Origin of the sequence: Nocardia sp. NPDC049220, from assembly GCF_040647855.1 — a bacterium.
GTDB lineage: Bacteria > Actinomycetota > Actinomycetes > Mycobacteriales > Mycobacteriaceae > Nocardia.
The window spans coordinates 56,661-101,531 of the sequence record NZ_JBEZDA010000018.1 but is presented as its reverse complement, the minus strand read 5'-3'; the positions used below and the strand labels follow the sequence as shown (position 1 = coordinate 101,531).

48 protein-coding genes (1 of these 48 cut by a window edge) are annotated in these 44,871 nt (G+C 67.2%); 30 read left to right on the top strand and 18 right to left on the bottom strand.

Annotation, left to right across the window (positions count from 1 at the left end; genetic code table 11):
• The first annotated feature begins 193 nt into the window (after positions 1–193).
• The 3 genes from AB0C34_RS27305 (at position 194) to AB0C34_RS27295 (ending at position 2,017) form a co-directional block, all read left to right on the top strand.
• Positions 194–922, top strand: coding sequence for a rhomboid-like protein (locus tag AB0C34_RS27305; protein ID WP_357078825.1), 729 nt, complete (start codon positions 194–196; stop codon positions 920–922).
• Between the two features lie 37 nt (positions 923–959).
• Positions 960–1,649: an endonuclease NucS gene (gene nucS / locus AB0C34_RS27300; RefSeq protein ID WP_357078821.1), complete on the top strand. Its 690-nt coding sequence runs from the start codon at positions 960–962 to the stop codon at positions 1,647–1,649.
• A gap of 62 nt (positions 1,650–1,711) precedes the next feature.
• On the top strand, positions 1,712–2,017 hold the full coding sequence (locus tag AB0C34_RS27295) for an ATP/GTP-binding protein (protein WP_357078818.1): 306 nt from the start codon (positions 1,712–1,714) through the stop codon (positions 2,015–2,017).
• A gap of 128 nt (positions 2,018–2,145) precedes the next feature.
• Here the strand turns inward: AB0C34_RS27295 and AB0C34_RS27290 are convergent, their stop codons facing one another.
• Together AB0C34_RS27290 and mce are read right to left on the bottom strand one after the other, a co-directional pair.
• On the bottom strand, positions 2,146–3,147 hold the full coding sequence (locus AB0C34_RS27290) for a hypothetical protein (protein ID WP_357078815.1): 1,002 nt from the start codon (positions 3,145–3,147) through the stop codon (positions 2,146–2,148).
• A gap of 86 nt (positions 3,148–3,233) precedes the next feature.
• A complete protein-coding gene (gene mce, locus AB0C34_RS27285) occupies positions 3,234–3,695 on the bottom strand; it encodes a methylmalonyl-CoA epimerase (protein ID WP_357078849.1) in 462 nt (153 codons plus the stop codon).
• Between the two features lie 185 nt (positions 3,696–3,880).
• On the opposite strand from mce, the gene AB0C34_RS27280 reads away from it, so the two are divergent.
• From AB0C34_RS27280 to AB0C34_RS27270, 3 genes are all read left to right on the top strand, one after another.
• The gene (locus AB0C34_RS27280; RefSeq protein WP_357078812.1) at positions 3,881–5,059 is read left to right on the top strand and encodes an acetyl-CoA C-acetyltransferase; all 1,179 of its coding nucleotides are present in this window, start codon (positions 3,881–3,883) and stop codon (positions 5,057–5,059) included.
• Positions 5,060–5,407: 348 nt separating this feature from the next.
• Positions 5,408–5,785 carry a DUF3817 domain-containing protein gene (locus AB0C34_RS27275; protein WP_357078846.1) on the top strand — a complete coding sequence of 126 codons (378 nt, stop codon included), beginning with the start codon at positions 5,408–5,410 and terminating at the stop codon, positions 5,783–5,785.
• Between the two features lie 61 nt (positions 5,786–5,846).
• Positions 5,847–6,692 carry a tetratricopeptide repeat protein gene (locus tag AB0C34_RS27270; protein ID WP_357078843.1) on the top strand — a complete coding sequence of 282 codons (846 nt, stop codon included), beginning with the start codon at positions 5,847–5,849 and terminating at the stop codon, positions 6,690–6,692.
• 25 nt (positions 6,693–6,717) lie between these two features.
• Here the strand turns inward: AB0C34_RS27270 and glgB are convergent, their stop codons facing one another.
• From glgB to AB0C34_RS27255, 3 genes are all read right to left on the bottom strand, one after another.
• Positions 6,718–8,916, bottom strand: coding sequence for a 1,4-alpha-glucan branching protein GlgB (glgB, locus tag AB0C34_RS27265; RefSeq protein ID WP_357078809.1), 2,199 nt, complete (start codon positions 8,914–8,916; stop codon positions 6,718–6,720).
• On the bottom strand, positions 8,913–10,916 hold the full coding sequence (locus AB0C34_RS27260) for an alpha-1,4-glucan--maltose-1-phosphate maltosyltransferase (protein ID WP_357078806.1): 2,004 nt from the start codon (positions 10,914–10,916) through the stop codon (positions 8,913–8,915). Before AB0C34_RS27260 ends, glgB begins: the two co-directional genes overlap by 4 nt.
• 184 nt (positions 10,917–11,100) lie before the next feature.
• The gene (locus AB0C34_RS27255) at positions 11,101–11,742 is read right to left on the bottom strand and encodes a LysE family translocator (RefSeq protein WP_357078803.1); all 642 of its coding nucleotides are present in this window, start codon (positions 11,740–11,742) and stop codon (positions 11,101–11,103) included.
• A gap of 149 nt (positions 11,743–11,891) precedes the next feature.
• Between AB0C34_RS27255 and glgP the strand changes: the two genes are divergently transcribed.
• The 3 genes from glgP (at position 11,892) to AB0C34_RS27240 (ending at position 16,666) form a co-directional block, all read left to right on the top strand.
• Positions 11,892–14,465: an alpha-glucan family phosphorylase gene (gene glgP, locus AB0C34_RS27250; RefSeq protein ID WP_357078800.1), complete on the top strand. Its 2,574-nt coding sequence runs from the start codon at positions 11,892–11,894 to the stop codon at positions 14,463–14,465.
• A gap of 153 nt (positions 14,466–14,618) precedes the next feature.
• Complete coding sequence (locus tag AB0C34_RS27245; RefSeq protein WP_357078797.1) at positions 14,619–15,980, top strand: NCS2 family permease; 1,362 nt, start codon at positions 14,619–14,621, stop codon at positions 15,978–15,980.
• Between the two features lie 149 nt (positions 15,981–16,129).
• Entirely contained in the window at positions 16,130–16,666 is a 537-nt protein-coding gene (locus AB0C34_RS27240) for a DoxX family protein (protein WP_357078794.1), read from the top strand.
• A gap of 460 nt (positions 16,667–17,126) precedes the next feature.
• Here the strand turns inward: AB0C34_RS27240 and AB0C34_RS27235 are convergent, their stop codons facing one another.
• From AB0C34_RS27235 to AB0C34_RS27220, 4 genes are all read right to left on the bottom strand, one after another.
• On the bottom strand, positions 17,127–17,579 hold the full coding sequence (locus AB0C34_RS27235; RefSeq protein WP_357078791.1) for a VOC family protein: 453 nt from the start codon (positions 17,577–17,579) through the stop codon (positions 17,127–17,129).
• A gap of 126 nt (positions 17,580–17,705) precedes the next feature.
• Complete coding sequence (locus tag AB0C34_RS27230) at positions 17,706–19,751, bottom strand: ATP-dependent DNA helicase (protein WP_357078788.1); 2,046 nt, start codon at positions 19,749–19,751, stop codon at positions 17,706–17,708.
• Between the two features lie 58 nt (positions 19,752–19,809).
• Positions 19,810–20,376 carry an isochorismatase family protein gene (locus AB0C34_RS27225; protein WP_357078785.1) on the bottom strand — a complete coding sequence of 189 codons (567 nt, stop codon included), beginning with the start codon at positions 20,374–20,376 and terminating at the stop codon, positions 19,810–19,812.
• Between the two features lie 146 nt (positions 20,377–20,522).
• The gene (locus AB0C34_RS27220; RefSeq protein WP_357078782.1) at positions 20,523–21,833 is read right to left on the bottom strand and encodes a nicotinate phosphoribosyltransferase; all 1,311 of its coding nucleotides are present in this window, start codon (positions 21,831–21,833) and stop codon (positions 20,523–20,525) included.
• 122 nt (positions 21,834–21,955) lie between these two features.
• On the opposite strand from AB0C34_RS27220, the gene clpS reads away from it, so the two are divergent.
• The 10 genes from clpS to rdgB all read left to right on the top strand — a co-directional run bounded on the left by clpS (position 21,956) and on the right by rdgB (position 29,059).
• On the top strand, positions 21,956–22,306 hold the full coding sequence (gene clpS, locus AB0C34_RS27215; protein WP_357078780.1) for an ATP-dependent Clp protease adapter ClpS: 351 nt from the start codon (positions 21,956–21,958) through the stop codon (positions 22,304–22,306).
• Between the two features lie 22 nt (positions 22,307–22,328).
• A complete protein-coding gene (locus tag AB0C34_RS27210) occupies positions 22,329–22,898 on the top strand; it encodes a DUF2017 domain-containing protein (RefSeq protein ID WP_357078840.1) in 570 nt (189 codons plus the stop codon).
• A gap of 55 nt (positions 22,899–22,953) precedes the next feature.
• Positions 22,954–24,015 (top strand): P1 family peptidase, encoded by a 1,062-nt coding sequence (locus AB0C34_RS27205; RefSeq protein ID WP_357078777.1) that lies wholly within the window; start codon positions 22,954–22,956, stop codon positions 24,013–24,015.
• Between the two features lie 148 nt (positions 24,016–24,163).
• On the top strand, positions 24,164–24,601 hold the full coding sequence (locus AB0C34_RS27200; protein ID WP_357078775.1) for a M67 family metallopeptidase: 438 nt from the start codon (positions 24,164–24,166) through the stop codon (positions 24,599–24,601).
• Between the two features lie 14 nt (positions 24,602–24,615).
• On the top strand, positions 24,616–24,888 hold the full coding sequence (locus AB0C34_RS27195) for a MoaD/ThiS family protein (RefSeq protein ID WP_357078772.1): 273 nt from the start codon (positions 24,616–24,618) through the stop codon (positions 24,886–24,888).
• Between the two features lie 8 nt (positions 24,889–24,896).
• Positions 24,897–25,859: a cysteine synthase gene (locus tag AB0C34_RS27190; protein ID WP_357078769.1), complete on the top strand. Its 963-nt coding sequence runs from the start codon at positions 24,897–24,899 to the stop codon at positions 25,857–25,859.
• Positions 25,860–25,977: 118 nt separating this feature from the next.
• Positions 25,978–26,577: a rhomboid family intramembrane serine protease gene (locus AB0C34_RS27185; protein ID WP_357078837.1), complete on the top strand. Its 600-nt coding sequence runs from the start codon at positions 25,978–25,980 to the stop codon at positions 26,575–26,577.
• Positions 26,578–26,646: 69 nt separating this feature from the next.
• Positions 26,647–27,411, top strand: coding sequence for a cyclic nucleotide-degrading phosphodiesterase (locus tag AB0C34_RS27180; protein WP_357078766.1), 765 nt, complete (start codon positions 26,647–26,649; stop codon positions 27,409–27,411).
• A gap of 269 nt (positions 27,412–27,680) precedes the next feature.
• Entirely contained in the window at positions 27,681–28,451 is a 771-nt protein-coding gene (gene rph / locus AB0C34_RS27175; protein ID WP_357078763.1) for a ribonuclease PH, read from the top strand.
• Positions 28,451–29,059: an RdgB/HAM1 family non-canonical purine NTP pyrophosphatase gene (rdgB, locus tag AB0C34_RS27170; protein WP_357078761.1), complete on the top strand. Its 609-nt coding sequence runs from the start codon at positions 28,451–28,453 to the stop codon at positions 29,057–29,059. The genes rph and rdgB overlap by 1 nt, the downstream gene beginning before the upstream one ends.
• Positions 29,060–29,070: 11 nt before the next feature.
• Here rdgB and AB0C34_RS27165 read toward each other — a convergent pair whose 3' ends face one another.
• From AB0C34_RS27165 to AB0C34_RS27155, 3 genes are all read right to left on the bottom strand, one after another.
• Positions 29,071–29,370 carry a DUF3817 domain-containing protein gene (locus AB0C34_RS27165; RefSeq protein WP_357078835.1) on the bottom strand — a complete coding sequence of 100 codons (300 nt, stop codon included), beginning with the start codon at positions 29,368–29,370 and terminating at the stop codon, positions 29,071–29,073.
• 74 nt (positions 29,371–29,444) lie between these two features.
• Complete coding sequence (locus AB0C34_RS27160) at positions 29,445–29,909, bottom strand: transcriptional regulator (protein ID WP_357078758.1); 465 nt, start codon at positions 29,907–29,909, stop codon at positions 29,445–29,447.
• Positions 29,910–30,192: 283 nt separating this feature from the next.
• Positions 30,193–31,068 carry an oxidoreductase gene (locus AB0C34_RS27155; protein ID WP_357078755.1) on the bottom strand — a complete coding sequence of 292 codons (876 nt, stop codon included), beginning with the start codon at positions 31,066–31,068 and terminating at the stop codon, positions 30,193–30,195.
• Positions 31,069–31,147: 79 nt separating this feature from the next.
• On the opposite strand from AB0C34_RS27155, the gene AB0C34_RS27150 reads away from it, so the two are divergent.
• The 3 genes from AB0C34_RS27150 (at position 31,148) to AB0C34_RS27140 (ending at position 33,469) form a co-directional block, all read left to right on the top strand.
• Entirely contained in the window at positions 31,148–31,345 is a 198-nt protein-coding gene (locus tag AB0C34_RS27150) for a hypothetical protein (protein WP_357078752.1), read from the top strand.
• Positions 31,346–31,433: 88 nt separating this feature from the next.
• Positions 31,434–32,081: a PadR family transcriptional regulator gene (locus AB0C34_RS27145; protein ID WP_357078749.1), complete on the top strand. Its 648-nt coding sequence runs from the start codon at positions 31,434–31,436 to the stop codon at positions 32,079–32,081.
• A 185-nt stretch (positions 32,082–32,266) separates the two neighbouring features.
• The gene (locus tag AB0C34_RS27140) at positions 32,267–33,469 is read left to right on the top strand and encodes an FAD-dependent monooxygenase (RefSeq protein ID WP_357078746.1); all 1,203 of its coding nucleotides are present in this window, start codon (positions 32,267–32,269) and stop codon (positions 33,467–33,469) included.
• Between the two features lie 111 nt (positions 33,470–33,580).
• Here the strand turns inward: AB0C34_RS27140 and AB0C34_RS27135 are convergent, their stop codons facing one another.
• Complete coding sequence (locus tag AB0C34_RS27135) at positions 33,581–34,000, bottom strand: helix-turn-helix transcriptional regulator (protein WP_357078831.1); 420 nt, start codon at positions 33,998–34,000, stop codon at positions 33,581–33,583.
• A gap of 390 nt (positions 34,001–34,390) precedes the next feature.
• Between AB0C34_RS27135 and AB0C34_RS27130 the strand changes: the two genes are divergently transcribed.
• Positions 34,391–34,681, top strand: a complete 291-nt coding sequence (locus tag AB0C34_RS27130; protein WP_357078743.1) for a zinc-binding dehydrogenase — start codon at positions 34,391–34,393, stop codon at positions 34,679–34,681.
• A gap of 66 nt (positions 34,682–34,747) precedes the next feature.
• Here AB0C34_RS27130 and AB0C34_RS27125 read toward each other — a convergent pair whose 3' ends face one another.
• Positions 34,748–35,464, bottom strand: a complete 717-nt coding sequence (locus tag AB0C34_RS27125; RefSeq protein WP_357078741.1) for an HNH endonuclease family protein — start codon at positions 35,462–35,464, stop codon at positions 34,748–34,750.
• Positions 35,465–35,917: 453 nt separating this feature from the next.
• Here AB0C34_RS27125 and AB0C34_RS27120 point away from each other — a divergent pair, with 453 nt between their 5' ends.
• Positions 35,918–36,793: a haloalkane dehalogenase gene (locus AB0C34_RS27120; RefSeq protein ID WP_357078738.1), complete on the top strand. Its 876-nt coding sequence runs from the start codon at positions 35,918–35,920 to the stop codon at positions 36,791–36,793.
• A gap of 51 nt (positions 36,794–36,844) precedes the next feature.
• A complete protein-coding gene (locus AB0C34_RS27115) occupies positions 36,845–37,699 on the top strand; it encodes an RNA polymerase sigma factor (protein ID WP_357078735.1) in 855 nt (284 codons plus the stop codon).
• 10 nt (positions 37,700–37,709) lie between these two features.
• Here AB0C34_RS27115 and AB0C34_RS27110 read toward each other — a convergent pair whose 3' ends face one another.
• Positions 37,710–38,843 carry a TDT family transporter gene (locus AB0C34_RS27110; protein WP_357078732.1) on the bottom strand — a complete coding sequence of 378 codons (1,134 nt, stop codon included), beginning with the start codon at positions 38,841–38,843 and terminating at the stop codon, positions 37,710–37,712.
• 70 nt (positions 38,844–38,913) lie between these two features.
• On the opposite strand from AB0C34_RS27110, the gene AB0C34_RS27105 reads away from it, so the two are divergent.
• Complete coding sequence (locus tag AB0C34_RS27105) at positions 38,914–39,822, top strand: LysR family transcriptional regulator (RefSeq protein WP_357078729.1); 909 nt, start codon at positions 38,914–38,916, stop codon at positions 39,820–39,822.
• 303 nt (positions 39,823–40,125) lie between these two features.
• Here AB0C34_RS27105 and AB0C34_RS27100 read toward each other — a convergent pair whose 3' ends face one another.
• Positions 40,126–40,785, bottom strand: coding sequence for a PhoU domain-containing protein (locus AB0C34_RS27100; RefSeq protein ID WP_357078726.1), 660 nt, complete (start codon positions 40,783–40,785; stop codon positions 40,126–40,128).
• A 289-nt stretch (positions 40,786–41,074) separates the two neighbouring features.
• Here AB0C34_RS27100 and AB0C34_RS27095 point away from each other — a divergent pair, with 289 nt between their 5' ends.
• The 3 genes from AB0C34_RS27095 to AB0C34_RS27085 all read left to right on the top strand — a co-directional run bounded on the left by AB0C34_RS27095 (position 41,075) and on the right by AB0C34_RS27085 (position 43,321).
• On the top strand, positions 41,075–41,470 hold the full coding sequence (locus AB0C34_RS27095; protein WP_357078723.1) for a nitroreductase/quinone reductase family protein: 396 nt from the start codon (positions 41,075–41,077) through the stop codon (positions 41,468–41,470).
• Positions 41,471–41,541: 71 nt separating this feature from the next.
• The gene (locus AB0C34_RS27090; RefSeq protein ID WP_357078720.1) at positions 41,542–42,636 is read left to right on the top strand and encodes an ionic transporter y4hA; all 1,095 of its coding nucleotides are present in this window, start codon (positions 41,542–41,544) and stop codon (positions 42,634–42,636) included.
• A gap of 193 nt (positions 42,637–42,829) precedes the next feature.
• On the top strand, positions 42,830–43,321 hold the full coding sequence (locus AB0C34_RS27085; RefSeq protein ID WP_357078717.1) for a hypothetical protein: 492 nt from the start codon (positions 42,830–42,832) through the stop codon (positions 43,319–43,321).
• A gap of 58 nt (positions 43,322–43,379) precedes the next feature.
• Here the strand turns inward: AB0C34_RS27085 and AB0C34_RS27080 are convergent, their stop codons facing one another.
• Complete coding sequence (locus AB0C34_RS27080) at positions 43,380–43,760, bottom strand: DUF5313 family protein (protein WP_357078714.1); 381 nt, start codon at positions 43,758–43,760, stop codon at positions 43,380–43,382.
• Positions 43,757–44,257, bottom strand: a complete 501-nt coding sequence (locus AB0C34_RS27075) for a MarR family transcriptional regulator (RefSeq protein ID WP_357078712.1) — start codon at positions 44,255–44,257, stop codon at positions 43,757–43,759. The genes AB0C34_RS27080 and AB0C34_RS27075 overlap by 4 nt, the downstream gene beginning before the upstream one ends.
• Before the next feature lie 120 nt (positions 44,258–44,377).
• Here AB0C34_RS27075 and AB0C34_RS27070 point away from each other — a divergent pair, with 120 nt between their 5' ends.
• On the top strand, positions 44,378–44,871 hold the beginning of the coding sequence (locus AB0C34_RS27070; RefSeq protein WP_357078709.1) for a DUF418 domain-containing protein. It continues 523 nt past the right edge of the window; only the first 494 of its 1,017 coding nucleotides appear in the window; the start codon lies at positions 44,378–44,380; the stop codon falls past the right edge of the window.

Genomic DNA, 44,871 nt, shown 5'->3' with positions numbered 1-44,871 from the left:
TGTGGGAGAGTAGGACACCGCCGGAACATCCTTCACCGAAGGCCCTCGACACAGTCGAGGGCCTTCGGCATTTCCCCCACACGACAACAGATCACGACAAGCTCACCGGGAAGTGGCAGAGTACGTAGAGCGCGGGCATCGACAATGGAGGACGGCGGCAGATTTCCGTCGACGCGCGACAACGGAGGTACGAATGGTTGTCTCGGCGACGCAGGCTGACCGGATGCCGAGCGATCTCAATGCCTCGACGCGGTCGAGGTGGTGGCAGCGCTTGCCCGCCACGGTCGGATACTTGGCCGGCCTGGTCATTGTCTCAGCGGTCTTCTCGGTGCTGAGTGACTCCGCTCAGACCAAGATGGTTCGCAACGCCAGCACCAACCTGCACAACCTGCTGAACGGCCGGGTCGGGACGCTGCTGTCCAGTGCGTTCGTGATCGGAGATGTCACTGCGGCATCGGTCATCATTCCTCTGCTCGCCTGTCTGCTCGCGCTTGCCGAACTGCGCTTCGGCGCCCTGCGTTTGGTGCGCGTCTTCCTTGCTGGCCACATCGGGGCCACGCTGCTAGTCGCGGCGGGCTTATGGGTGGCGGTGGAAGCCGGGTGGGTGCCCGCGAGTATCGGTTCGGTCGAAGATGTCGGCGTCAGCTACGGGGCGATGGCACTGGTCGGTGCATTGGTCGCGGCTGTGCCGCGCCGGTGGCGCATCCTCTGGGTGACTGTGTGGTTCATCGTCGCCGCGGAGGGGGTGATGATCGGTCAGACCTTCACCCACGTCGGTCATCTGGTGGCGTTCACCATCGGGTCGGCCGTCGGATTCGTCATGATTCGCCGGGTGTCGACCGCGGTGCGCCGGCTCACCCGGGTCGAATCCGCATTGTTTGTGGTAAGCGCGGTCCTCGCGGCCATCCTGCTCATGGGCTGACGACAATCGCGGTCGGGCGCTCGCCTACAGTGCTTGGGTGCGCCTAGTGATTGCTCGCTGTCAGGTCGACTACGTAGGGCGACTCACCGCCCATCTTCCGATGGCCCGTCGGTTGTTGCTGATGAAAGCGGACGGCTCGGTTCTCGTTCACTCCGACGGTGGCTCGTACAAGCCGTTGAACTGGATGAGCCCCCCGTGCCGACTCGAGGAGCGCAATGGTGACGCGCAGCTACCGGACGGAGCGAAGGCGCTGTGGGTCGTCACCAACAAGGCGGGGGAAGAACTCCGTATCACCGTCGAAGATATCGAGCATGACTCTTCGCACGAACTGGGGATCGACCCCGGCCTGGTGAAAGACGGGGTGGAGGCTCATCTTCAAGAACTTCTCGCCGAGCACGTGCAGACTCTCGGGCCAGGCTATACCTTGATTCGGCGCGAGTATATGACGGCGATCGGCCCGGTGGACCTGCTGTGCCGGGACGCGCAGGGCGGTACGGTCGCGGTGGAAATCAAGCGCCGTGGCGAGATCGACGGCGTCGAACAACTCACCCGCTACCTGGAACTGCTCAACCGAGACCCGCTGTTGACTCCCGTCGCAGGGGTGTTCGCCGCCCAGCAGATCAAACCGCAAGCGCGCACTCTCGCCGAGGATCGTGGCATCCGTTGCCTCACACTCGATTACGACGCTCTGCGTGGCACGGAGAGCAACGAATTCCGCCTCTTCTGAACTGTTTCCCCTGACAGCTCGCGGGGTGTGGACCGTTGGCGGCGGCGTAATAGGCTTGTCGCATGCCTCGTCGGAAGCCGCGTTCGGTTCGCCCCGCCGATCGGTCGCGGCTGAGCGGCGCACCGATCGGGGACCTCTTCGGGCAGACCGAGCCGGGCCCGGGCGGCGAGACGTACGTGGTCCGTGCCATCCCCGGCGCCCGCGCGATCAAGATGTATCGGTGCCCCGGCTGCGATCACGAGATCGCGCCCGGGGTCGCGCACATCGTCGCCTGGCCTACCGACGGTGGGGAGGATGACCGCAGGCATTGGCATCGTGGCTGCTGGAACGGTCGCCAGACGCGCAGAATCGTCCGGCGCTGGTCCTGACCCGGTCGCTGATCATCGTTTCGGTCGTACGGGTCGGGCCGGTCCGGGAAATTAGGAAGGCCGCCCCGGCTGGGGCGGCCTTCGGTGAATTCGGTACAGATACTGCCTAATCGCCGGGTGGCGAGATGTCAGTTGCTGATGTCGGCGTTCTCGCGCTCTTCCGCGTCGAACTCGTCTTCCTCGGTACTGACCTCGGGGATCGCCTTCTGACGCGAGCCGGTGACCGACTTGGTGCCGCCACCGATCGACTTGCGCTGATCCGGAACGCCGTCCAGCAGTTCGCTTTCTCGGTTGACCGCGGCGAGCATCGCGGGCACCGAGTCGAGCTGACCGCGGATACCCAGCAGTTGGGCCAGCACGCGACCGCGCAGCACGCGCATCTCCTCGGCCAGTTCTTTCGCGTGCGCGATCTTGCGCTCAGAGGTCTGCGTCGCAGAGGTGATGAGGCGGTTGGCCTCGTCGGTCGCGTCCTTGATCCGCTGTGCGGCCTCGGCGCGGCTGGTGGCCTCCAGCTCTTCCATGGCACGGGTGAGCTTGGTGCGGCGCTCGGCCATGGTGGCTTCGAAGTCCTGCTGGGTGGCCTTGCGCTTGGCGTCGGCTTCCTTGCCGATGCGGTCGGCCTCGGCCTGGGCGGCCTCGATGATCTTGGCGGACTCGGTGCGTGCGTTCGCGAGGGTCTGCTCGAATTCGATTTCGAGCGCTTCGCGCTTCTCCTTGGTCTCCGCCAGCAGCGACTCGTACTTGCCACGCATCTCGGTGGCCTGCTGCTCGGCGATCGACACCATCTCCGCTGCCTCGGCCTGCGCCAGGGCACGTACTTCGGACGCCTCGTCGGAGGCGAGCCGCAGCATGCGAGAAATACGGTCGGACATGCCTTCCGCGGTGGTCGGCGGCACCGAGAGTCGGTCGACCTCCTTGCGGAGCTCGTCGATCTCGTCCCGCGCGTCTTCCAGCTGGCTTGCGAGGTTACGTGCTTGTGCCGCAGCGGCATCGCGGTCGGTGGCGGTGACTCTCAATTCCGCGTCGAAGCGGTCGAAGTAGTTACGCACCTCGTCTTGCGCATAACCCTTGCGCACAACGGTGAAGGGCAGTGCAACGAAGCGATTGCGATCGGACTCGGGTGACGACATGGCACACAAACTACAGCCTTAGTCCACCCGATGGTGACTCGACTGCGAATGTCATTCCAACGAGTTTTCCCGACTTGATCCTGATACTAGTGCGTAACATGCGCGTTCGGTTCGACCAACTCGATCAGCACACCACCAGCATCCTTCGGGTGGATAAAATTGATGCGGGAATCGGCTGTTCCGCGCCGTGGAGCCTCATACAGCAAACGCAACCCCTTGGCGCGCAGGTAGGCGGAGACTGCGTCGATGTCGGTCACGCGGTAGGCCAGTTGTTGTAGTCCCGGGCCACTACGGTCGATGAACTTCGCGATGGTGGATTCCGCGTCGAGCGGAGCCAGCAACTGGATGGCGGTGGCTCGGTCCGGCGCTCCGGGCAGCGAAAGCATCGCCTCATGGATCCCTTGGGCCTCGTTGATCTCGCGATGCGTTTCGATCATGCCCAGGTGTTCGGCGTACCAGGCCGCCGCGATATCCAGATCGGGCACCGCGATGCCGACGTGGTCGACCGCGGTCACGTAGTCCGCGGGGATGAAAGAAGACTGGTCCATACCGTTGCTCACACCTCGAACGTAGCGCCACCTGGCCGGAGTTGCTCGAACGTAGCGCCACCTGGCCGGAGTTGTAGGGGCTGTACCCGCTACCGTTGAGTACATCCACCTGTCGCAGTTCGCGTGCCAAGGCTGTGCAGGCTGTGCAGGTGTCGCAGGTCCGATCTATGAATGCGAGGCTCGTCGTGACCACTTCCGTGATCGTCTCCGGTGCACGTACCCCGGTTGGTCGGCTGCTCGGGGGCCTCAAGGACTTCAGCGGATCCGCTCTGGGCGGCTTGGCCATCAAGGCGGCGCTGGACAAGGGCGGCGTCGCAGCCGAGCAGGTCGACTACGTGATCATGGGACAGGTACTGACCGCGGGCGCGGGGCAGATTCCGGCCCGTCAGGCGGCCGCGGCCGCGGGCATCCCGATGGATGTTCCCGCGCTGACCGTCAACAAGGTGTGCCTATCGGGCATCAACGCGATCGCGCTCGCCGACCAGTTGATCCGGGCCGGCGAGTACGAGATCGTCGTCGCCGGTGGCCAGGAGTCGATGAGCCGGGCGCCGCATCTGCTCGACAAGAGCAGAGAGGGCTTCAAGTACGGCGATGTGACGCTGCGCGACCACATGGCCTACGACGGTCTGCACGACATCTTCACCGACCAGCCGATGGGTGCGCTCACCGAGCAGCGCAACGGGGCCGACCGAATCAGCAGGGAAGACCAGGATGCGTTCGCGGCGGCCTCGCACCAGCGTGCGGCGGCGGCGTGGAAGAACGGTCTCTTCGACGACGAGGTCGTCCCGGTCGCGGTGCCGCAGCGCAAGGGTGATCCGGTACTGGTGACCACCGACGAGGGCATTCGCGCCGACACCACTCCCGAGTCGCTGGCCAAGTTGCGCCCCGCGTTCCGCGCGGACGGCACGATCACCGCGGGCACCGCCTCGCAGATCTCCGACGGCGCCGCCGCTGTCGTGGTGATGAGTAAGGCGAAGGCCGAATCGCTCGGCCTGAGTTGGATCGCCGAGATCGGCGCCGCGGGCGTAGTTGCCGGCCCGGATTCGACGTTGCAGGATCAGCCTGCCAATGCGATCGCCAAAGCCTGCGCGCGCGAGGGTATCGCGCCCGCCGACCTGGATCTGGTGGAGATCAACGAGGCGTTCGCGGCGGTCGGTGTCGCCTCCACTCGCAAGCTGGGAATCGACCCGGCGAAGGTGAATGTCAACGGGGGCGCCATCGCCATCGGCCACCCGCTGGGTATGTCCGGTGCGCGCATCCTGCTGCACCTGGTTCTTGAACTGAAGCGGCGCGGCGGCGGCGTCGGCGCGGCCGCGCTGTGCGGTGGCGGTGGTCAGGGTGACGCGCTGATCGTCCGCGTCTGACCGCGGACAGCTGGTCTGCGTCTCGGTCGTCTGGTCGATCTCGGCGAGTTCCTCGACTGCCCCACCGGGCACCCCCGTGCCGGCCTGCTGAACCACAAACACCCAGTTCCTGCGCACCGACGCAATCACATCGGCCCCACACCCGTTTCCGAGCGTAGCGAGACCGAACATTGTCCGTTCGCGGGCCGGCTCGCGTCCGAGCGGCCGACGCGTCCGCAGCGAAGTCGCCAGCGTCGGTCGCCCGGACGCGAGCCACACGGGGGGCCGCGAACACGCCGCGGCGCAGCCGCGGCCAAACAACACAGCCAAACAACACCGACTACGACAGTGCGTAGTGCATCCGGCACAATGGTGCGCATGGGCAATGTCTTCGACCTCAGCACGGTCGCCAAGCGGTTCCGTTTCATCGCCGTGCTCGAGGCGATCTCCTGGGGCTTCCTGATCATCGGCATGGTATTCAAGCGGCTCCCCGAGCCGGTGCTGTGGCCGGTGAAGGTGTTCGGCATGACGCACGGGATCATTTTCGTGCTGTTCGTGATCGCCGCGATCGTCGCGGCACGCGAACTGGGCTGGAGCGCCAAGACCACCGTTCTCGCGCTGTTGTCCAGCATTCCGCCGTTCTTCACGGTGCTCTTCGAGGTCTGGGCGGTACGCGCCGGCCAGTTGGGCGAACTGAGTGACGCCACGCCCGTCGACTCCGGAGCACCCGCGTCTGTCACGTCGTGACAAACTGGAAGCTGTGACTCGACCAGCCGCACGCCGTCCTTCGCCCGCTGCCGCCGCCGCTATGTCCGGCGCGGTGGATCTGTCCAGCCTGAAGCAGCCCGCCGGGGGCGCGGGCGGCGCGGCGGCCGGCGATTACGCGGTGAACGAGGTCGATTTCGAGACGAAGGTGCTGCGCCGCTCCACGCAGGTTCCGGTCGTCGTCGTGCTGTACTCGCAGCGCAGCCCGGGCAGCATCGAGCTGGTCCGGACGCTGGAACGTCTGGTCGCCGCCGATGGTGGCGCCTGGGAGTTGGCGACCGTCGAGGCCGAGGCCAATATGCGGATCGCGCAGGCGCTACGGGTACAGGGCATCCCCACGGTGATCGCGATCGCCGGCGGCCAGCCGCTGGCCGACTTCGAAGGCGCTCAACCGGAGCCGCAGGTGCGGCAGTGGCTGAAGGCCGTTGTGGACGCGGTCGCGGGCAAGCTCGAGAGCGGCGCGGAGCCGCAGGCCGCCGAGGACCCGCGCTTCACGGCCGCCGAGGAAGCGCTGGAACAGGGCGATTTCGCGGGCGCCGAGGCGGCGTACGAAGCCATTCTCGCTGCCGAGCCGACGAACGAAGAAGCCAAGGCCGCGCTGCGTCAGCTCCGGTTCCTGGCTCGCGCGCAGCAGATCCCGGACTCCGCTATCGCCATCGCGGAGGCCGACTCGACGAACGTCGACGCCGCGCTCGACGCCGCCGACCTCGAACTGTTCGGGCAGCAGCCCGAAGCGGCGTTCGATCGGCTGATCGGTGTGATCAAGCGCACCGCGGGCGACGAACGCGCCAAGGCGCGCACTCGGCTGGTCGAGCTGTTCGAGCTGTTCGATCAGGCCGAACCATTCGTCGTCGCCGCGCGCCGCAAGCTGGCCGCCGCACTGTACTGAGTCCGGCGCTGATCGGCGCGGTGTCCTACTGCGCCGGCACGCGCTCGTCGGGGATCGCGGTCCGCTCGGGTGCGGCGGGGCGCAGCCAGACCGCGCTGTTCGGGGCGAGCGTCACCGTGGCCGACGCCGGACGATCGTGCCACGAGTCGTCGGTGGCCACGACCGCACCCAGGTTGCCGAGACCCGATCCGCCGTAAGGGACCGCGTCGGTGTTGAGGATCTCGATCCAGCGGCCCGGTTGCGGAAGGCCGACCCGGTAGGCCCCGTGCATCACGCCGGAGAAGTTGTAGACGCACGCGATCACAGAACCGTCCGAGCCGTAGCGCAGGAACGCCAGGACGTCGTTCGCGCGATCATCCGCCTCGATCCAGGCGTAACCGCCCGGTGTGGTGTCCTGGCTCCACAGCGCCGGAGAGGCGCGGTAGACCGCGTTGAGATCGGTCACCAGTGCCGCAATGCCTTGGTGCAGGGGGTTGTCCAGTTCGTGCCAGTCCAACCCTCGATCGTGTGACCATTCGCGAAACTGGCCGAAGTCCTGGCCCATGAACAGCAGCTGTTTGCCGGGATGGGCCCACATGTAGGCCAGCAACGCCCGTACCCCACCGGCCTTGGCGAAATCGTCCCCGGGCATCCTGGTCCACAGCGTGCCTTTGCCGTGCACGACCTCGTCGTGGCTGATCGGGAGCATGTAGTTCTCGCTCCAGGCGTATACCAGCGAGAAGGTGATCTCGTTGTGATGCCAACTGCGGTGAATCGGGTCGCGGCCGAGGAACCCGAGGGTGTCGTGCATCCAGCCCATATTCCACTTCATGGTGAAGCCGAGCCCGCCGACGTCGGTGCCGCGCGTGACCCCGGGCCAGGTGGTGGACTCCTCGGCGATGGTTACCACGCCGGGGTGGTGGCGGTACAGGGTGTCGTTGAGGTCCTGCAGGAAGTCGACTGCCTCGAGGTTCTCGCGGCCGCCCTGCGCGTTGGGTTCCCAGTCGCCCTCGCCGCGCGAGTAATCCAGGTAGAGCATGGAGGCGACCGCGTCGACCCGCAGGCCGTCGATATGGAACTGCTCGATCCAGTAGCGCGCATTGGCGACGAGGAAGTTGCGCACTTCGGGTCTGCCGTAGTCGAAAACGTAAGTGCCCCAGTCCAATTGCTCGCCGCGACGTGGGTCGGCGTGCTCGTAGAGCGGGGTGCCGTCGAAGCGAGCCAGCGCCCATTCGTCCCGCGGGAAGTGCGCCGGAACCCAGTCCAACAGCACGCTGACGCCCGCCGCATGCATGCGATCGACGAAGGCGCGGAAGTCGTCCGGGGAGCCGAACCGTGCCGTCGGCGCGTAGTACGACGTGACCTGGTAGCCCCAGGAACCGCCGAACGGATGCTCGGCGATGGGGAGGAGTTCGATGTGGGTAAAACCGGCGGCCCGCACGTATTCGGCCAGTTGGTCGGCCATTTCGCGGTAGCAGAGGCCCGGTCGCCAGGAGCCGAGATGTACCTCGTAGACACTCATCGGCGCGCGGGTCGGATCGGTGGCCGCGCGACGGTCGAGCCAGGCGCGGTCGTGCCAGACGTAATGGCTCTCGCTGACCACCGACGCCGTCGCCGGGGGCAGTTCGGTCGCGAAGGCGAGCGGGTCGGCATGATCGACGGTGCGCCCGTCGGCACCGTGCACGCGATACTTGTATTTCGCGCCGGGGCCGACGCCGGGGACGAATACTTCCCAGATACCGGATGATCCGAGTACGCGCATCGGCGCGGTGTTGCCGCTCCACCCGTCGAAATCGCCGATCACGGTGACGCCACGCGCATTCGGCGCCCATACCGCGAACGACGTACCCTCGACCTCGCCATCGAGCGTGGTGTAGCGGCGTGGGTGCGCGCCGAGTACCTCCCACAGTCGTTCGTGGCGGCCCTCGCCGAGGAGATGCAGGTCGAGTTCACCTACGGTGGGTAGGAAACGGTATCCGTCCGCGCCGAGTACGGTTTGGCCGCCCGGATAGGTGGTGACGATGCGGTAATCCATCAGATCCGGGTATGGCACCACAGCTGCGAACACGCCGTGCCCCACCGAGCTCAACGGATGGTCGATCCCGCCGATACGCGCGGCCACCGCTTCGGCGTGCGGGCGCAGTACCCGGACGGCGGTGCCGTCGTGATGCGGGTGTGCGCCGAGTACGGTGTGCGGGTCGGTATGGGCGCCCGCGGCCAGCAGCAGCAGATCGCGCCGCTTCATCGCAGCGTCCTGCGAAAGGCCAGTTCGGTGCGGGCCTGCTGCGAAACCGGGGGCAAGGTGAGAATGTGCGCGACCGCGTGGGCGGGATCGAGCCGCACGTAATTCGTCTGGGCCCAATGATATTCCTCGCCGCTGACCTCGTCGTATACCACCGGATGGTCATGCCATTCGCGACCGATGGCAGGCAGGTCGAGCGAGAGCATGCCCCATTCGGCGCCGAACGGGTTCAGATTCACCACGACCAGCACGGCGTCGCCGCCAACCGGGTCGATCTTGGAGTAAGCAAGCAGTGCGTCGTTGTCCACGTGATGGAAATGCAGGCAACGCAACTGTTGCAGGGCGGGGTGTGCGCGACGGATCTCGTTGAGCCGGGTAATCCACGGTTCCAGCGATTCCCCCCGCGCGAGCGCCTCGGTGAACGCCCGCGGGCGCAACTCGTACTTCTCCGAGTCGAGATATTCCTCGCTACCCGGTCGCACCGCTTGGTGCTCGAACAGCTCGAAGCCGGAGTAGACGCCCCAGCTCGGTGCCAGGGTGGCGGCAAGCACCGCACGGAGGGCGAACATCCCGGGTCCACCGTGCTGGAGGCTGTCGTGCAGGATGTCCGGGGTGTTGACGAAGAGGTTCGGGCGGGCTTCGTCGGCCTTCGCGGCCAGCTCGTTGCCGAACTCGGTCAATTCCCACTTCGCCACGCGCCAGGTGAAATACGTATAGGACTGGCTGAATCCGCGTCGGGCCAGCCCATAGAGCCGAGCCGGGCGGGTGAACGCCTCGGACAGGAAGATCACGTCGGGATCGGTGCGGCGCACGGTGGTGATCAGCCACTCCCAGAAGTCGGCAGGCTTGGTGTGCGGGTTGTCGACGCGGAAGATCTTGACGCCGAGATCGATCCAGTGCCGGACGACGCGCAGCACCTCGGCGTAGAGGCCGTCGGGGTCATTGTCGAAGTTGACCGGGTAGATGTCCTGGTATTTCTTCGGCGGGTTCTCGGCGTAGGCGATGGTGTCGTCCGGGAGGGTGGTGAACCACGCGGGGTGCGCTCGCACCCATGGATGGTCGGGCGCGCACTGCAGCGCGAGGTCGAGTGCCACTTCGAGGCCGAGCCGTGCTGCCGCCGAGACGAACTCGACGAAATCGGACTCGGTGCCGAGATCGGGGTGCACGGCGTCGTGACCGCCACGTTCCGAGCCGATCGCCCATGGCGAGCCGACGTCGCCCGGCTCGGCGGTGACCGCGTTGTTGCGGCCCTTGCGATTCACCTCACCGATCGGGTGGATCGGTGGCAGATACACCACATCGAATCCCATGGCGGCGATCCGCGGCAGCTCCTTGGCCGCGGTCGCGAAGGTGCCATGGATCGGCGTGCCGGTGGCGTCGCGGCCGCCGGTCGAGCGAGGAAAGAACTCGTACCACGATCCGCAGAGCGCGCGGTGTCGCTCGACCTGCACGGTGTGCTGCGGGCCGCGGGTGACCAGGTCGCGCAGTGGAGTGGTCCGGAGGATCTCGGCGACCTCGTCGGTGAAGGCCGGAGCGACGCGTGCGGGCAGCTGCTCGGCACTGCGCAGTGCCGCCGCGACCGTGCGCAACCGTTCGAACTGCTTCTTCGGCACCGTCTGTGCCGCGCGGTCGAACAGCCGGGCGCCCAGTTCCAGATCGTTGGCCAGGTCGGCCGCACTCTGCCCGACGGCCAACTTGGCTTCCACCGCCGAACGCCACGTGGTGAACGGGTCGCTCCAGCCTTCGATGCGGTAGGTCCAGGCGCCGGGGACATTCGGCGTAAATGTCGCGTTGAACACGTCGGGCTCGTGGTCCGGCGCCATCCTGACCCGGACCGGTCTGGACCCGCCGGGCGCACGGACCACCAGCGTGGCGGCCACGGCATCGTGGCCCTCTCGCCACACCACGGTGCGCACCGGGAAAACCTCGCCGATCACGGCCTTGGCAGGCCGACCGCCTGCGATGGACGGGGCAGTGTCATCGATAGCGATGCGGCCGGTCACGGGACCAACCTACCGGCAGGCGGGCGTGCGGACCGGATGAGTGCGTAGACCAGGCGGATTACCGAACGGTTCGAATATGCCCCCGGCAGCGCCGCACCGTGATGTCCGGGAGTACGCCAGTCGTGCGGGTGCGGCGGCCTCGGCGCGCGGGACGCCCGTTCGACGTGGGAGGCAGACCCATATCTCAGCGCGCGTCGACGGCGAGCCCGAGGCCGAGGGCGACCAGGATCGCGCCGAGCGCGCGTTCGAGCCGCTGTCGGACACCGGTCCTGCGCAGCCAGGCGCCCGCGCGGTCGGCGGCCAGGACCACGCCGACGCACCACACGGTGTCGACGACGAGCTGGATGAGCGCGAGGATCGCGACCGTCGGCAGCACCGGTCCGCTGGACGGAAGGAACTGCGGCAGGATGGTCAACCCGAAGACGGCCGCTTTCGGGTTGGCGGCGATCGACAGCAGCGATGCGCGGAAGGCGGCGCGGGGTGTCCGCCCGGACGGCAGCATTTTCGTCATCGTGCTACCGAACTCGTCGTCCTTTCGCGCACTCCGCCACGACTGGACACCGAGCCAGATCAACACCACTGCTCCGACGACGTGCACCGCGGCATTCATGACTCGGTTCGCGACGAGCAGCACCGAAAGCCCGGCCCCACCCGCGAGTGTCCAGCCGAGCACGCCGATCTCGTTGCCCAGCACCGCCGCCAGCCCCGCTGTGCGGCCATCACGCACGGAGCGCTGAAGGAAGAGGGCAGTTGCCGGACCGGGCAAAGCCGCGAGGATCAGACAGGCCAGAAGGAATTGCGGAAGAACGTGAACCCAGTGCGGCATCAGCTGATGCTGCCAGTTCACTCCGGTACTTGCCAAAGATTTTCTGCGTCTCCGGTCGTGGCGAAGTGACCTGTGGATCTATCGGACGTCTTGCTGGTGTTATGGGTCGTGATCGGTCACCCGGCAGGGAGTTCGGTAGGGTTCGCCGGGTGAAGGCATTGCGTCGTTTCACCGTCCGTGCCCATCTGCCCGAGCGTGTGGCGGCCCTGGGTGAACTCGCTACGAATCTGCGCTGGTCGTGGCATCCGCCGACGCAGGACCTGTTCGCCGAGCTGGATCCGCGGCGGTGGCGGGACATGGGCCACGACCCGGTCCGGATGCTGGGTGAGGTGTCTGCTTCCCGGCTGGATGAGCTGGCTGCCGACGCCGACTTCGTCCGCCGCGTCGACGCCGCTGCCGCGGACCTGCGTGCCTACCTGGCAGCCCCGGGCTGGTTTCAGCGCCGTGCGGGGGAGGGGGACGTCCGCGGGATCGCCTACTTCTCGATGGAGTTCGGCGTCACCGAGGTGCTACCGAACTACTCGGGTGGTCTCGGCATTCTGGCGGGCGACCACCTCAAGGCCGCCTCCGATCTGGGTCTGCCGCTGATCGGTGTCGGATTGCTGTACCGCTCCGGTTATTTTCGCCAGACGCTGTCCGCGGACGGATGGCAGACCGAGCGCTATCCGGCCTTGGATCCGCAGGGTCTTCCGCTGCGTGCGCTCACCTCCGAGGGTTCGCCGGTCCTCATCCATGTGGCCATGCCCGACAACAGGGTGCTGCGAGCCCGGGTATGGATCGCGCAGGTCGGCAGGGTTCCGCTGCTGTTGCTCGACTCGGATATCGCCGAGAACGATCCGGAACTGCGCGCGGTCACCGACCGGCTCTACGGCGGCGATCAGGAGCATCGGATTCGGCAGGAGATCCTGGCTGGCATCGGTGGTGTGCGCGCGGTCCGCGCGTACACGGCCGCGGCCGGACTGCCCGATCCCGACGTCTTTCACATGAACGAAGGTCACGCCGGTTTCCTCGGTGTCGAGCGGATCCGTGAATTCGTCTCCGCGGGAGAGGATTTCGATTCCGCGCTGGCCGCGGTTCGGGCCGGCACCGTGTTCACCACCCACACCCCGGTGCCGGCCGGCATCGATCGGTTCCCGATGCCGATGGTGCGCCGCTATTTCGGCGGTGCACACGGCGAATCCGATTCCGCGCTGCTGCCCGGCCTCTCCGTGGACCGGATCGTGGCGCTCGGTCGCGAGGCCGATCCCTCCGTGTTCAATATGGCGCACATGGGTCTGCGTCTCGCGCAGCGAGCCAACGGTGTTTCGAAACTGCATGGCGAGGTGAGTCGGGCCATGTTCGCCTCGCTGTGGCCGGGATTCGACGCCGCCGAGGTGCCGATCGGGTCGGTCACCAACGGTGTGCACGCCACGACGTGGGCCGCGCGCGAATGGGTCGACAAAGCACGTGAGCACATCGGCGCGGAATTGATCGAGGAGGGGCGCGGGTGGGAACGACTGCGCGATATCGACCTGGGTGAGCTGTGGTCGACGCGGAATATGTTGCGCGCCGACCTGGTTGCCGAAGTTCGCCGCCGGGTGCGCGCGTCCTGGCTGGAGCGCGGTGCCGCGGAGGCCGAACTCGGCTGGGTGAACAGTGTTTTCGATCCGGACGTGCTGACTGTCGGATTCGCGCGCCGGGTGCCGACATACAAGCGACTGACCCTGATGCTGCGTGATCCGCAGCGGCTGCGGGCGCGGCTGCTGGATCCGCAGCGCCCGATGCAGCTGGTCGTCGCAGGCAAGAGCCACCCCGCCGATGACGGCGGCAAGGCACTCATTCAGCAAATCGTTCGCTTCGCCGACGATCCCGAGGTGCGCCACCGGATCGTGTTCCTACCCGACTACGACATGTCGATGGCCCGCTATCTGTACTGGGGTTGCGATGTCTGGCTGAACAACCCGTTGCGCCCGCTGGAGGCGTGCGGTACCTCCGGCATGAAGTCCGCGCTCAACGGCGGGCTCAACCTGTCGATCCGGGATGGCTGGTGGGACGAGATGTACGACGGTGAGAACGGCTGGGCCATCCCGACCGCCGATGGCGTTCGGGACGATCAACGCCGCGACGACTTGGAGGCCGCCGCGCTCTACGACCTGTTCGAGCGCACCGTGGCGCCGCGCTTCTACGATCGCGACCCGTCCGGGATGCCGGTGCGCTGGGTCGAGATGGTCCGCCATACCTTGCAGACCTTGGGTCCGAAAGTATTGGCCTCCCGGATGGTCCGCGACTACGCGGTGGAGTACTACGCGCCCGCCGCCGCGGCCCATCGGCGCGCGACCGGTGCTGATTTCGCCGGCGCGCGCGCCATCGCCGAGTATCGCCGCCGGGCGGAGGCGGCGTGGCCGTCGGTCAAGGTGATCCAGGTGGACAGCGCGGGCCTGCCGGATACGCCGGTGCTCGGGGCGCGGCTGTCGCTGACCGCGCGGATCGAGCTCGGCGGACTGGGTGTCTCGGATGTCTCCGTGCAGGCGGTGCTCGGCCGGGTGTCCGCGGACGATGAGCTGTCCGATGTCAGCACGATCCCGATGACGCACAGCGGTTCCGATGCCGGTGTCGAACTGTTCACCGTCGACACCCCGGTTCCGCTGTCCGGCGCCGTCGGCTATACGGTGCGGATCCTCCCGCACAACGACCTGCTGGCCTGCGACGCCGAACTCGGCCTGGTATCCGCGCCGCACGCGTAGTTTCCGCTTCTCTGGCACTTCGGGACCTGCGCCGAGGGGGCGGGCTTGGGTGGTCTCCACCCCGGGAGGATGGTCCCCTGGAGGGGCCTCGAGTCGGTGAACGTCGGCTACCGTGCCCTGGCACCCCCTTATCATTTTCGACTGGAGATAGCCATGGTCACCGATGTTCTGAACCGGACCCGAGGACGCCTCGACGGGTACTTCGGCGTTCGATCGACCGGGTCGACCGTCAGGCGTGAGTTCATGGCGGGGACGGTCACATTCCTGGCCATGTCCTATGTGCTGGCGGTGAACCCCGCGGTACTCGGCGACCAGGGCGCTCTGGGTGACAAAGGCATTCCCATGCAGGCGGTATTCACCGCTACGGCCGTAGCCGCGGTGTTCGGCAGTCTGGTCATGGGCTTGTGGGCGAACTACCCGATCGCGCTCGCACCGGGTATGGGACTCAACGCGTTCTTCGCGTACTCGGTGGTGCTCGGCATGGGGATTCCGTGGCAGGTGGCGTTGTCGGGCACCTTCCTGTCGGGTCTCGTTTTCTTCGTTCTCGCGGTCACGAAGGTTCGCGAACGCATCCTCGATGCCATTCCGATGCAGTTGAAACTGGCAGTCGGGGCGGGCATCGGGTTGTTCGTCGCATTCCTCGGTCTGAAGAACGCGGGCATCGTGGTGAACAGCGATGCGACATTGGTCGCGCTCGGTGACTTCACCAAGGGCACGACACTGCTGGCGCTATTCGGATTAGTCGTGACCGTGGTGTTCCTCGTGCGGGGCTGGCACGGTGCGGTGCTGTACGGCATCGTGCTGACCGCGCTCGTCGGCATCGTCAGTGGCCTGGTCGAGCTGCCCACCGGGGTGGTCTCCGCGCCCAAGGGGCTCGAGCACACCTTCGGCCAGGCGATCATCCACCTGCCGGACGCGTTCACCGGTCAGCTGGCCATCGTAGTGCTGACCATGCTGTTCGTCGATTTCTTCGACGCCTCCGGCACGTTGATCGGGGTCGCGAACCAAGCCGGGCTGCTGGACAAGAAAGGCAAGCTGCCGCGTGCGGCGAGTGCGCTGGCGGCGGATTCGGTGGGCACGATGGCGGGCGCCGTCGTCGGCACGTCGACCACCACCGCATACGTCGAATCGACGGCGGGCGTCTCGGCGGGCGGCCGCACCGGGCTGACCGCGGTCACCACCGCGGGCTGGTTTCTGGTCGCCATGTTCTGCTACCCGGTTTTCGCGGTGGTGGCGGGTTCCGGCGAGGTGACCGCGCCCGCGTTGATCGTGGTAGGCATCCTGATGGCTCGCGTGCTCGGTCAGATCGACTGGAATCGGCTGGAGTATTCGGTTCCCGCGTTCGTCACCATCGTGATGATGCCGCTGACCTATTCCATCGCCAACGGGCTCGCCATGGGCATGCTCTTCTACCCGGTCGTCATGGTGGCCAGGGGGCGGATCAAGGATGTGCACCCGGCCATGTGGGCACTGATGCTGGTTTTCCTCGGCTATTTCTTCGTCCTCGCGGAATGACGCGCCAGCGCGCCTGAACCATCTCGCCGTCTCGTACGTGGAATATGACGAGAAGGATCGGAAATTCTCTCGCTCGTCGGCAAATCAGACCGCAGTCCGATTTGTCGCGACCTGTCAGGGAACTCGACTTTGCAGGGATGAGGACCACCATGACAACGAAATCCTTATCGGAACACGCCACGAACGACAAACTGGATGACATCTCGACCGATATCGGACTGTTGCTTCTGCGCGTCGTCTTCGGCGGTCTGCTCGCCGCGCACGGCTCGCAAAAACTATTCGGGTGGTTCGACGGGCCGGGCTGGCGGGCCAACGCCGATGGCTTCCATGAGATGGGCTACAACCCGGGGAAGCTGTTCGGGACGATCGCGGGCTTGAGCGAATGCACCGGAGGTGTGCTGCTGCTGCTCGGTCTGCTGACGCCGCTGGCGTCCGCGATCGTGATCGGCACGATGATCAACGCGATCAACGCGTCGTGGAGTGGGGGGCTGCTGACCGGCAAAGGTTATGAGTCCGCGCTGCTGTTCGCGGTGGCCGCCGCGGCGATCGCGTTCACCGGCCCGGGCAAATTCTCACTGGACGCGGGAAATCCGTGGCAGCGTCAGGGATTCGTCTGGGGGGTCGGTGCGATTGTCCTCGCGGTGGTGGCAGGCTTGCTCGCCCTCATCTTGAAGTGGGTGTTCTGAGTCTGGGACACACCCAGGCCTCGGTGTCCTGCGCTCGCCCGCGTGACCCCACCGCAGGCTCGGCCTCACAGACCGAGCCTGCGGCTTTTCGACCGGTGTCCGAACTCGATGACTCAGGCCCCGGCCTCACCGAGCAGACTGCCACTCGGCTCCGACATGTCAAGCGTCGCCGTCGTCCCGACACCCCGGTCCGGGATGCTCGTCGACCCAGGTGGGCTGGAGTAATCTCGGCGATGCCTCGGCCTCCCTCGAGGAGTGCCACGGCCACTTCGGCCCCGGCCTGCACCGGGGCCGAAGTGTTGCGGTCGGGGTTGTACGCCCGGATCCTCCGAGGTCCTCGCCGGTCGACGGGTGCGCAGCCGACATGTTCGTTGTGGGCGAAAACGTTTCGAGCAGTACGCACTGCGTCATCAGACGCCCGTTCCGGCTCGCGACCGCCGCGCTCACTCATCGGACGAACCTACGCGGCGCAGAACTCGTTGCCTTCCGGGTCTTGCATGATCCACCAGTGCCCGGCGGGTCCGTTGTCGATCTCCCGGACGCGGGTTGCTCCCAGCCCTTCCAGCCGGGCCACGAGGGCGTCGAGGTCGCCGTGCTCGCGGTGTACATCGAGGTGCAGCCGGTTCTTGCCCGACTTGTCCTCGGGGACATCTTGGAAGAGCAGTCGCCTCCCCCGACCGACACCGCTGGTCGGGTCGAATGGATCGTCGGGGTGACGGATCGCGGCGTAGCCCCGAAAGGTCTTGCGGCCGTTGCGCTCGACGACCGCGTCTTCGCCGAGCCGGCCGGCGGCCAGTAGTTGCGCGATGAGAACGCTGGGGTCTTCCAGCTCGTACTCCAAGGCGGCGACCCAGAAGTCGGCGAGAGTGGCGGCGTTTCTGCTGTCGATGACCAGTTTCCAATTCAATGCCATCCGAAATCCTTCCGGGTTCGTTGTTCCGCCGGTAGTCGTCTCGACCGTGTCACTTAGCGCGCCACCGAAGTATCGAAAATCAAGCTACTTCCGCATGGAAGCATCGTTTCGTCGGTGCGTTCGGTTTCACAGTGCGGCTGCTGTGAGCCGTCGGAGTGCTTTGACAACGACGTCCGGTTCGGTGGTTTCCCAGTAGGGCGGCAGCGACGCGCGGAGATATCCGCCGTAGCGGGCAGTGGCGAGGCGGGAGTCGAGGATGGCGACGACGCCACGATCATCCACGCTGCGCAACAGGCGTCCGGTGCCTTGCGCGAGCAGCAGCGCCGCGTGATTGGCCGCCACGGTCATGAACCCGTTTCCGCCGCGCAGCTCGACCGCGCGCTGGCGGGCCGCGAGCAGCGGGTCGTCCGGGCGAGGGAACGGGATGCGGTCGAGAATGACCAGGCTCAGCGAAGGGCCGGGCACGTCGACACCCTGCCACAGCGACAGTGTGCCGAACAGTGAGGTCTCCGGATCGTCGGCGAATTTGGCGATCAGCGCGCCCGTCGCGTCGTCGCCCTGACACAGCACGGGGGTGTCCAGTCGCTCGCGCAGCGCGTCGGAGGCGGCCCGTGCGGCGCGCATCGAGGAGAACAAGCCGAGCGTGCGCCCGCCCGCTGCCTCGATCAGCCGTTCGATCTCGTCCAGGTAGGCAGGCGCCAGCCCGTCCCGGCCCGGCGCGGGTAGGTGTTTGGCGACATAGAGGATGCCGGACTTGGCGTGGTCGAACGGTGAGCCGACATCGAGCGAACTCCAGCGGACGGTGTCGGCGTCCGACGGCGCTTCGGCGCCGTTCGCGGTGGCGGCGTCGGTGCGGTTGCCCGACTGGGCGGGCAGGCCCCAGGTGGTCGCGAGCCCGTCGAACGAGCCGCCGATCTGCAAGGTGGCCGAGGTCAGCACGACCGTGGCGGTCCCGAAGAGTCGGCCGCGCAGCAGCCCGCCCACCGACAGCGGCGCCATGCGCAGCGAGCGGCGCACGACACCGCGCGTCTCGTCGGCTGCCAGCCAGATGACGTCGCGACGAGTGGCAGCGTCCGGCTCGTCGAACGCGGTCAGGGCGCGGACCGCGCCGTCGTGTATTTCGTCGATCGCGGACAGCGCCAGATTTCGGGCCGCCGCGTTCTCGGGATCGCCCTGCCCGGTGGTGCCGCCCTGGGGTGCGAGCGCGGTGCGCGCGTTCCACGCGGCGTCGCGAACGAGGGCCAGTACCGGTGCCACCCCGTCGGGCAGGGTGTCCCACCGGGCGGCGGGCAGGTTGTCCAGTAGGTCGTGCCACGCCTCCGCGGCGCCTTCCAGGCGGTCCACCTCTTGCTCGTCGACAAGTTTGGCGCAGCGCCGAGCGGCCGCGCTGATCGCCGCGGCGGCGAGTTCGGCGGTGGCGACGCCGGTGACCCGGTCGACCAGCTCGTGTGCCTCATCGATGACCACCACATCGTGCTCGGGGAGCACCTGGATGCCGCTGATCGCATCGATCGCGAGCAGCGCGTGATTGGTCACGACGACGTCGGACTGCGCCGACTCGGCCCTGGCGCGCTCGGCGAAACAGTCCTGACCGAACGGGCAGCGCGACTTGCCGAGGCATTCCCGTGACGACACGCTGACCTGCCGCCATGCGCGATCACTTACTCCCGGGGCCAACTCGTCCCGGTCACCGGTTTGGGTGTCGGATGCCCATTCGTTGAGTCGCTGCACTTCGCGTCCGAGACGCGAGATCGCGAACGCGTCGAACAGCTCTGCTTCGGCGGGCTCGTCCGGGATCGCGCTGTTGATCTTGTTCAAGCACAGATAGTTATTGCGTCCCTTCAGGATCGCGTACTGCGGCGTCCGCCCGAGGGGCTTACTCAGCGCTTGGGCGAGCCGCGGCAGATCCCGGTCCACCAGCTGGCGTTGCAATGCGATCGTCGCCGTCGACACGACCACTGTGCGTCCGGTGCGGACCGCGTGACGCACACTCGGCACCAGGTACGCCAACGACTTGCCGGTGCCCGTCCCGGCCTGCACGGCGAGATGTTCCCTGGTGTCGATCGCATGGTCCACCGCCGCGGCCATGGTCAGCTGTCCGGCCCGCTCCTTGCCGCCGAGCGCCTGCACGGCGGTGGCCAAAAGATCGGAGACGGGCGGCAGTTCGGGCACGCGAGCAGCCTACTTGGTGCCTCCGACACGGCAGAGCAGTCGGCGAGACCGGACGGTCCTATCCGTTGACGCTTCCTTCGAGATCGATGCCCGCGGTGCGCATACGATCGAGTGCGGCGCGGGTGGTGTCCGGCGCCACCGCCGCGGTGAGATCGAGCAGGACTCGGGTCTCGAAGCCCTCGATCCGCGCATCGAGGGCGGTGGCCCGCACACAGTGGTCGGTGGCGATGCCGACGATGTCGACCGCGTCGATGTCGTGGTTGTGCAGCCAGTCGGCGAGTCCGGTGCCGTCCTCGGCGGCGCCCTCGAACCCGGAGTAGGCCGCGCAGTACGCGCCTTTGGCGAAGATCTGCTGGATGGGCGCGGTGGTCAGCGCGGGGTGGAACTCGGCGCCGGGTGTACCGACCCGGCAGTGCGGCGGCCAGGTGTCGAGGTAGTCGGGCTCGTCGGAGAAGTGCGCACCGGGGTCGACGTGGTAGTCGCGCGTCGCGACGACCGCGCTGTACTGCGTGGCGGCGAGGTGTTCGCTGATCCGCGCTGCCACCGCGGCACCGCCGGTGACGGCGAGCGACCCGCCCTCGCAGAAATCGTTCTGGACGTCGACGATGATCAGGGCTCGGGTCATGGTGACCTCCCGCAGGTGAACTATATGGCCCTTTTCGATTCTGCCGCCAGGTCGAACAACCGGTTCACGCGACGCGCGGGTAATCCGGTGCTGCTCGGGATCGCGCTGGGGCTGTGGCACCGCATCGCCGTCCATCGGCGCTGACCTCAGGCGAAGGTGGTCGCGATCGCGGGCTCGCCGGCGGAGAGCTTCAGGCCTTCCCACGGCAGGCTGATCAGACCGCTCGCGACCAGGTCACGGCTGTCGGCCAGGGTCGCCAACCCGGCCACCTGCTCGCCGCCGCGGACCAACGGCACGAGCAGTTCGCGCGATTCGAGGCCGTCCACCGCCGGCTCCGGTCCGGCCGCCGGGTACACGATCTCCTCGACGATCGTGCCGGTGCCCCGGGCTAATCGAATCGCCTTCTTCGTGCCACCGCGGGACTGCTTGTGACTACTGCGCTTGGCGACCGGCACCCCATCCACCTCGACCAGTTTGTAGACCATTCCCGCCGTCGGCGCGCCCGACCCGGTGACCAGCGCGGTGCCGACCCCGTAGACATCGACCGGTTCGGCGCGCAGCGCGGCGATCGCGTACTCGTCGAGATCACCGGAGACCACGATGCGGGTCTTGGTGGCGCCTAACGCGTCCAGTTGGTCGCGCACCTGCCTGGCCAGCACGCCGAGATCGCCGGAGTCGATCCGCACGCCGCCCAACTCGGGGCCCGCCACCTCGATCGCGGTGGCCACGCCCTTGGTGATGTCGAAGGTGTCCACCAGCAGTGTCGTTCCGATCCCCAGCGCCTCCACCTGGCCGCGGAACGCGGCCGCCTCATGCGCGCCGTCGGCGGCGCTGTGCAGCAAGGTGAAGGCGTGTGCGCTGGTGCCCGCGCCGGGGACCCCGTAGCGGCGTACTGCCTCGAGATTCGAGGTGGCGTCGAATCCGGCCAGGTACGCGGCCCGGGCGCTGGCGGGCGCGGCGAGTTCATGGGTGCGCCGCGAGCCCATCTCGATCATCCTGCGGCCACCGGCCGCGCTCACCATGCGCGCCGCCGCGGAGGCGATGGCGCTGTCGTGGTTGAGGATGGACAGGATCACTGTCTCCAGGACCACGCATTCGGCGAAACTGCCGCGCACCGAGACGATCGGGGAGCCGGGAAAGTAGAGTTCGCCCTCCGCATAGCCGTCGATGTCACCGGTGAATCGGTACTCGTGCAACCAGTCGAGCGTCCGTCGATCCGAGAACGACGCGATGACGGCCAACTCCGCTTCGCCGAAACGGTACTGCCGCACTGCGTCCACCAGCCGGCCGATCCCCCCGACCACACCGTAACGCCGGCCATTTGGCAAACGTCTAGCAAACGCCTCGAAGGTGCACCGCCGATGTGCTGAACCGTCGGCGAGCGCCGCGGCGAGCATGGTCAGTTCGTACTGGTCGGTCAGCAGCGCCGTGCTGGTGATGCCGTCGTGCAGGTCCACGTCGCCACTGTAGACAGGACGATCGGATCGGGTGGCGGGCATCGGGCTGGTGAATCGTGGAATGCGTGAATCAAGGCTGTGTGGGTGTTGTTTATTCGGAGTCGCGTCGTACCCTTGACTTTATGGCCTTGTGCAACATAGTCCGAGGTGACGTCGTCGTGGGCGCTGCGAGCGTGACGTTGTCGGCGGCACAGGCGAGCCCGGAGGCGATCGAATACACCGAGATATTGGAGGCGGAAGACCGTCCCTGGGTGACCGTGGTGTGGGACGACCCGGTCAACCTCATGCACTATGTCGCGTACATTTTCCAAAAGCTGTTCGGCTACAGCAAAGCCAAGGCGACCGAGTTGATGCTGAAGGTGCACAACGAGGGCAAGGCGGTCGTCTCCTCGGGTTCGCGGGACAAGATGGAACACGATGTCCAGCGGCTGCACGCCGCGGGACTCTGGGCCACCATGCAGCGAGATGGCTGACCGGGACGACTACCCTGACGCCGTGCGTAAGTGGAGCAGGAAGAACTCGCTGAGCGGTCTCAAACTGCGTTCCGAGATGGACGCACGGGAGGCCAACGTGCTTCGGTCCTTGGTCGGCGCGGTGACCGGGCTGTTGACCGAACGTGCCGCGTCCGCCCCCGAGGACGATCTCACCGCGCTGACCGGTCTGCGCTCGGGCAACACCTCGCCGCCGGAAGATCCGCGACTACGCAGACTCTTGCCCGACTTCCATCGCAGCGAGCCGGGTTCGCCGGACGCCGACCGCGCCAACCTCAACAGCGCGTTGCGCGGCTTGCACGAGCCGGACATCATCGACGCCAAACTGGCGGCGGGGTCGGTCGTGCTGGACACGGTGCCGACCTCCGGCGGCAGGATCGCGCTCACCCCGGAGCAGGCAGACGCATGGCTGGCCGCGCTCACCGACGTACGGCTCGCGCTCGGCACGGTGCTGGACATCGACGCCGAAACACCCGACCACCTGGACCCGGACGACCCGCGCGCTCCGCACCTGGACGTCTATCACTGGCTGACCTGGATGCAGGACTCGCTGCTGCAAGCACTGGCGCCCTGACTCGGTTCCACACACGCAATCGCTGGCACCTGCGCGACAGTGAGGAGCGGTCAACATGAATGCCGCGGCTGGGCAACGTAATTCGCTGACCGACGTACCGGGACTGTTGGTCGGTCACCACCATGAACTCGACCCCGCCGCCACGCTCAGCACCGGCGCGGCGACCGGTTGCACGGTCGTACGCGCACCGGGCGGGGCCGTCGCGGCGGTCGACGTGCGCGGCGGCGGCCCCGGCACGCGGGAGACCGATCTGCTCGATCCGCGCAACACCGTTCGTCAGGTCGACGCGATCCTGCTGACCGGAGGTAGCGCCTACGGCCTCGCTGCCGCCGACGGCGTGATGCGCTGGTTGGAGGAGCACGGCGACGGCATCGCGCTGGACCCGGCCGACGCGAGCCGGGTGGTGCCGATCGTTCCCGCCGCGGTGATCTTCGATCTTCCGGTCGGCGCGTGGGGCATTCGGCCCACCGCCGAGTTCGGGTATCGGGCGGCCGATGCTGCCGCGGAGGACTTCGCGCGCGGATCGGTCGGCGCGGGTGTCGGCGCACGCGCGGGATCGATCAAAGGCGGCGTGGGCACGGCGAGTGTCGTACTCGGTGCGGGCGCCGCGGCCGGGATCACCGTCGCGGCGTTGATCGTGGCCAATCCGGTTGGTTCGGTTTTCGATCCGCGTACGGGGTTGCCATGGGGGAGCGGCACCGACGGGCCTGGCTATTTCGGATTGCGCCCGCCGACCCCCGAGCAGATAGCGGCGGCCGATGCGCTCCCGGTGAAAGGCACGGTGCTCAACACCACCATCGGCGTCGTGGCCACGGACGCGGCGCTCGACCCCGCAGGGTGCCAGCGGATGGCTGCCACCGCCCACGACGGCTTGGCCAGGGCGATCCGCCCCGCGCATTCCCCCCTCGATGGCGACACGCTCTTCGCGCTCGCCACCGGGACGGCCGAGTCGGCCGCCACCGTCGCGCTCCCGCCCGCCTTCCCCCCGGACCTGCTTGTGCTCGATGAGGTTTGCACGGCGGCCGCGGTCTGTGTCGAACGCGCCATCGTCGACGCGATCCGCTCGGCCCATGCGGTCGCGGGCATCCCGGCCTATCACGACCTGTTCCCAGGCTGACCCGGTCGAACCTCGCCGCGCTCGAAACCCGAGCGGCCGCGCCGAAAGGCAAGAACCGGGGACCGGCCTACGGTGCCCCGGGAATAGCCGAATATTCTGGCTCGTTGTCGACTGCGTCAGGTCGGCGTTGCGGAAAGGTGATCGAGAAGTGCTGGTGATCAGAGTCGACCTCGTGGAGGCGATGGTGGCGCACGCACGGGCCGATCATCCGGACGAGGCGTGCGGCATCATCGCCGGGCCGGAGAACTCGGATCGTCCGGAGCGCTTCATCGCCATGGTCAACGCGGAGCGCTCGCCCACTTTCTACCGCTTCGATTCCGGTGAGCAGTTGAAGGTATGGCGCGAGATGGACGACGCGGACGAGACCCCGGTGGTGATCTACCATTCGCACACCGCCACTGAGGCGTACCCGAGCCGGACCGACGTGTCCTACGCCTCCGAGCCCTTCGCGCACTACGTGCTGATCTCGACTCGCGATCCCGAGCGGCACGAGTTGCGCAGCTACCGGATCGTCGACGGCGAGGTCACCGAGGAGCCGGTACAGATCGTCGACACGTACCACAACCAGACCGCTGCCTTTTCGTGAACCGAGGAGTACCCATGTCGATAACCGTCTCCATCCCGACCATCATGCGTGGTCTCACCGGGGGTGCCAAGCGCGTACAGGCCGAGGGCGCCACGCTCGCCGCGCTGATCGACGACCTCGAGGTCAATCATCCCGGCCTCGCCGAGCGCCTGCTCAAGGACGGCAAGTTGAACCGCTACGTCAATATCTACGTCGACGACGAGGACGTGCGCTTCGCCGGCGGTTTGTCGGCCGAGGTGCCGAAGGAGGCCAGCGTCACCATCCTCCCCGCCGTCGCGGGAGGCTGACCGTTCCCGTGGCGCGCTATGAATCACTGATCGCGACCCTCGGCAACACCCCTCTGGTGGGCCTGCGCACGCTGTCCCCGCAGTGGGACGGTGACAACCACGTGCGTCTGTGGGCGAAGCTGGAGGACCGCAACCCTACCGGCTCGATCAAGGATCGCCCGGCACTGCGCATGATCGAGCAGGCGGAGGCCGATGGTCTACTCCGACCCGGCTGTACGATCCTCGAGCCCACCAGTGGCAACACTGGCATTTCGTTGGCCATGGCGGCCAAACTCAAGGGCTACCGCCTGGTCTGTGTGATGCCGGAGAACACCTCGGTGGAGCGGCGGCAGTTGCTCACCATGTTCGGGGCGCGGATCATCGATTCACCGGCCGCGGGTGGCTCCAATCAGGCGGTCGCGCAGGCCAAACAGATCGCCGCGGCGAACCCGGACTGGGTGATGCTCTATCAGTACGGCAACCCCGCGAACGCGCTCGCGCACTACGAGACCACCGGCCCCGAGATTCTGGCGGATCTGCCGGAGATCACTCATTTCGTCGCGGGGCTCGGTACCACCGGCACGCTGATGGGTACCGGCCGTTTCCTGCGCGAGAGGGTGCCGGCCATCGAGATCGTCGCCGCTGAGCCGCGCTACGGCGAGCTGGTCTACGGGCTGCGCAACATCGATGAGGGATTCATCCCTGAGCTGTACGACGAGACCGTGCTGACCTCCCGTTTCTCGGTCGGCCCTTACGACGCGGTCAAACGTACCCGCGAACTCGTGCTCGAAGAGGGCATTTTCGCGGGCATCTCCACCGGCGCCATCCTGCATGCCGCGCTGGGTGTCGCCCGCAAGGCGGCGAAAGCGGGTACCCGCGCGGACATCGCGTTCGTGGTCGCGGACGGCGGCTGGAAGTACCTGTCGACCGGCGCATACGACGGCACCCTGGAAGAGGCGGAAGAACGACTCGACGGACAACTCTGGGCCTGATATCCGGACCTGCCGGTACCCTCGGAGAAGCGGGGTCGTGGCTGCGCTTGACCTGGAGGTGGCGGTGACCGGAAGTGCGGGACTCGGGCCGCCGTCCGATCCGAACCGAGTCGCGGCGCTGAAACGACTCTGGCTGCGGGCCGGGGTGGTGATCGTCGGATTCGTCGGGCTGCTCTACAGCATAGAGGGGGTCGAGACCGTCACCGGCCACGATCTCGACTACGCGGGGATCGAGCCGCGGCGGACCGATGGACTGTCCGGCATCCTGTTCGCCCCGGTGCTGCACGGCGGTTGGGACCACCTGATCGGAAATACACTGCCGGTGCTGGTGCTCGGTTTTCTCGCATTGCTGGCCGGCATCGGCCGTGGCCTGGCCGCGACCGCGATCGTCTGGATCGTGGCGGGCGCTGGTACCTGGCTCACCGGCGCGACGGGTTCGACGCATCTGGGCGCCTCGTCGCTGGTTTTCGGTTGGCTGACTTTTCTCCTCTCGCGCGGTTGGTTCGGACGTAACCTCGGGCAGATTGCGCTCGGTCTCGTCGTGCTGGTCCTCTATGGTTCGCTGCTGTGGGGAGTTCTGCCCGGGCAGCCCGGAATCTCTTGGCAGGGCCATCTTTTCGGGGCGGTGGGTGGACTGTTCGCCGGCTGGGTACTCTCTGGTGATGAACGTCGACGCCGTCGTGGAGATCGAGCCGAAATCAGTCTGTCACCACGGTGAACGTACGGCCCGCGAGGAATTGCGGGGGACGCCTTCTTGAGCGGGAATTCAGCGTGGCAGCATGGGGGAATGCGCCTTACCGTCCTCGGGTGCTCGGGCAGTGTGTCCGGACCGGACTCGCCAGCGTCGGGCTATTTGCTGACCGGCCCTGATATGACACCGACGGTCATCGACTTCGGGCCGGGCATACTCGGAGCTTTGCAGCGCTACGCCGACCCCGGTGAGGTGGACATCTTCCTGACCCATCTGCACGCGGACCACTGTCTGGATCTGCCCGGTCTCTTGGTCTGGCGGCGGTACCACCCGACACCGCCGGAGGGAAAAGCGACCGTGTACGGCCCGTCGGACACCACGCTGCGAATCGGCAACGCCTCCGCCGAGGTCGGTGGCGAATGCGACGACTGGTCCGATGTGATCGACCTGCGGCCGTGGTCCGCGGGGGAGACCGTTCGATTCGGGCCCGGACACACCGTAACGGCGCGCCGGATGCTCCACCCGCCGGAGTCCTACGGTCTGCGGATCGAGACCGCGGGCGACCGAACCTTCGTCTATACCGGCGACACCGCTCTGTGCCCGGAGGTTTTCGAACTCGCACGGGGCGCCGACATCCTGATGGCCGAGGCGTCGTGGACCCATGACCCGGCGAATCGGCCCCCCGGTATTCATCTTTCAGGCACCGAGGCGGGCCAACTCGCCGCCGAGGCCGAGGTACAGGAATTGCTTCTCACCCACATCCCCCCGTGGACCTCACGAGAGGATGTCATCGCCGAAGCCAAGGCTCAGTTCTCCGGCCCTGTCCACGCGGTCGCACCAGGCGAAACCTTCGATCTCTGACCAACCCGCCCCGCGCCACGTCTCCCACGCCGATTCCTGCTGTCAGCACGCCGATGCCGGCGAACACGAGCGGATACACCAGTTGCCTGTGACCTGACCTATGCGGCGTTCGCGTTGGTTCTGCGCAATGACGACCCTCTGACCCAAAGCCCGAATAATCGCGCATAGCGAGCGCGAGGCTGGCCTCAGTCACCTCCCCGCGAGACACCAAGGGGCCGCGAACACGCCGCGCCGCAGGCGCGGCCAAACAAACACAGTAGGCTGTGGCCGTGTCGAGACGAGCCGATGGCAGGGCGGACGATGAGCTCCGCGACGTACGGATCACCCGTGGATTCACCACGCATCCAGCCGGTTCGGTGCTGGTCGAATTCGGCCAGACGCGGGTGATGTGCACTGCCAGCGTCACCGAGGGCGTGCCTCCGTGGCGCCGCGATTCCGGGCTTGGCTGGCTCACCGCGGAATACGCGATGCTGCCCGCCGCGACGCATACCCGCAGCGGCCGCGAGTCGGTGAAGGGCAAGGTCGGTGGGCGGACCCAGGAGATCAGCCGCCTGGTCGGCCGGTCGCTGCGCGCGTGTATCGACTTGGCCGCCATCGGCGAGAACACGATCGCCATCGACTGCGACGTGTTGCAGGCCGATGGCGGAACCAGAACTGCCGCCATCACCGGCGCGTATGTCGCGCTGGCCGACGCGGTGACCTATCTCGGTGCGGCGGGTGGCTTGGCCGACCCGCAGCCGATTTCTTGCGCGATCGCCGCGGTGAGTGTCGGCGTTGTCGACGGCCGGGTGCGCTTGGACCTGCCTTATGAGGAGGATTCGCGGGCGGAGGTCGACATGAATGTGGTCGCCACGGACACCGGCACTCTGGTCGAGATCCAAGGTACCGGCGAGGGTGCCACTTTCCCGCGTTCGACGCTGGACAAGTTGCTCGACTCCGCGCTCGCGGGTTGCGAGCAGCTGTTCGTCGTACAGCGAGAGGCGCTGGCGCTGCCGTATCCGGGTGTGCTCCCGAAGCCTTCTGAGCCGAAGAAGAAGTGATGACCCGGGTTCTGGTCGCCAGCCGCAATGCCAAGAAGCTGAGCGAGTTGCGCCGCATTCTGCACGATGCCGGTGTCGCCGGTATCGAGATTGTCGGGCTGGACGATGTTCCCGCTTATGACGAGGCGCCTGAGACCGGGGCGACGTTCGAGGAGAACGCGCTCGCCAAGGCCGCGGATGGCGCTGCGGCTACGGGATTGGCCTGTGTCGCGGATGATTCCGGCCTCGAGGTGGACGCGCTGAACGGAATGCCGGGTGTGCTGTCGGCGCGTTGGTCGGGCAGGCATGGCGACGATGCCGCGAACAACACATTGCTGCTGGCGCAACTGGCCGATGTTCCGGAGGAGCGCCGCGGAGCGCGGTTCGTCTCGGCGTGCGCGCTGGTGGTGCCGGGCGGTGCGGTCACTGTGGTGCGCGGCGAATGGCCGGGTTCGATCGGTCGGAAGCCGGTGGGCGACGGCGGTTTCGGCTACGACCCGCTGTTCATTCCGAGCGGTGGCGATGCCACCGCCGCGCAATTGTCGCCCGCGGAGAAGGACGCGGCATCGCATCGCGGGCGGGCACTGGCGCGACTGCTACCGGTGCTGACCGCGCTCGCGGAGGCCTGACGCGGAGTCGATCAGATGCCGAAGTCCTGCTTGACCTTCTTCGCATTGACGTGTTCGACGAAGAACGACAGCAGCGGGATGGTACCCGCGAGCAAGGTGCCGACGGTGCGTAGCACCGGCCAGCGGACCTTGACCGCGAGGTCCGCGGTGACCAGCAGGTAGACGAAATACACCCAGCCGTGCACTACGGCGATCCAGCTGGGAGTGTGCACGCCGAAGCCGTACTTGGCGATCATCTCGCCGGTGAGCAGCAGTAGCCAGAGACCGGTGATCCAGGCCAGGGCGCGGTAGCGCAGCAGCGCCGACGCGATCTTGCCGGTGTTCGGGGTCGGTGTGGGTGCCTGTGTGGGCGTGACGGTCGTCTCGGTGGAATCCTCGCTGGTGGTCAACCGGCGCTCCTCTCGCGGGTGTGCAGATCCGCTGCGCGGACCTGCTCATCGATGTCATTGGCGTGCAGCGTCGCGAGGTAGCGGTTGTACTCGGCGAGCACGGGGTCCTCGTCCCGAACGGCCTTGGGGCGCTCGGGCAGCAGACCCGCCGGGATCTCCTTCGGTGGCACGGGTTTCGTGGCTCGCCCGCGTTCGGTCGGCTCCCGCTCCGCGGTGTCGGCAGACTCGTCGGTGTGTTCGGCCGCGCGCTCGAGCCGGACGAACCGGAAGTAGGCGAATACCGCGAATCCCGCGAACAGCGGCCACTGCAGCGCGTATCCGAGGTTCTGGCCGGTGCCGCTGGAGGACTCGAACCGCTCCCACTGCCACCAGGCCAGCGCCAGGCACGCCAGCGCGACCACGATCACCAGCACGATGAGGGCCGGGCGATTGTGTGTCGAGCGGGGGTGTGGGGCGGACACGGCTACTACGGTACCCGTTCTACTACGTGGCCCGTAGAGCCAGGTGGGTCCTGGTTCGCGGCGGTGATCGTGGTCATCGCCGGTGGAAACCCGGGTGCTGGCCGTCGGCACGGCGGTCCGATCGGCTGCGGAGATCTCTGCGTCGGCGGAGCCGGTTCGCTGTCTGCGCCGGATCGCCACGGCGGTGGCGAATCAGCTGGCGGGTGGGCCGTCGAGGAGGTCGTGCCGACGGTGGGCGGGCCGGCCGCGGTGGGCGGGCCGGCCGGCCCGGGGGCGTGCCGGTTCAGAACTGATAGGTGACGCCGGTCAGTCGTTCGGATTCAGCCCACAGCTTCGTCCACAGGTCTTCGTTCTTCGAAAGCCGACTCGACGGCGACGCCTTGACCGGGCCTCGGGCTCCGAACAGTCGGGTTGGTCCCCAATACACCTCAGGGGCGGCGTCGGGCATGGTCGCGGCGAACAGTGACGACTGCGCGGCCTTCGCGGGGGAGTGTCCGACCAGGCTGATGAACGGCTTGGCTATCCAGTCGAGCGGCGTCTCGGTGCGAGCGAAGAGGTCGGTGGCCGAGACCCCGGGGTGCACGCCGTAGGAGCGCTTGACCGAACCGGCTTGGGTCAACCTGCGCTGGAGTTCCCGAGCGAACATGAGATTGCAGAGTTTGGACTGCGCGTAGGCGAGGCTGCGCCGATAGCGGCGATGTTCGTAGTCGAGATCGTCGATCACGAGCTTGGGTGTCTGCTTGTGCGCGACGCTGGACAGCGTCACCACTCGGTCGGTGATCCGGTCCAGCAGCAGCCCGGTCAGCGCGAAGTGGCCGAGATGATTGACGCCCCACTGGGTTTCGAAACCGTCCTTGGTGCGGGAGAAGGGGACGTTCATCAGCCCGGCGTTGTTGATCAGCACGTCGAATTCGCCGCTGTTGTCGGCGAATCGGCGGACCGACGACAGGTCGGCCAGGTCGAGTTCGGCCACATGTATGTCGCCGTCGATCCCGCCGGCTACCTCTTTCGCCTTGGCCGTGTCGCGGCAGGCCATGATGACGGTGGCACCGTTCGCCGCGAGGACTTTGGTGGTGACGGTGCCCAGACCGCCGTTCGCTCCGGTGATGACAAAGGTGCGTCCGGTCTGGTCCGGGATTTCGGTAGGTTTCCACGCCATGAGCCCAACCTTACTTTGGAGTAAGTTCTTAGGGAAGCCTCCAGGGTGCGTCGGCACGATTGTCTCAGAGGAGTCGTCCGTGTCGGTTCGGCGACGCGAGCGTCACGGTCACGATCCGGCGACGCGAGCATCGCTGGAACGCGCGCAATCGCGGTTCGCCAACCGGGAGTTGGATCCGAATCGCCGCGCGGCGTTGGCGGAATCTGCGATCAAGATCCTGCCGGTCCTGTCGATGCGTGTTGCTGGACGGGGCGACGGAGTCGCGGCCGAACTGTAGGCCGGCATGTGAGGTCTAGATTCGGGCAGCCTACCGCTTGCGACCCATTGCTCGTGTACGTATATTCGTAGACGAATAGGAGGTGCCCGTGGCCAAGAAGCGCAAAGTCGACAACCTGCTCGCACTCGCGGTGCTCTCCACGATCGTCGAGCGGCCGATGCATCGGTATGAGATCGCGCAGACTATGCGCGAGCGCGGAAAAGACCATGACATGGCCATCAAGTGGGGCTCGCTCTACACCGTCGTGCAGAACATGGCGAAGGCCGGATTTCTCGAGGTAGTCGGCAGTGAACGCGACGGCGCGCGGCCGGAGCGGGTGATCTATCGAATTACTGACGCGGGCCGCGCCGAGATGGTCGACTGGACCAGGGAGTTGTTGACCACTCCGGAACCGGAACACCACCGGTTCGTCGCGGGCCTGTCCATTCTCGCGGTGCTCCCACCTGCCGACGTGATCGAGCTGCTCGATGCGCGTCTGGACGCGTTGGGACACGCCATTGATTTCGCGCGCCGTGAACTCGGCGATCTCACCGGTTCGCTGCCGCGGCTGTTCCTCGTCGAATCCGAATTCGGGCTGGCGATGCTGGAAGCCGAAGCGGCGTGGACGCGTTCGCTGCGCGCCGAGCTGGTCGAAGGCACCTTCGCCGGACTTGCGCAATGGCAGGAGTGGCACGACCGTGCCATCCCGCCGTCCGAAGTCGCCGCGTCGATCGAGAGGGGGGCGGCCGAGAACTGAACCAGTAGAGATCGGACCCGGCGGGGTGCGGCAACACCGCCGCCGGACCCGATCGAACAGTCTCGAACCGCGCCCGCGAACGCGCACCCGGCTACAAGGCTGGCAACCACAGGATAACCGGGTGGATGGCGCGCGGGTCGGTTCGGGGAATCGAAATCCGTATCGCACGAATCCTGGAGGCATCTATGTCCACAACCCGTACCGCCCTCGTGATCGGCGGAGGCATCGCCGGGCCCGTCGTGGCGACCGCCCTGCGCAAGGCAGGCATCGAAGCCTGCGTCTACGAGGCGTATCCCGGTCCGTCCTATGGCATCGGCAGCGGGCTCGCGCTGGCGCCGAACGGTGTCGCGGCCCTCGACATCATCGACGCGGGCGATCCTGTCCGTGATATCGCAGTGCCGATCGCAGGCATGAGCATGTCCATCGGAGACAAGCTCCTACGGATGCCCGGCCTGACCGATGTGCCGCCGCTACAGGTGGTCGATCGCAGCGAACTGCACCAAACATTGCACCGGCACGCAGTCGCCGCGGGCGTGCCCTTCGAGTACGGCAAGCGCTTGCTCGGCGTCCGCGAGGAGGCATCGGGCATCACCGCCCGATTCACCGACGGCAGCACGGCCACCGCCGACGTGCTCATCGGCGCCGACGGTATCCACTCGACCGTGCGTGGGTTGATCGACCCGAACGCGCCGGGCCCGGACTACACCGGGATGCTCGGCTTCGGCGCGATCACCGAGTGTGATGCCACCCGCACACCCGACACCATGACTTTCGCTTTCGGCAAGCAGGCCTACTATCTCTACTGGCCGGTCGGAGACGGGCGTGTGGCGTGGGGCGCGAACCTGCCCCACGAGGAGTATCTTTCGCTCACCGCCGCGCGGGCAATTCCGAAGACACACTGGCTCGACGTCCTGCGCGCGACCTACCGCGACGACACTCCCGGCGGTGAACTGGCCCGGCGCACCACCGAGGAGCAGCTGGAGGTGGTCGGTGCGCTGCACATCATGCCGCCGGTGCCGCATTGGCACCGCGGGCGCATGGTGCTGGTCGGCGACGCGGTGCATGCGCCGTCGAACAGTTCCGGCCAAGGTGCATCGCTGGCGATCGAGAGCTGCCTACAGCTGGCCCGGTGCCTACGCGATCTGCCGACTCCCGAGGCATTCGCCGTCTATCAGCGGTTGCGGCGCGGCCGGGTGGAGGGAATCGCGGCGCGCGCCGCGAAGATCAACCACAGCAAGACGCTGGGTCCGGTGGCGCGCAAGGCGATGCGACTGCTCATGCCGCTCATGGCGAAGACGGTCATGAACCCCGAGAAGACCATGGGGCCCGAGCAGCGCTACCGGATCGACTGGGACGCGCCAGCCGACAGCGAACTCGCCATGGCGTAGGTGGTGGTCCTGCTGGTTCGTGAAAACCGGCTGGACTGGTGCGAGTCGGAAAGTGCTGTCTCCCCGGGCCGACGTAGTCTCCGTCATGCACGGAGGCGGCGTCGGTTTCGGCTAGCGCTGCGCGGCGCGGTCACGCAGAATACGCGCGGTTTGCTCGTTCGCGGGGAGGAACGCTTCCAAGTGCAGTTCGGCGCGCGTGATGTCGACCGCGGTCGCGAGCGAGGTGAGCGTGGTGATCGAACGTAACTCCCCGTCGTCACCGCGCGGGCGTAGCGGCACCGCGAAGCCCAGATGGTCCGGATCCGGATCGGTCTGCGGCAGGTAGCCTTCCAGTTCGGCGATCAGCTCGTCCAGTGCCGGGGCCAGGCGCACCACCATGGTGCGGCCAGGGCGTGAGCGCCCCTGCTCCAGGAAGCTGAGGTGGCGTTGGGCGGTATCGGCGCGGATCGCGAGATCGAGCTGACTGACCCGGCGCAACGTTCGCCAATATCGCGGCTGCCGGGCGAACCCCGGCTCGGTCCCCGCCGTCATCTGAGCAGTATTGATCGCCGCCGACTGCTCCGCCATTCCCCGTGGGGAATCGCACGGTGCCGTCGAGCGTGGCGACACTCTGCCGCGGCCGGCAGGACGGTAGCGGGCGGCGGATACGACGTCATCGCGCTCGACGACCGAGGCGGCGACGCTGACCTGCGCGGGTGTGGTGGCCTGGGCGGCACTCACCACACCGCTGCCCGTGCTGCCCGGCGAGAGCGTGCTGACGGTCGGGAGCGGAGCCGTCGCGCTGTTCGGCGTGCGATACGCCAAAATGCTAGGAGCTGAGGCGATTTCGATCACCTCGAACCCCGACAAGGCCGAGCGGCTGCGCGAGTTCGGAGCCGATGCGGTGATCGACCGGAGTCGGATCCGGAATGGGAGTGCGCCGTGCTCGACCACACCAAAAACGGTCACGGGGTAGAACATGTCTTGGAAGCGGTGGGGATGGCGACCTTGGCCCGATCTGTGCACGCGGCCGCCTACAACGCGCGGATCACGGTGATCGGCGCGATGCCCGCTCCGGGCGTGCCGGCGGGTAACCCGTTCGGGACGTCATACCTGTCCATTCGCAAGATCGCGGTCGGCAGCCGAGCCGATTTCGAGGCGATGAACCGATCGATCGCCGAGCACCGCATGCGGCCGGTCATCGACCGAGTATTCCCGTTCGACCGAGCCTAGGCGGCCTATCGTCACCTTCGCACCGGCGATCCATTCGGCAAGGTGGTGATCGAGGTGTCGTGGAAATCAGGGGCAGGTGCGGAGTTCGCGGACCATGACGTCTTTTTCGGCCGGGGTGACCCAGAGCCGGTAGGCGGCCTTCACCTGGATTTGCCTGGTCAGATAGGCGCAGCGGTAGCCACTGCTCGGGGGGAGCCAGGAGGCTGCGTCGGAGTCGCTCTTGGACTGGTTGGTCGGTCCGTCCACCGCTTGCAGATTGAGCGGATCGTTGGCCAAGTCGCGACGGCGTTCGGGCGAAAGCTGCTGTGCACCTTTCTGCCAGGCATCCGAGAGGGCGACGATGTGATCGATCTGCACATCGTCGGAGGACTTGGGGCCGCGCTTGAAGTGGATGACCTTGCCGGTGTAAAGGTCGTTCAGTGTGCCGGTCGACACGGTGCAGTCGCCCGCCTTGAAGGTCACGTCGGTCAGGTCGCGCACGAGCATGTCGTTGCGGGTGTCGCAGCCGTTGTCGCCGCCGGGTACTGCGACGTTGTCGGTCCAGGCGGGGCCGAATTGCTCACGGCTGTAGCCGGTTTTCGCTGCGCGATCGGCGACACGCAAGGTGTCGAGCAGGGCGAGCGCATCGCGGCTCGGGATCGGTGCGGGGGCGTCGCCGCATACACGTCCGGCGCCGCACTTCGTAGCGGTCGAGGCGGTGCAACCGGTGGAGAACGAGGCCAGTCCGACGAATGTCGCGACCACGAGGCCTATCAATGCCGACCGCCGTGCGGTGAACTTCATCGAACTTCCTAACGCCAACGCCCATCTGAACTCTAACCGGCGTCAAGATATCCGGTGGTCGCTTCGGTGGGATCCGATGGCGCGTATGAGTTTCGGCACAACCGAACGGATTCGCCCGTAGGTCATGGCGACTGGACAGCTCGACGTAATGCGAGACCCGCCCGAGTCGGCGTGCCGGCGCCGGCACGGAGGCGGTCTATCACGAGAGAGTCGATGGCGCGGCGCGGCTGTGCGGACGGGTGTCCAGTTGGGACCGCACGATACGACACCACGGGGCTGATGAGGGGGAGGTCCTGAGGTGTCGGTCGCATCTGTGCTTAGTTCATGGATGCGTCCCGTTGTCGCGGACCCTCATTCGTGTGACGAGCATCACTCGAATGTTCGGTCACAGCCGCCGAGATCGTGTGTCGAACCAGGCATAGGAAGACACATCGATACCTGGAGGACCACATCATGCCTACCGTCGACGTTCTCGACTCGTACATCAGCTACCGCGACACCGGTGCGGGGAAGGTGCCGGCGATATTCCTGCACGGCAATCCGACGACATCGTATATATGGCGCAACGTGATACCGCACGTCGCGGAGCGAACCAGGGTGCTGGCGCCCGATCTGATCGGGATGGGCGAATCGGGCAAACCCGATATCGGCTATCGCTTCACCGATCACGCCGAGTACCTGGATGCCTGGTTCGACGCCCTCGGCCTGGACCAGGTGATCCTGGTCGGTCACGACTGGGGCGGCGCGCTCGGCCTGGACTGGGCTGCACGGCATCCCGGCCGGGTGCGTGGCATCGCCGTGATCGAGACTTTCCTGCGACCGATGCGCTGGGACGAGTTGCCCGCACTCGGGGCCGAGCTGTTCCGCAGGTTCCGGTCGCCCGAGGGCGAGCGAATGGTGCTGGAGGACAACATTTTCATCGAGTTCAACCTGCCGAATGGGGTTGCCGACCTCGCGGCCGAGGACCACGACGTATACCGGGCGCCGTACCCGACCCCGGAGTCTCGCAAGCCGATGCTGGTGTGGCCGAGAGAGTTTCCGCTCGATGGCCAGCCCGCCGACGTGGTCGCCATCGTGCGCAACTACGGCGCCTGGGCAGCCGCGACCCCCGAGGTCCCCAAACTGGTGATGGCACTGGAGAACGGCGTCGGCCTCGGGTCGCCGGAGGCGATCGAGTGGGCCGCGACCACCTTCGCGGGCGTCGAGGTCGTGCCGATCGGTCCGGCCGGGCATCACGCGCCCGAAGACCGGCCGGCGGAGATCGGTCGGGCGGTCGCGGACTGGCTGGGCAGGCGCGCCTTGATCGCGGAGTCCGCCGCATCATCCTGACCGGGACCGGCTTGTCTTGCGCGCCCGGCCCGCGGGCCGAATGATGGCCAGATGGGCACGGAGTACAACCTGGTCGCCGACGAGGAGAAAGCGATGGTCGCGCGCGTGATCGACGGTGACCGAGACGCCGTCGATCAACTGGTGCGGTTACTGCGGGATCCGCTCTATCGGCTGGCTCTGCGCATGGTGTGGCGCCCCACCGAGGCCGAGGACGCGACGCAGGAGATCCTCATGCGCGTCCTCGGCCACCTGCACAGCTGGCGTGCCGAGGCGAAGGTGCTCACCTGGGCCTATCGGATCGGCGTCCATTACCTGCTGAACCTGAAGCGGCAGACCCCGCAGGAGGCTGTTCAACTCAGTCTGGAGGCCTACCGAGACGGGCTGGCCGACGGACTGGCGGACGCGGACTACCGTGGCCCGGAGGCGGCCCTGCTGACTACCGAGGTGCGCCTCACCTGCAGCCAGGCCATGCTGCAATGTCTGGTCCGCGACGAACGGATCGCCTTCGTGCTCGGCGAGGTGTTCGAGCTGAGTTCCGTCGAGGCTGCCTGGATCCTCGATATCACTCCCGATGCCTACCGAAAGCGGTTGCAGCGGGCCAAGAAACGGCTCGGCGACTTCCTGAACGCGACCTGCGGCCTCGTCGATCCGACAGCGTTGTGCCGATGCTCACGCCGGGTGGGCAAGGCGCTCGCGCTCGGCCGTGTCGACCCGCGCACGCCGGTGTACGCCCGGCACGCGGTGAGCGCGGGCGGGCGCACCGCGGCCGCCGCCGAACAGCAGATGATCCGCCTGCACGACGCTGCGTCGGTCTTGCGTGCGCATCCGGATTACGCGGCGCCGCGCGCGAAGCTGGAAGCGATCGCCGGGTTGCTCGGTTCGGGTCGTTTCTCACTGCTGGACTAGCGCGGGCCCACTATCGGGCGGCCGCGTGCGTCGCACACAGCAGGCTGCCGTCGGCTATCCCGCGGGCGGTTCGGCGCGCCACGGTCACCCACGTGCCGACCAGTAGGACGTACAGCACGACCGCCGCGATGGCGAAAAGGTATGCGCCAGTGTGGTGATACAACACGGTGCTGCCGGTCACGCAGGTCCCGAGCGGGAAGGTGAAGCCCCACCAGGTCAGACCGAAATTCAGCGCGCCGGCCCGAACGGTGCGCAGCGTGACAGCTGCCGCGAGCGCGAGCCATAGCATGGCGAAACCCCATGTGCCGATGCCGAAGAGGACCGAGAACACCATCAGTCCCTCGGCGTAACTGTCGGGCAGCGCCGCGGGCGCGACGGTGGCGAGCAGGCCCGCGGCGGTGACGGATTGTCCCAGCGGGCCGAGCACGATCCATAGGGTCGGCACCAGGTGTGCTGCCGGGGTGCCGTAGTGCACCAGTCGCGACCAGATCATCGTGATGATGACCGATGCGGCGATCAGGCTGAGCCCGAACATGGCCACACAGGCCAGGGTCATCGTCAGGCGTAATTGCCCGGCGGGGGTGTGCGGGATCAACAGTGCGCCCATCGCCGCGGAAACCATCGGTGGCACTACCGGCATGAGCCAGCCGCCGAAGGCGGCGTCCGGTGCGACGCGGTGCCGGGTGATCATCCGATAGGGGACGACGAACGCGGTCAGCAGGCCGAGCCCGCTACCCGCCGACCACAGGATCCAGTCGACCGCGACGGCCGCGGGCATCCCGATCACGTCGCTGCCGAGCAGCAGGGTGCCGCCGCCGACAGTCAGCAACGCCATCGGCGGCGCTCCCAGGAACTGTGACATCACCGGGTGGTCGCGATGCTCGCGCGCGGTCTCGGGGAAACGCAGTCGGTGCACCGCCCAAGCCGCGCTCAGCCCCGCCAACAGGGCCACCGACAGCGCCCACACCGTGGTCGCTGCGGCGCGCAGGCCGAGGAACTGCGCAGGAAGGGTGGCCGCCGCGTTCGCGACGATGGCGGTGCCCATCACGGCGGCGAACCAGTTCGGTCCGAGGTGACGCAGGGCTTCCCACCCGCCGAACAGACGCCGCGAGGTCGTCGAACGGAAAGTCACTATCGCGGTCATGTGTTCAGCGTCGTCTCGGTCGTGGTCGGCGGGTAGCGGCCGCGGTGCTATGCATGCATAGACTCGTTCTATGCCCCTTTCGTCGCGAGTGCCCGACCTGGCCGCGCTCGATCTGCTGCTGTCGGTGATCGAGCTGGGCAGCCTGGGCCGTGCGGCACGGGCGCACGACATCAGCCAGCCGTCGGCGTCCTCGCGCATCCGCTATCTGGAGCAGCTCGTCGGCATGCCGGTACTGGCGCGCAGCACCCTCGGCTCCCGGCCCACTCCGGCGGGCGCACTGATCGCCGAGTGGGCGCGCGCGGTGGTCGACGCCGCGCAGCAACTCGACGCGGGCATCGACACGCTGCGCGCCGAGCGCGACTCGCGGCTGCGCGTCGCGGCCAGCCAGACTGTCGCCGAGTATCTGTTCCCCGGTTGGCTGATGATGCTGCGCGCGACCGCGCCGGACACCGCCGTCGCGCTGGACGCGGGCAACTCCGCCGAGGTTGCCGAGGCGGTGCTCGAGCGAAAGGCAGCGATCGGGTTCGTCGAGACACCACAGCGATTTCGTGGGTTGGAAAGCCGTGTGGTGGGTCGCGATCGACTTGTCGTCGTGGTGCCGCGCGAGCATCGCTGGGCACGCGCCGGGTCCGTCTCGCTGCACGACGTCGCCGAAACACCGATGATCCAACGGGAGCGCGGTTCGGGAACGCGACAGTGGTTCGAGCACGCGGTCGTCCGCCGCATCCCGGACTGGCAGCCCGAGGTCGCGCTGGAACTGTCGTCCACCACAGCCATCAAGACGGCTGTCGCATCCGGCGTCGGGCCGGCTGTGCTCAGTTCACTCGCTGTTGCCGCGGAGATCGCCGCAGGAACCCTGGTGTCGCCCACGGTGACCGGACTCGAGCTGGCACGAACGTTGCGGGCGGTCTGGCCGACCGGACAGCGACCGACCGGCCCGGCCCGCGACCTGTTCGCCATCGCACAGCGCACAAGCTGATCTACCGGCCCCGCCCGGGCGACGTGCGCGGTGCCGGGCATCGGCGAGGTCGGCCGAAACCTGGCCGCGCGGCGGGCGATATCGGCACACCGACGCGACAGCATCCGCCGACGAACGCGCTCGCCCCGAGACCTTCTGGTCGGCAAGCGCTTCGGACAATTGCTCGAAGCCGGTTCATCAACGTCGGGCGGCAGCACAGCGCGCACCGCTGTTCAGCGGGGTATGTCGGCGTGACCGATTCACGATCCGGGACCACCGGCACCCGCGCTGCGGACGAACACCACTGCGCCGTGGTCGTAGGCGCTACTCGTCGTCGGACGGCTGGGCCGTCGGGGGGACCCCGGTGTCGAGAAAGCGGATCAACCGTTCGATGCGTGCCGTGTGATCGAGGCAGCGCTCCAGGTGGTGGCCGAGCAGCGCGATGTCGATCGCCGCGACGGTGGACGACTGGGACGCGGGGTCGACCAGGGCCGAATGCAGTCGTCGGTGCAGCGTTTCCATTACTTGGGTGCCCGGCGCGTCCTCGGGAAGCAGAGGGTGCCCCGCCACCGCCCGACCGGCCAGGGCGGTGCGCTCAGCCGCGAGTCGTCCCATCTCCGCGAGGATCTCCAGTATGGATCGCTTCGCCACATGCGCCGGGTGGCTCTTGTACACCTGGTCGGCGATCCGGCTGGTGAGCAGGCCGATCTGGGACAGCTCGCCCGCCATCTGAATCGCGGTCACCACATGCCGCAGATCGCGGGCTACCGGCGCCTGTAGCGCGAGCAGCAGTACGGTCCGCGCCTCGCCTGCGCCGTACATCTTCTGCAGCTGCTCATCGAACGCGAAGACCTCGTAGGTCGCGGTGAGGTCGGCGTCGACGAGCGCATCGGTGACTCGCTCGACGGCGTCGTGGGCGAGCGAGCACATCAGCGTCAGATCGTTGGTCAACGCGATGAGCTCGGCAGTGAACTGGGTCCGCACCGCCAAATTCTCACCTATTGTTCGGTTCCGGAGCGATCCATCGTGGGTATGTTCCGGCGTAACGCTCGCCGCCGCCGTAACAGGCATCGCCCTGAACACCTGGTGAACAAGGTGTTTCGACCGACAGACCGTGGAGTGCCCCGTCAGCTTCGACTCCGACGCGGTACCGCGTGGTCGGGTGGGCGTGGCGCCCAGGCTTGTTCCACGCGTTCGGGCGACCGGGCCGGCGCCCGAACCATTGTGGGCGGCGAACCCCGCGCGCGGGGTGATCCGGTGTTAGCGTCCAGCCATGCCGACCATGCGCGATATTCAGCATCGGGTTGTCACGGCGTTCCAGCGGCGGGTCGGCAACCCGCTCCTCGGTCGGTTGCCCGAGCAGACTCTGTTGGAAACCACCGGACGAGTCAGCGGGCAGCCGCGCATCACCCCGATCGGCGGACGCAAGGTCGGATCGGAATTCTGGCTCGTCTCCGAGTTCGGGGACCGGTCGCAGTACATTCGGAACATCAAGGTGGACAATCGAGTTCGGCTACGGTTGCACAGACGCTGGTACGCCGGTACCGCGCACTTGCTGCCCGATGACGACGTGCGCGCGCGCCTCGCCGTTCTGCCGCGCGCCAACAGCGCAGCCGTGCGACTCGTCGGCACCGACCTGCTCAGCGTACGGATCGATCTGCGCGACTGAACGGACTGCCGAGTGGGTAGAGATCGATCACCTGACCGTGATGCCGACAATTTGCTGAGACGATGGTCGGCATGATCCGTGTGTCGCTCGCCCGCTGGACCGTCCTCGTACCACTGCTCGCCGTTTTCGCTCTCGCGGCTACCTGGGGGCGAGCTCTGCCGGGCATCGCGGTGACCCTCGTGCTCATCGTGTTGGTCGGTGTGGTGCTCTCGGCGGTGCAACACGCCGAGGTGGTCGCCCGATGGGTCGGTGAACCGCTCGGATCGCTGGTGCTCGCGATCGCGGTGACCGTGATCGAGGTCGGCCTCATTCTCACGCTGATGAGTTCGGCCGGCGGCGACAAGACGTCCACGCTGGCTCGCGACACGGTCTTCGCGGCGGTCATGTTCACCTGCAACGGCATCGTCGGCCTCGCGTTGCTGGTCGGTGCGCTACGCAGGCGGATCGCGGTGTTCAATGCCGAGGGCACCGGCGCGGCGATGGCCACGGTCGCCACCCTGGCCACCCTCAGCCTGGTGTTACCGACCTTCACCACGAGCAAACCGGGTCCGGAATTCTCCACCGCGCAGCTGGCCTTCGCCGCGGTGGCCTCGCTGGCGCTGTACGGACTGTTCGTCATGGTGCAGACAGTGCGCCATCCCGACGACTTCCTGCCCGTCGAGAGCGCCGGCGTCGTCACCGAGGAGGACGAGCGCGGCGAGTTGCCGGGCGCACGGGCCGCCCTGCGCAGTTTTGCCCTGATGCTCGTTGCGCTGGTCTGTGTCGTCGGTCTTGCGAAAGTGGTTTCTCCGACCATCGAGTCGGCGGTCGAGTCGGCCGGGCTGCCCCAGTCGGCGGTCGGTGTGGTGATCGCCCTGCTGGTGCTGCTGCCCGAAACGCTCGCCGCGGTGCGCGCCGCGCGCCGCGATCGGGTGCAGATCAGCCTCAATCTCGCGTTGGGCTCTGCTATGGCGAGCATCGGTCTGACCATCCCGGCGATCGCGGTCGCGAGCATCTGGCTGGAGGGTCCACTGGTCCTGGGGCTCGGCCCGACGCAGATGGTGCTGCTCGCCTTGACGGTGGTGGTGGGTGGGCTGACGGTCGTTCCAGGGCGGGCGACCCTCCTGCAAGGCGGCGTCCATCTAGCGCTTTTCTCAGCTTTCGTGTTTCTCGCCACCAGTCCATAGCTGGACTGTCACGTGCCGGCGCAGTGCCGCCGTCAGTAGCTACAGCTATTATTTGGCATCCCTTTCGTATGCCGTCTGAGCTGGTTATATCGGTCCGGTGAAACCAGATCTGTCGATAGGCAAACTTAGGTAGCCTGCTGGACAAGCGTGCTGTTCGTGACGGTGGTTCCTACTCGGCAGCGAAGGCGGATCGATGGCCACATTCGACAGCGGTCGCGGACCCGACGACGATCGCGGCGACGGCTCCCATATCCTCACCACCGCGGCCGGCTTCGCCGCCATTGCCTCGCTCATGGTTTCGATCACCGTCCTGGTGCTGCCGAATGGCGGCACAGCCGGCCATCAATCTCCGCCCTCGGCGACCGACCCGGCGCCGCGGGCGACCGCGCGTGCTTGGCCGCAACCCAGGTCCTTGCCGGCCCCGGTGCCGCCTACCTCGATGGTGCCGCTGCGGCTGGTCCGCGAAATCGGCGGCGATTGTTCGGCGGGTGGCATCTCCGCGCAGTGGGAGATGCGGGAGGGGCAGTGGGCGTGCGTGGCGCGAAACCAGCAGCAGATCGGTGCCGATTGTTCGCATGAGGGGATCACCGCCCACTGGGACCGCAGGCCGGACGGACAGTGGGTATGCCTCGCGCAGGAGCAAGGCGGCTCCGAGCCGCTGCCCGCGACGCCCGACGGGTGGTAGCCGCCGGGGCTCTCACTTCGATCTTCTGGCACGGAGTCCGAGCCCGCCCCGGGGCCACTCAGTGTGGATGCTGGGCCGCGTACCTGGCGCGCTCCACGGCGCGGCGCCTGGCCCGTTCCGGGTTCTCCAGATCCGCGGGCAGCCCGTGCTTGGCCAGCCGATGCGCGCGGTTCATCGGCATGAACGCGACCGTGTAGAACAGGGCCAGCAGCAACGCCAGCAGGACCATGGCGCCACGCAGCCACAGTTCGCCTGGAAAGAACAAGAATACGGTGAACAGCGGCGTGAACGGAACGAGTCCGCGCAGTACGTGCCGGGTGGCGGCATGGGTGCCGGTCAGATCGTTGCGCACCCATTCCCGCAGGGAATCGGGCAGGCGGCGTCCGAAGGCGTAGCCGACCCACTGGACCGGGTTGGGTCGTCGCTGTTCTCGGATCATGCGCGGACCTCTCGGTGTGTGGTGGCCGTCGGGGCGCCGTCGGAGGCGGCGAGGATTGACCGGCGGGCCGCGTCGTTCACTCGGGTGAGTACGTCGCGCAGCTCCTCCAGATCCGACAGCGTGACTCCGAGCCGCTGCACGACAGCGGGCGGAATCCGCTCGGCCTGCTCGCGCAGTTCGGCTCCCGCCCTCGTCAATGCCACCACCAGGTTGCGTTCGTCGTGACTGCTGCGTTCGCGTGTGATCAACCCCGCGCTCTCCAAGCGCTTGAGCAGCGGTGACAGGGTAGGCGAGTCGAGCTGGATGGCTTCGGCGATCGCTTTGACCGACATCGGCGCCTCGCCCCACAGCGCCAGCATCACCAGATACTGCGGATGAGTCAGCCCGAGCGGCTCCAGTAATGGTCGATAGACAGCCAGTACCGCGCGATTGGCCACCGCGAGCGCGAAGCACACCTGTCGATCCAGCCGAAGCGGATCGTCGACCTCAGTTCCCATCGTTGCTCCTCGCCTCTCGAGAAGAATGTTAATGCATGAATAGTTCGTGCATTAACATATGTGGGCGACATCTCCTCGGGAAGCGCCGGACCGCGCGCGGCAGCCGATACCGTGACATCCATGCACCACGACGTGGATCGACCACGCATCCGCGAATGGGACGCGGTCCGCGGGTTCGCGCTGTGCGGGATCCTGGTGGTCGATATCTGGCAGATCACCGGGATGACCGTGGTGAGGGAGCCGGGCGTGGTGGTTCCGGTGCGGCACGCGCTGTCGGTGTTGTTCGAAGGACGCTTCTTCCCGATCTTCTCGTTGCTGTTCGGGTTGAGTTTCGCGCTGTTGCTCGACGACGCGGCGCGGCGGACCGACCGTCCGCGACTCGTTCTGGCCCGGCGGCTGGGCGCGCTCGCGATCGTCGGCCTGATCCATCATCAGTTCCACCCAGGAGAGGCGCTGCTGCCGTACGCGATTGTCGGGCTGGCGATTCTGCTGCCCGCGTCGGCGTTGCCGAACTGGTTGGTGCTGGGCGCGGGCCTGGCGGGCACCGTCGTTGTGGCGCTGACTCTCGGTGGCGGACTTGCCATGGTGCCCGGGTTGTGTCTGCTCGGCCTGGC

Bases quoted from the DNA above. Each gene is read 5' to 3' on its own strand.
- AB0C34_RS27290 (WP_357078815.1), bottom strand. From the start codon at position 3,147: ATGTCGTCACCCGAGTCCGATCGCAATCGCTTCGTTGCACTGCCCTTC.
- AB0C34_RS27115 (WP_357078735.1), top strand. From the start codon at position 36,845: ATGGGCACGGAGTACAACCTGGTCGCCGACGAGGAGAAAGCGATGGTC.
- AB0C34_RS27295 (WP_357078818.1), top strand. From the start codon at position 1,712: ATGCCTCGTCGGAAGCCGCGTTCGGTTCGCCCCGCCGATCGGTCGCGG.
- clpS (WP_357078780.1), top strand. From the start codon at position 21,956: ATGGCCTTGTGCAACATAGTCCGAGGTGACGTCGTCGTGGGCGCTGCG.
- AB0C34_RS27270 (WP_357078843.1), top strand. From the start codon at position 5,847: ATGTCCGGCGCGGTGGATCTGTCCAGCCTGAAGCAGCCCGCCGGGGGC.
- AB0C34_RS27245 (WP_357078797.1), top strand. From the start codon at position 14,619: ATGGTCACCGATGTTCTGAACCGGACCCGAGGACGCCTCGACGGGTAC.
- glgB (WP_357078809.1), bottom strand. From the start codon at position 8,916: ATGAAGCGGCGCGATCTGCTGCTGCTGGCCGCGGGCGCCCATACCGAC.
- AB0C34_RS27140 (WP_357078746.1), top strand. From the start codon at position 32,267: ATGTCCACAACCCGTACCGCCCTCGTGATCGGCGGAGGCATCGCCGGG.
- AB0C34_RS27110 (WP_357078732.1), bottom strand. From the start codon at position 38,843: ATGACCGCGATAGTGACTTTCCGTTCGACGACCTCGCGGCGTCTGTTC.
- AB0C34_RS27105 (WP_357078729.1), top strand. From the start codon at position 38,914: ATGCCCCTTTCGTCGCGAGTGCCCGACCTGGCCGCGCTCGATCTGCTG.
- AB0C34_RS27205 (WP_357078777.1), top strand. From the start codon at position 22,954: ATGAATGCCGCGGCTGGGCAACGTAATTCGCTGACCGACGTACCGGGA.
- AB0C34_RS27235 (WP_357078791.1), bottom strand. From the start codon at position 17,579: ATGGCATTGAATTGGAAACTGGTCATCGACAGCAGAAACGCCGCCACT.
- AB0C34_RS27255 (WP_357078803.1), bottom strand. From the start codon at position 11,742: ATGCCGCACTGGGTTCACGTTCTTCCGCAATTCCTTCTGGCCTGTCTG.
- AB0C34_RS27195 (WP_357078772.1), top strand. From the start codon at position 24,616: ATGTCGATAACCGTCTCCATCCCGACCATCATGCGTGGTCTCACCGGG.
- AB0C34_RS27080 (WP_357078714.1), bottom strand. From the start codon at position 43,760: ATGATCCGAGAACAGCGACGACCCAACCCGGTCCAGTGGGTCGGCTAC.
- mce (WP_357078849.1), bottom strand. From the start codon at position 3,695: ATGGACCAGTCTTCTTTCATCCCCGCGGACTACGTGACCGCGGTCGAC.
- AB0C34_RS27085 (WP_357078717.1), top strand. From the start codon at position 42,830: ATGGCCACATTCGACAGCGGTCGCGGACCCGACGACGATCGCGGCGAC.
- AB0C34_RS27135 (WP_357078831.1), bottom strand. From the start codon at position 34,000: ATGACGGCGGGGACCGAGCCGGGGTTCGCCCGGCAGCCGCGATATTGG.
- AB0C34_RS27240 (WP_357078794.1), top strand. From the start codon at position 16,130: ATGACAACGAAATCCTTATCGGAACACGCCACGAACGACAAACTGGAT.
- AB0C34_RS27275 (WP_357078846.1), top strand. From the start codon at position 5,408: ATGGTGCGCATGGGCAATGTCTTCGACCTCAGCACGGTCGCCAAGCGG.
- AB0C34_RS27120 (WP_357078738.1), top strand. From the start codon at position 35,918: ATGCCTACCGTCGACGTTCTCGACTCGTACATCAGCTACCGCGACACC.
- AB0C34_RS27180 (WP_357078766.1), top strand. From the start codon at position 26,647: ATGCGCCTTACCGTCCTCGGGTGCTCGGGCAGTGTGTCCGGACCGGAC.
- AB0C34_RS27095 (WP_357078723.1), top strand. From the start codon at position 41,075: ATGCCGACCATGCGCGATATTCAGCATCGGGTTGTCACGGCGTTCCAG.
- rdgB (WP_357078761.1), top strand. From the start codon at position 28,451: ATGACCCGGGTTCTGGTCGCCAGCCGCAATGCCAAGAAGCTGAGCGAG.
- AB0C34_RS27155 (WP_357078755.1), bottom strand. From the start codon at position 31,068: ATGGCGTGGAAACCTACCGAAATCCCGGACCAGACCGGACGCACCTTT.
- AB0C34_RS27125 (WP_357078741.1), bottom strand. From the start codon at position 35,464: ATGAAGTTCACCGCACGGCGGTCGGCATTGATAGGCCTCGTGGTCGCG.
- AB0C34_RS27075 (WP_357078712.1), bottom strand. From the start codon at position 44,257: ATGGGAACTGAGGTCGACGATCCGCTTCGGCTGGATCGACAGGTGTGC.
- AB0C34_RS27305 (WP_357078825.1), top strand. From the start codon at position 194: ATGGTTGTCTCGGCGACGCAGGCTGACCGGATGCCGAGCGATCTCAAT.
- AB0C34_RS27225 (WP_357078785.1), bottom strand. From the start codon at position 20,376: ATGACCCGAGCCCTGATCATCGTCGACGTCCAGAACGATTTCTGCGAG.
- AB0C34_RS27090 (WP_357078720.1), top strand. From the start codon at position 41,542: ATGATCCGTGTGTCGCTCGCCCGCTGGACCGTCCTCGTACCACTGCTC.